The sequence below is a fragment of the Lysinibacillus sp. FSL M8-0355 genome (assembly GCF_038008985.1).
In the GTDB taxonomy this organism is placed as follows: Bacteria; Bacillota; Bacilli; order Bacillales_A; family Planococcaceae; genus Lysinibacillus; species Lysinibacillus fusiformis_D.
On record NZ_JBBPAI010000001.1, the window covers coordinates 3,574,657 to 3,632,327 of the forward strand.

Below are 57,671 nucleotides of genomic sequence, written 5' to 3' on the forward strand. Positions count from 1 at the left end.
GGACGTCTTTTCAACCACCGCTTATACGTTGTAGTTATTTGATTAAGCGGTTTCCCTCTACCAGAACGAATTTCCTTATATAAAATCGGCTTTTCATAGAACGACATTTCAAGCTTCGGTAACTGTAGGTCTTTACGATGTGCAATAAAAAACACTCGCTCACGACGTTGAGGAACACCCATAGTTGCGCTGTTTAGCAAAAATATTTGTAACTTATAACCGATTTCCTCAAAGGCTTTTACAATTAGAGTTACAAAGCCCTTAGCTTGACCAATTATCATACCTTTTACATTTTCAGCAATTATAACTTTCGGTTGTAATTTTGCTGCTACATCGAGAAAATCAAAGAATAAATCATCCAGATGTTGTTTTGCTTGCCCTTCTCTAAAATGGTATGCCGCTCCCCACTTCGCTTCCCTTTTACCAGCTGTAGAAAAAACACTACAAGGCGGTGAACCGTCTAGAATATCAATATCGAATAATTCTTCTGGCAACTCATTGTTAGGAATATGTTTAAATTGCTGTACCCCCATCAAAAACGGGTACTTAGGATTATGATTATTCCTGTATATCCCCATCATTTCTGGATCAATTTCAACGTTGCCAATCACATCAAACCCTGCTAATTTGTATCCCATTGTCGAACCTCCACCACATGAAAAGCAGCTAAACACTTTGAGGTTATTCTTTTCCACCTTTTTCAAATCACTTAGTGACCAATTCCACTCACTCATCGCGCTGCTCCTTCATATCAAATACGAAGCCACATTTAGGACATTTACATTCAAACTTTTCTTCATCAAAGGTTTCTAACGAAAGTTCTTGGTTGAAAAAATCTACTGTTCCATCATCTTGCTCTGTGAATTGCTTTATTAGTGATTCAATCTCTTTTTGGTCAAAACCGCTTCCGAGATTTAATTCACTCCCTTCGAGTTCCGACAAAAGATCAGCAAGCTTTTCCTCATCCCAATTACCACTTACCTTATTCAAAGCAAGATTAGCAAACTTTTCTTTCTCCTCTGAAAAGTCAACAACCGATACTTCAAGTTCGGTATGGCCCTCTGCCAAAAGCACATTAAACCTTTGATGACCACCAACAAGGTTGCCAGTTCGTTCATTCCAGATGAGAGGATCGATATAACCGAAATCTTTTATTGACTTTGCTAACTTTTCGTATTCTGGATCACCTGGTTTAAGCTCTTCTCTCGGGTTGTATGGAGCGGGATTTATTTTCTCTACTGGTAGTTTAACTATTTTCATCTACTAGCCCCCTTTAAATTTAAAAAGCCACGATCATTATGAACGTGACTGGATTAGCTCCAAAAAATACTTTATCTACTATATAGGCATTTGTACGACAAACTTTATACAGCAAATAAAAAAAGTTTCTCTTTACTAATATTATTTTGAATTTTAGATTCTGCTCGTTTTACATAATTTTGCACGGTACCACGATTAACACCTAGTATTTTGGCAACCTTACTGAAAGTCATATGCTCGGCTCGTATCATTATAAAAGCAGTACGTTCATTTTCCGTTAAACCGGCCATAGCTTGATTAGCCGTATCTTTAACATTAAACATTCTTTCAATTTCTTTAACTGCCGAATTGTCATAACTATAGTCAATTACCTCTGCAAGCACATCAGGGGTCATTTTCACACTGTCAACATACGTAATAAGGTCTTGCATTAAGTGATGGTCCATAACATAAACATCTGTACGTGTAGCGGCTCTATATTCTGCTGGATCATAGCCTGTTTCCATCCACTTAATAGCTTCTTGCATATCTTTCACCATACTTAGACATCCACCTGCTACCTTTAAATCTTTAAGAGTTTGTTTATATTCATTAATTAAATCTGGAAAGTACATGACCATCTTCCTTTCTATTCTATGTAAAAATAAAAAGGACACTAATAGAGCTGACATAATTGCCAACAACTATTAGTGTCCATCGGTTTTTCCGTAAGGACGGTTATTTTGTTTTTTTAATACGTATACGCTCAGCCCTCTCTACATCAAGTACTTGTCCATTGTGCCAAACGATGGTATCTTGTCCAAATGATTTTGGTTTTAGTGGTGTAATTATTCCATCTTGTACGATGTATACACCGTTTTCAGATGTGTTGATTTGTTCTATAGATGTCTTTTGTGTCATAGTTTTGCCCCCTATGATATAATCAATTATCTGGCTGAACTTATAAAAGAGCAGTAACCAATTCTAGCTGCAGCGTCTGCAAACATTGCGGCTTTTTTATATTTTAAAAATTTTTGAAACTTTCATTCTCTATTTTTCGTATAAAAAGGAAAAACAAGGAGGATGATATTTGTGAAAGGATTACTGTATACTGTTTTAGCACTTTTAGTATTATTGATTGGATTTAATTGGATAAAAGACGATGGTCTTTCAAGGGTAACTCCTAGTAAATTTGAAGCTGCTTTTTCTGAAGCTATACCACAAATGACTAATGTTATTGAAAATCATAATGGTTCAGACTCTTTTGAAAAAGAACTTATGAGTGCTGGTAAACCGATATATGACCTTACTGTAGGCACTACATCTCATATAATAAATTCTGTTTTATTTTTACTATCAATTGTTTCATTCATTATTTACAGAAATAGAGAAACCCTTGAAGATTGTATTTTAGAATTTTTTAATAATATTTTCTCTTAATTACAGGAAAACTAATTATTATGAAATTCAACTCTACTAATATGCTATAATTTGGTTAAAAAGGAAGTAGAAGAATTATGTTTGATTTAGCGTTTTTCATAGAAAGTGTGGCTAATTTCATTTCAAATACTTGGAATGCACTGGTTTTACCGTATAAGCCAATTTGGATAGTTTTAGTTGTAGCAATTCTGGCGAAGTTTTATTTTAGAAAGTCTCGAATTAACTAACCCTTAAAGTTTGGCAGGTATGTTCCTACCAAACTTTTTTCCTCATATTGTTCAGTTAAAATAATGATTGCTGCTTGTAACCATACTCTGCATTAAAAAGGACAGCGCCAGATCCGAAGTATGGTTCTAAGTATGTTGAATGCTCTGGCATGTGGCTTACTATCCACTCGGCTAAGCTCCATTTTGAACCAGGGTAATGTAAAATTCGTGGCACGCCCATTGTGTAACCCCCTCCCTTACAATATCTTTCAACTAACCACTTTCTTCTTACCTAACAATCCTCCTGCCCTTGGTCTAATTCATCCTGCCATTGTCTTATATGGTCAATTGTTTCTTGCCAGCCATCTCGACATTCTTTAAAATAAAGCATAGATTCAACAACTTTATCTTTATCAGTAAATGAACAACCATCAGCGGTCATAGTATTTAGTTTATTGTCCAAATTATCAAAACCTCGTTGGCATTCATCACGCTTTTTATACGCCTCTTGCATAGCTAATTGTAAGATTATCTGACGTTCATTTATAATTTTGAAATCCAAATTTACCCACTCCCTTACTGTGCAAAATCTTTCATTTGCTCCCATCATCCCAATTCCACAAGCTCAATTGTCCTTTAGCTGGCACTGGCTCAAGTAAAACTCTCACTGTATTCAGCTCCCATGCATAACGACCATCCATAAAATCACCAAAGTATAGTTCGTCACCCTCTAATTTTTTTCCGAAGTCAATGCTTGCATCACTTAACTCATTAGGTATCAAATGACATTCAACTAATTGTGCGGTAGCAATGACAACACCCAATGGTAAATCTTCATTTTCAATTCCATGTCTTTGAAGCACTCTCTTAATTGGTAGATATTCGCAATATTCCTTATCTATTGTTTTACCAGCGTGAATGGCAATAGACCCACGGTATTTCGTCTGCCAACTACGTGTCTCGAACCGCTTCTCACCCAAAGCAATAAGAGTAGCCCAAGGTTGTTTAATTGTGATTGCTTTCATTTGTTCTCACCTCTACCTCATCTTTGTAGACTAATAGCCGTTTGGGTTGGTAACCTTCGAAATGACTCGTCAACATATCCACTTTCCGATTTGGGGCATAGCCACCTTTAGGAAGTTTCTCTGTTAACTCACACCATTGTGGACCAATGACAGCAAGTAGTCCTTCATCTACGACTTGTAGTGTGGCATTTGAAATAATTCGTACATGCTCCCACCTTTTTGGATATTTTCTTGTTAATTCTTCCTCTGTAAAGTCAATTACTTTCATGGGTACTAGATCTAGGTAATCAACAAATGAACTTTTACTTCTGGACCAAACATGGGTATCAAAATCCCCTAATCTACACCCATTAACAAAACATAATGCTCCTTTTGGCAGATTTCTCTCTGACTTATTTCCTTCAAATCGGACAACTGGTGCAGAACTTGCTTGTAAAAACCACGGACGTTCTAGTTCTTGTTTTCGCAATTCATCACGAAAACTTAATTGCTCATTCATTTCTATCACTCCTAAAATAAGGTCAACTGCTCATACTTTTGGTTTTTGATAGGTGCGTTCACCATTGCTGGCATATCATCCACCGTTTCTGCCGTTTTTTGCACTATTTCAGGTATATCGTTCACCACAACCGCTTCCGATGCTCTAAAGGGTTCTACGCGCTCAAAATAAGCAGCATTTTTATAAGCTCCAATAGGAGGACCATCTGGACGGTGTTTGAAAAAAACACTGTAATAACCATTTTCACTTGGTTCAGTGATAACATATTCCTCTGATACTCGATAAAAATGTGAAGGTGGCTTAACCACACGTGCCAGATATTTATTTACAGCTGGTGTTGATAAAGGCTTAGCAGCCACTACCAACTCAAACTGGCTTTTTTGATAAGCTCCGAAATGGGAACCAACATGAGGAAAGCGACTCACTTCATATGCCAAGCCACCATGTGGGAAAAGATAGTAAATCTCTCCCACTTTTAAATTGGTGCTAGCATTCGCATTAATGCATTTGCCTTGTAGCATCCTCACCACCTGCTTTCGATAAATGGCAATAAATAATGCAATGTGTACCCATCCTTTGATACGACTTCGCTTGCATGGTTTTCAAAAGTATCAAGTGGTATCGATTTACGTCCTCCGTTTTTAGCTACAGTCCAAGCTGCTTGAAGAGGTGGAAACGGCAAACGGTAGTATTTATCCAGTTCACTAAAATAAACCAGTAAAAACGCTATGGCCTCTTTCTCATACCAGGAGCGAAGTAGTTCATATTGATGCTCATGTAAATTTTGGAGTGGAAAGCTTTTCCCCTTCGTTTCCTTTGCATCAAATACTACTGCTCGTCCATTACATACACCTGCATAGTCCACCCATTCAGGCTTTTCTTTCCGTCCCTCAACTTGCTGGCCTTTATCTTTTGTCACTTGGATAGGTGTCGGTATTTTACGAATATCCGCTAATCCCGCATTACGATATTTTGTATTGGCCATATCAATGATACGTTCCAAAAATTTTCCTCTGTTCGCATGCGTTACTGATTTGGTACGTTGTTTAGTTGATTGATTATGAAACATCCTGAGTCCCAACTCCTTCTTGATTCTCCATTTCTAGCACGTCATATATGGTGAGCTGATTTTTCAAAAATTCCTCCTCGAGGTCATCCAAATGCCTTTGCCAGCATATAAACCCATATTGTCGTACTATGGATTCACCGCTTTTTAAAGGTCTGTTACACCTTTTACAACGACTCATGATGTACTCTTTAGCTGAATTTCTTCGATGATTTCTACATCATCAGCTCTAAATGTAGGAGAAGGACCAAATTCATATTCTTCCGCTTCCCACTCTTTAATAAATTCATCACGCTCATTAACATAAGTGCCAAAGTAAGGATCTTGTTCTGCTTGGTAAAATAATTCCCTAATTCTTTCGTCATCCTCTTTTTGCCATACGTATAATCCATAGTTGGCTACACCCGTTTTACTGCAATCGCATACAACAACCTCTATACCATCTAGTTTGCTATAGACGTCGATATATCCCTGTATTTCTTCCTCACTAGGTTCAGGACCAACGGAGCCATCATACATTTTTTTAATATCCTCTGGCGTTTTGCCAGCAGTTCGTAATATAGCTTTAAACATTTTGAACATGGTGAAATCCCCCTATTTTTAAAATGGCAAATCATCCTCAGATACCTCGATTAACCCTCTATTATTTGCAAATGGATCTTCATCTACTCGAGTATTGTTTGGTTGGTTCATAGGAGGATGATTTTGCTGATAAGCACTGTTCCCAAAAGTGTTTTGGCTAGGCATTGTACCTCCAAACTGTTGTTGTGGTTGTCCACCACCATAGGATGGTTGATTATTTCCGTATGCTTGTCCGCCATATTGAGGCTGTTGTTGCGGATATTGATTTGGTTGATTTTGATTAGGAGTGTTTTGTGATCCTCCTCCACCGTTTCGTGATGGTTCTAAAAATTGAATACTATCGGCAACAACGTCAGTGGTATACACTTTTTGACCGTTTTGCCCCTCGTAGCTTCCTGTTTGGATACGCCCCTCCAAACCAATCAAAGCCCCTTTACGCTGATAGTTTGCTAGATTTTCAGCTTGCTTGCGCCACGCAACGCAACTGATAAAATCAGCATCACGTTCTCCTTGTTCATTAGCAAATGTACGGTTAACCGCTACTGTGAATCGACATGATGCAATACCGTTAGGTGTGTAACGCAATTCAGGGTCTTTTGTAAGACGGCCAACTAATACGACACGATTAATCATTTGTTTGAATCCTCCCTTTTTGTGGCGATGCCAGCATGTACGTTGTTTTCTAAGTATCTAAGTTGCTGCATTGCATAGTGTGGACAGTAGCTGTCACATAACCGTTTCTGTACGTCTTGTAGTACTGGAAGTGGGAACTGGTACTCATTGATGAGTTGGTTAATGCGACTTGCTACTTCCTCATGCGTCATCTTTGTAACTGCTTGTACCAGTGCTTTGTCTGTGCCGCTAGTAAAAGTCCCCTTAGCTAGTGCAGCCTTGGAAAAATGTTCACGCATTTTCATGTGTTCTTCATGTCTGCTCATAGCGTTACCCCTTCCCTAGCATTTCTAGTATTTTTTGACGCTCCGCTTCAAAATCCATGGTTGATGTTGATTTGGTTTCGGTTACGTCATTGGGAACAGCGTCATGACGATTATTAAACCAACCTGGAACAACCTCTTCACGTCTATTTTTTGGCGGATAATACTTTTGCGGCTGATTACGTTGCTGTTTCGCTTGGATCTGTTGATTCTTCCACTGCAAGTCAGCCGCTTCAACCGCTTCAACCGTGAAAAGCCTCTTGTTAAACCAGTCCTTTAAGATGGTTTCTACATAACCCCAGTTAGTTTTTCCATTCAGCACAGCCTTTTCCATCGCATGGATGACCAAAGGCTCTGACAAATCATTTATCCATTGGTCAATTTTGAATATGATTAGAGACCCCAATGCTCCAAAGTGATTGCGCTCATAAAATGCAAATGCATTCTGGATTGAAGGAGCGGTTTGCTTTTTTGGTGGTGTTGCATATGCAGGTGACCCCTTATCATCATCATTATTAATTAATCTATTAGTACTTAGTAAATCAGTACTTGGTATATCAGTACTTGGTATATCAGTACTTAGTAGTCCTTGATTTTCCACTAATGGTTTTTCCACTCGTGGTTTTTCCATGGATGGTTTTTCATGGTATGGTTCTACCATAGGGTGATTTTCCACTAATGGTTTTTCAGGTGATGGCTGTTCCGCTAGTTGGTCCTTTTGTTCTCCACCGAACTGTGGAACTTCATATACCACCGTGACCCATTCAAATTTACCGTTTTTACCACGACGCCTTTCCTTTTTGACATAGCCGTATTTCTTTAATTCTTTCAAACCTGTATCAAATGATGTATCACCATCCGTTGCCCACTGTGTAAGCTCACTATTATGGAATGTCCAATCATCAGGTTTAGAGAGCATAAAGACATGGATAGCTTTTGCTTTCCAACTTAATTTCGTGTCATAAAGCGATGTATTGTTAATGACTGTATAATCTTTGTTTTTGACTACTCTGACGATGTTTTTACTCTCCATCATCTAATCCTCCTATAAAAATCTATCAGTTCGTTCACAAATGGCGAAGCTACCCTCAATTCGTATAATTTTGTAGCCTTTGTAGCTCTGCCACATGTAGCGGCGTACAAGGCGATATAATTCCTTTTCATCGCCTGCCGCCTGTTCAAAAATCAATTGTGGCAACAACACTCTGTGTGGTACAGAATTCATTGGGCCACTTGCATCTTGATAGCACGTAAATATTGAATTAAGCTATCGGCTTCTTTCATTGTTAATAAATTAGAATTCTTATCAGGAATTTTGCTTCTCTGCATAGCACCGTTATAAACAGTGTTAGGGTCTGAACCATATGCTGTGGCAACTTCACTCAACAATTTTGCTATTTCATTGAACTGTTCCTGAGTCCTTAAACCTGTGTGATTTGGTTGATTTTTTTGCTGCTGTGGCTGACCATTGTTATTTGGTGGTTTTGGAGGAGCTTGATTCATATATTGATAATCGTTTCCGCTCGCTCCATTTGCATCGTCATCCTTCTCTGTAGCCAGTCCTAACATAGCTGACAAGCTATAGCGTTTCATGTAAGTGATTTGTCCCCCAAAATCCTGCATGCTGTTGGCTGCTGGAAATTTGAGTGGATAAGATTTCACATACTCTCCTGATTCATGAAGGAATATGGTTTCTACACAAGCCATTGTTAAATTGCCTTCAACAGTTGTATAGCTGTTCTGAATGATGGATAAATGATTTTGAACAAATATAGGTCTGACAGCATCCAAAATGCCATTGAGATCAGTGTATTCAAACGTATATGAACCACCATTTTTGGTGCGAACATTTACTTTTGCGTTATGTTTTGGTGTTTGAATAGTAGCCCATGCTTTAGCTAAGGCTGCCGAAATATTTACATTACTCTCGGAAAAAAGCATGATCTTCCTCCTAGCTAGTTGATTTTTTAAAGTCTAGGGCATAAAATATAAAGTAACTATTTTTTTAAATGATTTTCTTAGACCACTGGTGCGAACAGTGGTTTTTTATTTTGTACTGGTCTGTGAATAGAGAGTTGAACGTTCATTAAATTTCAATGTTACAACTTCACCATCTTTAGCGATTCCTTCAAGTCCTGTGTTCTTAACTTGTAAAAATCGAAATTCTTTTTGATCTGATAAACGCTTGAAAAAAACAATACGCATTTCAATCACCTACTTCCTGATGGCATCCCATCAAGCAGCCTATAACTGCAAAGCAATCCGTCAAGGGGAGGAACGGGTTATAGACTGCTTGACGAGAGCGAGTATTGTACTCGCAATCATCTAGTTTTGTGATATAATTATTGAGACTAATATAGTTCTGCTGTTTAATCGCTCCAACGATTAAGCAGCTTTTTTATTGCCAGCAAATCATAATGACTGGTACTCCGATGGCAATCATGACAATTCCGCATCTCACACAGAACTCCTTATGTTTTTGATCCCGTCCGTCATCTGGCATATACAAATAATTCACTAACCATTTCACCATGCTGACCACCACTTCCCAACTGACACTAAGCGTTCTTGCAATGTTAATTTCCCCCACTTATTAGCATTAAATATTTTCATTAGCAAGCTTCTTCACCGTCCTTGAAAAAATGCCTTGCTGAGCTAAATCCTGTATTAAGCCACCAAAATTTTTGTTATCTAGTAGCTGTACTTCTAAACGTTTAATGGCATGTTCGGCCTTTTTAATTCGCCACGCGCATTCAGCTGCTAAGTTGTATGTACCGTGTTGTTTATGAAATGCCATGGCTACTTGTAAATCCTCAATGCATGCTTTCTTTGCGTCTATTTCTAGCTCCAATTTCTTTACATGATCCAATTAAAAGTCCCTCCTATAATAAACATTGGTACCGTTTGTAAAAACTGCACTGCTGCATCTGCGCTAAATAAGGTTGCTACTACAACATCTTGCGAGTTTGTAACTGCTGCCGCTCTAGCTAAAAACTTCGCCTCACAAGCAATCAAATTTTGTTCTATTCGACTTATTGTTGATTGTGTTGTATGCATCAAATCTGCAAATGCCTCTTGTGACAATTTCGCTTTCTTACGACACTTTTTTATTAATGTCCCTATATCCAAGTCCATATTTATCCATCCTTTTTTATGCATATTGCGCATATTATGCATCCGTTGCATGGTTTCTTTATTAAGTTAGCTTTAAGCTTGAGATAAGAGGTTGTTTGCCCCAATCTCTTAATAGATTAGTAGTTTTTAAGAGGCGATTGCCCTCGCCTCTGCTGTACTTTTACACCTGCCAGTGTATTTATGTTTTTTACCATTCATCCATAATTTGTTTAATAGCTGCTATAGTAGGTTCATATAAGAACCTACGTTTACCCTTTGTACTCTTTGTCCTTTCGTGCATTAGGACACGCGGATCATGTAGAAAGTTATCTTTGAATGTATTCATGCTCATGTCGTACATTTTGCAAAGTCTATCAAGACTACAAAGAATCATTTGTGGCCGAACAAATTCGTCGATTTTAGCATCAACACGTTGGTCAATATATTCCTGATTCACTTGTACTTCAACAACTGCTGGAATCATCCTAACAACCACCTTCGACTAATTTTAGATGTTGTTGTCCGTTGCATGTCGTTATATCCATTCGTAATGAGGTAGATGGTTGCCAAATAGAAATAAATTTAATACCCTCTGCAAAACGTGATCTCGGTAAATCTCCATAACGTGGAATCTCAAAATGATCTTTGAAATCACGCCAAAATGCTGAAAATACGTGTTTACTTAGTTGGTTATAAGCATTGGTATTTTTGCCACCAAGAGCTTTCATAACCGCTTCCTTACCACGTTTACAAATTTGAGCTTCTTGACCTCCATCTATACGCATAGTGTTAACCAGATTTTGGACAGTTTCTTTAACTTCACTGACTTCTACTTTCAGAGTCTCTACCTCTTCGGAAGTTTCCAGTGATAGCCTCATAGATGCTTTGAGTTGTTCTTTTTCAGATAGAGGCTTTATATGTTGCTCTTGAATAAACAATCGCATTCGCTTAAATTCTTCTATGAATTTGACCTTCATTTTCATGGCTTCTGGAGTTGTATATGACATGGCTACAATCGCAAAACCATCTTCCGTTAAATTGTATTTGGGATACCATTGTTTATTTTGCTGGTGTTGGTAATGGGTCTGTCCAAAGTTGGACACCCCCCATTCCAACTCTCCAGCTTCTTTTAACTTTTCAATTTGTGTCTCAATGTCACGTAGAACATGTTTATGATCTTTACCAAACATTTTGGAAATTGTTAAGCTATCAGTAACTACTTGATTGTTGTTGATAAAAACTAATTGAGTCATAAATGTACCTCCTATATATAGTGTCAAATGCTCTTTTTGTCACCGAAAGACAACTTATTATAAATTTGTTGCTAAATGACACATTTTTGGGCATAAAAAACTTGCCAATCAAAGCCCAATACACTAGCTATTCTCATAGCAATTTCAGGTTTAGGATTTCTTGTTCCCAGTTCTATCATTGTGTAATGGGAACGGTCAATTTCTGCTAATTCTGCAACCTGTAATTGAGTTAGCCCCTTCTTTTTTCGTATTTCACGAAGCCAGACTCTCAAATTAATCACCTCTCTTGTAACTTTTATAACCTAATAATAGTTGCGTTTTGTCACATTGTCAACAAAAAGAATCTATTAGTCACAAAAAATAGTTTTAAATTGAACTGTTGCATTTTGTCACATATCATGATTATAAGGAGGTGTATAAATGTTAAATGTCCGGTTGAAAACTTTAAGAAAAAATGCAAAAAAGACACAACAAGAGATAGCTGATTATCTTGGCATTACACGTTCAGCGTACACTGCCTATGAAATTAATAGACGTAGTCCAGATCACGAAACCTTAAATAAACTTGCCGAATTTTATGATGTTTCTATTGATTATCTAATGGGAAGAGATAATAGCAAATTGACTAAAGATGAACGTGATATTGCAAAACAATTGATACTGTTTCGTGAAGAAATAGAAAATTCCGATGGTTTAGCATTTGATGGTGAGCCTATGAGTGATGAAGCTAAAGAATCCCTTATTGAATCAATGGAGCACATTTTTAGGCAAACACAAAGAATTAATAAAAAGTATATACCTAAAAAATATAGAGACGATGACGAATAACATTTGTGGGGTGCATCTATGACTAATGATGTGATTAAATGTGGATAAAACAAATTGTAGATGAATTAGTAAATAAGTATGGCACCTCATGTCCATTTGAATTAGCAGCGCTTCTAAACATACATATTATCGAATGGGATTTACATGAGGAAATTAGAGGTTACTATAAGTATCATAAGCGTAATAAGTATATTGTTATTAATAGTAATCTTAATGAAGTATGGAAAAAGGCAGTTTGTGCACATGAACTATTTCATGGAATATTGCACCCACGCGTTAATACTGCTTTTATGAAGAAATACACACTATTGTCGGTAGGAAAAATCGAAAGAGAAGCTAACACTGCTGCTGCTCATCTATTAATCCCAGATGAAAGTTTATTTGAATCATATGACCAAATGTCCATATATGATATAGCTGCCTTACACCATGTTCCAGTTGAGTTTGCGGAACTGAAATTTAAGCGGCTATTTTAATACTTAAAAAAAGAACATACATTCTCACTTGAAAGGAGTGATGCAGTCGACTAGCCTACACCTGCCAGTGTAAAGAAAGGTGAAGTCAATATGGCAAGATATAAATTGAATAAAACAAATAAAGATAATGAATTATTTTGGTATTTGGATAGTCAGAAACAAAAACGATGGACATACCGTCATCGTTATTATGATGGCTTTGGTAAACGAAAAGAAAAATCCGCTTCTGGTTTTGAATCAGAGAACGCAGCTTATAGAGAATTACTACGAGTTAAACAAGAGATTTTAGATGGAAATGTAAGTTTTATAGAAAATGAAAATCTAACGGTTGCTCAATGGGCAGAAAAATGGCTCGAATCACAACAAGATCAGTGGAAAATTACAACAGTTTTACAACGTCAAAAAATAATCGAGCAACAGATAAAACCTTTAATAGGTAATTTCAAGCTGTCCAAGCTTGATAAAATTACTTATAAACAAGCTTACATTGACGAACTATTAAAAAAATATTCTGTAAGTACCGTCAAATTATATCATCGTATTTTTAAAATCTGTGTAAACGGAGCAGTAGATCAAGAAATTATTACAAGAAATCGTTTTACCAAAATTACGATTAAAGATAGTAGTGATAAAATACATGAATCCTCAGGTAAAGATGTTCGAGAAAATGTTTATACTCCAGATGAATTAAGTTTCTTTTTGAAATGTTGTAAAGAACAAGAAAATATTACTGTCCAAACAATTTTCATTACACTTGCTGCTACTGGCATGCGTCGTGGAGAATTAGCAGCATTACGTTGGAGAAATATAGATTTTGAAAACAATACTTTATCAATCGGGAGAACTCGCGATAGGCATGGGGAGCGAGCAACAAAAACATCAAACAGTATACGCACACTAGAAATGAATCCATCTCTAGCTCGTGCTTTGGAGAAATATCAAAAATGGTGTAAGCAATACCGCCTAGCACATGGACTTAAAACAAAAGATGATGATTATGTGTTTATTTCTTATCAGACATGTGAAGCCATTTCGGATACATTTATTAGTGCTTCACTATCTCGTATTTTAAAACGAAATAATCTTAAAAATATTACACCTCATGGATTCAGGCATACATTTGCAACGATTTTAATTAATGAAGGTGTTCCAGTTACAACTATAGCCAAACTTCTGGGCAACACAGCTAAAATGGTATTAGAGGTTTATTCTCATAGTTTCAAAGAGCTCGAGGAGCGGGCAACCAAGGCCTTAGCTAAAGTTGTGAATTTTGACTAAATCTTTATTATTGGGGTACATTTTGGGGTACAGTAGTAGAAATAATCAATATAAATGTTGATAATAGTAGACTTTGATTGATGATGCAATATTACTCTCGTTAATGACAACAAAAGCCCTGAAATTCCTTGTATATCAAGGTTTCAGGGCCTTTTTATTGTCTTCACCATATAATTGTAATAATAATTTTTACTTAGAGCTTCATCCTAACACCCCTAAACAATCAATTTAAACTTTTGTTGTTTCCAATTGTAATCATTAGTGCGGAAACGAATCCGATACTAAGTGTTATAGCTAGAAGAAGAAAGGCTACAGCAAAGCTACCAGATTGTATCAAATAAACAGATATGAATGGCGCAACACTTGTTCCAGCAAATAAAATGACTGTATACATAGAGATTGCAATCCCTCCCATATTCCAGCCTAACTGGCTAACAATTGTCACTAATGAAGGCACCGCAAGAGCAATCCCACTAACAAAGAGAATACTAACGATTGTTAAACCAGCTATGGTTGAAAGAAAGCTCATCATGATTAGTGCGATAATCGAAAATGACAAGGCCATTTTCAGTACAGACAGCTCATTAAAACGCTTTGCTAATTTCCCTGCAAATGGTGACATTACCATCCCTACTATCCCAAAGGCACGAATGTAAATGAGGTTCTGACTTTCCATACCAAAGGAATTACTCGTTAAATATGCACCCAAAATAATGTACATACTGACAAATGACATTAATAAAACAAATGCAATGATATAACTAAATATCAAATTTCTATTGGTGAAAATAATACCAATTCTCTTCAAGGGAGCCCATATATTTTTGGTTTCATTGTGAACGATTCCCTTCGGTAAGATCCACACGACTAACAAAGCAGTCATAGCATACACTACTGCAAGCACATAAAAGATGACGTGCCAATGACTATGTTCACTTACATATCCACTAAATACCTGACCAACTATACCCGCTACAAGAAATCCCGTACTAATAAAACCAACTGCCCCAACTTTTCGATCATTTGGAAAAACCTCAAGAGTATAAGCAAGCGCTACTGGTGAAAATGTAGCTGCCGCAAGCCCTTGTAATCCTCTCAATAAAAGAATAACAGAAAAATCATTAACTAATCCTAGAAGTAACGTGATCATGCTTAGTGAAAAAAGCCCAAATACGATGATATTTTTACGTCCATATTTTTCTGATATTGCACCATAGAAAAAACACCCTAGCGCAAATCCAAGTGAAAAAACACTTGATGTAAAACCTGCTTTAGACAATGAAATATGAAAATAATCACTGAATAAACTAATAAGAGGTATTGTTAAATAGAGGCTCGACATCACCACCATACCTGTCCAGGCTAAAATAGTTGTCATTAAAGTATAATTTGCGCGATTTCCTGAAATTACAATGTTCATTAAATAAATCACCCTTTTAGTTTGATTAGCTTATAGTTAGATAATCTAATTAAACAACTAAAAATTAAACTGTATCAATATAGCTACAGTTTAACGTTCCACCTTTAGTTTTCTTTGTATAGATTTTAATAATTTACTCACTAATTTCTCGAATACTTTTCGTTCATCAGGTTCCAAATCGATTAAATTAGAAGCACATGACGACCAATAAGTCGGTAAAACCTCAGCGATAAAAGTACGCCCTTCATCAGTTAAACTTACATAGATCTTCCTCCGATCTTCTTTACTATGATTCCGTACAACAAGATTTCTCTTTTCTAGCCAATCCAGCATTGATGTTGCTGATGCCCTCGTAATTCCCAATCGTTTAGCTAAAGCAGACGGAGTCGCACGTCTCTCTTCATGTAGTGTCAGCAATAGTAATAAGTCCAATTTACTTTCTGTAATTCCAAAAGGAGCTAACTCATTGTCTGTTACATCTAAAACATGATCACTTAACCATAACAACATTAATCCCAATTTTGCATCTTCTTGATTTGTCTCACTTGAAGAGGACGCCTGAATCAGTTCAATATATGGCTCTACCCCTAACACTGGTAAATCATCTTCATTCGTGTACGTTTTCTTAAGTTTTGTCATTGAATCACCTTTTAATTAGATTATCTAACTATTAACCATTCTAACTATAAAATTAATCTAATGCAAGCACTTTTATTTCCACAAATTTCTTCAAAATAAAGCCACTATTTTTTAGCGCAGACGTATTTCATTATAACGAACAATAATTATTCCCCTCTCATATGATGACAATCTTATGTACTTTAAAATAGTAATTACACCGTTTCAAAATAACATAATCACTACCTTAATAATAAAAACAAAATATCAGTTATTTACTATTCAACTACTCATAAAAATAGAACCATTTTCTAAAAAATATATTTTACTTTCATAGTAAAATATTTTTCAAACTACATTAAATTCAATATTCTTATACAAAACTACTTTCTAAACACCCTTTCAACACCTTAACTTTTTTGTGAAATAATAACATGAATAAAATGAACAATTTTAATAAAAATACGAGTTGAACTTTTACAAAAAATAGAATACGATGAATTCCGAAAGGTGGTTCACCATCATTCAAGCAATAATAATTTTTTAAAAGGGGTTGGAAATATGTCAGACGTTCTAAAGCAATTTGTTATGCCGAAAACAAACTTATTTGGACCTGGAGCAATTCAAGAAGTTGGTAAACGCTTAAACGATTTAGAAGTGAAAAAGACATTAATCGTAACAGATGAGGGATTACACAAATTAGGTCTCTCAGAACAAATTGCAAACATCATTACAGCTGCTGGAATCGATGTAGCAATTTTCCCTAAAGCAGAACCAAATCCAACAGATCAGAATATTGAAGATGGTGTAGCAGTATATCATGCTGAAAACTGCGATTCCATTGTTTCTCTTGGAGGAGGCAGCGCACACGATGCAGCAAAAGGTATCGGACTTATTGCTTCGAATGGTGGACGCATTCATGACTATGAAGGCGTTGACAAATCACAAAATCCATTGGTGCCATTAATTGCGATCAATACAACTGCTGGGACAGCAAGTGAAATGACTCGATTCACAATTATTACAGATACAGCACGTAAAGTGAAAATGGCCATTGTTGACAAACATGTAACACCGTTATTATCCATTAATGACCCCGAGCTTATGATTGGCTTACCACCGGCTCTAACTGCGGCTACTGGCGTAGATGCATTAACACATGCGATTGAATCCTTTGTTTCTACTAATGCTACGCCAATTACAGATGCATGTGCTGAAAAGGTACTTCAACTCGTTCCTGAATTTTTACCGCGTGCTTATGCGAACGGTGCTGATTTAGAAGCGCGGGAGCAAATGGTGTATGCTCAATTTTTAGCAGGAATGGCCTTTAATAATGCATCGCTTGGCTACGTGCATGCGATTGCTCATCAATTAGGTGGCTACTATAATTTACCACATGGCGTGTGCAATGCTATTTTATTGCCACATGTTTGCCGCTACAATGTAACAGCACGTACAGAACGCTTTGCTCGTATCGCTGAATTATTAGGAGAGAATGTGGAAGGATTAAGTAAACGTGATGCCGCTGAAAAGGCTATTACAGCTATTGAAAAGCTATCACAAGATTTAAATATTCCTAGCGGCTTCCGTGCATTGGGTGCAAAAGATGAGGATATCGAAATCTTAGCAAAAAATGCAATGTTGGATGTTTGTGCTGAGACTAACCCTCGTAAAGCAACACTAGAGGATATTAAACAAATCATTACTAATGCAATGGGGCCTCTTGCGAAAAAAGAGGAGTCACTCGAAGCGGTTGTCCTTTCTTAATCGAGGAATTCATATAAGCCTACCATGACAATAGATGGAGAAAACGCTTGTTTTCTCCACTTTTTTATAGGTTCAGTATACATACATTGTCTATACTAGAAACTCTCGCTATACTTTTCTTAAAAAGAATAGGAGAAAAACGATATGCGTTTAATTTCAATTTGTCCTAGCAATACAGAATTAGTCGCTTATTTAGGGCTGACAGACCAGCTCGTTGGTGTCGATGATTTTTCTGATTGGCCAGCTACGGTTAAAGATTTACCACAGCTTGGACCAGATTTATCCATTAATATGGATGCATTAGAGGCATTACAGCCTGATCTTGTCCTAGCTTCCTTAAGTGTGCCTGGGATGGAAAGAAATATTGAAGCATTGAAAGAAAGAAAGATTCCCCACATCATTTTTAATGCAAACTCACTAGAGGAGATTGCTCAGGACCTTCTGACACTTGGAAGAGCTTGTCATGTGGAAAAACATGCACAGGCCATCGCCGAACAATACATGGATTCTATCGAAAAGATGCGTTCCATTGCACAGACTATCCAAAAGAAACCTACTCTTTATTGGGAATGGTGGCCCAATCCTATTTTTACACCAGGAAAAATAAACTGGCTTACGGAAATTAGTGCTATTGCAGGTGGGGTTAATTTATTTCAAGATGTAGATCTTGCCAGTGTTCAAACGGATTGGGCAGATGTCGTTGAGCGAAAGCCCGACTACATTATGATGGCTTGGGTAGGTGTAGCATTTGAGCGTATACAGCCTGCTAATTTATTAAAACGTCCACATGCTAAAGAGCTACATGCCGTTCAAATGAAACAGCTTCACGTAATGGAAGAATGGCTGTATTGCCGCCCCTCTCCACGGCTGATCGAAGGTGCCATAAAGCTTGCGAACCTATTGCATCCTAAAGAATATAAACAGATAAAACCTCCAAGTTTCTTATAAATGAAAAAAAGCAATATCCCCCTGAACAAGAGGATGTTGCTTTTTCATTTATAGAAATTAAACGAACTTCACCATATGATATTTTTTCTTCCCACGACGCACAATGCTGAATGCATCCTCTAAACGGTCCTTGGCATCGAATACATATTCTAAGTCCGTCACCTTCTCACCATTTACACTAATCGCACCATTCGATACGTCCTCACGGGCTTGACGTTTTGAGGATGAGATCCCCGCTTCCACAAGAAGGTCTACAATATTTTTGTCCTCTTTAGCCATTTCAATAGAAGGAACATCTTTAAATGCATCCTTCATTTCTTCAGCTGAAAGTGCTTTTAAATCCCCTGAGAATAAAGCTGCTGTAATACGAATGGCTTGCTCTAATGCCTCTTGACCATGAATTAAACGAGTCATTTCTTCTGCAAGTGCTTTTTGAGCCTTACGTAAATGTGGTTCTTCTTCTACAGAGACTGCTAATGCTTCAATTTCTTCACGAGAAAGGAACGTAAAGATTTTTAAGTATTTGATCACATCTGCATCAGCAGCATTGATCCAGAATTGGTAGAACTCATATGGAGATGTTTTCTTACTATCTAACCATACAGCACCACCTGCTGTTTTACCGAATTTTGTGCCGTCTGCTTTCGTTACTAAAGGAATCGTAATCCCGAATGCTTTCGTTTCTTCCTCATGTGTTTTACGAATAACTTCTAAGCCTGTTGTAATATTACCCCATTGGTCAGAGCCACCTACTTGTATACGACAATTGTAGTGATTGTATAAATGATTGTAATCAATACCTTGGATTAACGTGTATGCAAACTCTGTAAAAGAGATTCCTGTGTCTAGACGAGAAGCAATCGTATCCTTTGCTAACATGTAGTTTACGTTAATTAATTTACCGTAATCACGTAAAAATTCAATTGTATTGATATTGCCAATCCAGTCGCGGTTGTTCACAAGCTGTGCACCGTTGCCATCTTCTGCAAAATCAAAAATACGTTCTAATTGGCTACGGATTCCTTGGACATTTTTATCGATTTGCTCTACTGTTTGTAATTGGCGCTCTTCTGAACGACCAGATGGGTCACCTATCATCCCTGTTGCACCACCAACAAGTAAAATTGGACGGTGACCAGCTTTTTGGAATCGACGAAGTGTTAACAATGGAACAATATGTCCTATATGCATGGAGTCTGCTGTTGGATCTACTCCACAGTACAAGGATACTGATTGCTCATCTAATAATTTTGCCATGCCTTCTGCATCTGTTTGTTGGTATAGCAAACCACGCCATTCTAAATCTTGTAATAATTCGTTTGTCATATTAATTCCTCCTAAAAATGGTTGAAATGCGTTACGTGTATGGGCTTATTTAAATAAAAAAGTCCCTACACGCAAATAATTGCATGCAGGGACGTTAAGTTACAAACTAACGCGGTACCACCCGGCTTGAAGATGTCATCCATCTTCCACTTCATTCAACCGCCTTTATCGCAGGCGCGCACGTCTAAGCTCCAAGCACGTAATTCGTCTCTACACTATGACCAGTTTTCACCAACCACTGGCTCTCTAAACAGGGAATATAGATACTACTGTAAACTCTTCATCACTAGAAAACTATAAACATAATTCTATACGAATCTATTTCAAAGTCAATAACTATGTTCGAGCTAAAACATTATGTGCTATAATAGACAAGATTTTAGGAGGTCGATACATTGAAAGATTGGATTGAAAAAATCAATGCAAAGATCGATGAATTACTTGAACAAAAATGGATGAAGAAATTACGTATTTCAGGTAGTGTTACCTGGAACTTATTTTTACTATTTTTAGTCTTTGCATTGGTGGGCACTGTATTTGTCGGATCAGTTGGAGCTGGGTATTTCGCTTCTCTCGTAAAAGAAGAGCCATTACGCTCAAAAGAAGAGTTGCGCAATCAAATTTTCAGTTATGAAGAAACCAGTGAAATTTATTTTGCCAACGATATTTATATTGGGAAGTTACGGACAGATTTGGATCGCCGTGAAACATCACTTAGCAATGTAGCACCAGATGTTGTGAATGCTGTTCTAGCAACAGAAGATGAATATTTCCGCGATCATAACGGCATAGTACCAAAGGCGGTTGTTCGTGGTTTATTACAAGATGTCACTAACTCTGCTACGCAAACAGGTGGATCTACCCTTACTCAACAGCTTATTAAAAACCAAGTACTAACAAACGAAGTATCCTATGAACGTAAAGCTAAGGAAATCTTACTGGCAATGCGTTTAGAACATTTTATGACGAAGGAAGAAATATTAGAGGCTTACTTAAATATTATTCCGTACGGTCGTAACTCTTCAGGTCGAAATATTGCTGGTGTTGAAACAGCCGCTGAAGGGATTTTTGGTGTGAAAGCTAAAGAATTATCTCTTCCACAAGCTGCTTACATAGCTGGTATTCCACAGGCACCATTTGCCTACACACCTTTTACGAATACAGGTGAACTGAAAAGTGAAGAAGCTTTAAAGCCGGGTATTGATCGTATGAAAACGGTACTATATCGTATGAAAGAAGCTGGTTATATTGACGACGCGCAATACAAAGAAGCTTTAGATTATGATATAGCGGCAGATTTCCGCGGACCAGAAATGCGTGCGGAGGATCGTTACCCATGGCTAACATATGAGCTTGAAGCTCGTGCAAAAGAAATTATTGCAGAGAAACTAGCAAAAGAAGATGGGGTTGACCCAGAACGATTAAAAGCAGAAAAAAAACTAAAGGATAAATACACAATTTTAGCAGATCGTGATGTTCGTTCAAAGGGCTATCGTATTTACTCAACCATTAATAAAGATATGTATGATTCCATGCAAAAGGCCGCGAAGGACTTCCAGTATTACGGTCATACGTATACTGGTAAAGGAAAAGATTCTGTCACTGGTGAAGAAATAGATATTGAGATGCCTGTACAAGTGGGCAGTATTTTAATAGAAAATACTACAGGGAAAATTTTAAGCTTTGTCGGTGGTCGAGACTTTAAAACAACACAAGTAAACCACGCTACACAGGCTTTTCGCTCTAACGGTTCTACTATGAAGCCATTACTTGTTTACGCTCCTGCTATAGAATATGGGGTAATCGGTGCAGGTAGCCCACTCGTTGATGTGAAATTCTCGATTGGTTCCTGGAGTCCAAGTAACTATATTACGAGTGATGAACGAGGTCTTATTCCAGCTCGTGAGGCATTAGCAGACTCTCAAAATATTTCAGCGCTCCGTTTATATAATGACATTATTAATAGACGCCCTGCTGATTTATTAGTAAAAATGGGATTCACAAAATTACATCCTGATGATTTTACAAACTTAGCAACGGGTATCGGTGCTTTAAGTGAAGGGACTACTGTTGAAGAAAACACAAATGCCTTTGCAACTTTTGCAAATGGTGGACAATTCATTGATGCTTATATGATTGATCGAATTGAAGACCAAGAAGGAAATATTGTTTATCAACATGAAGTGGAACCTGTCCAAGTGTTCAGTCCCGAAACATCTTATATCGTGACAGATATGTTACGTGATGTTCTAACGAAGGGAACAGGGACAATGGCACGAAATACGTTAAAATTCTCTTCTGATTTCGCTGCAAAAACAGGGACTTCTCAAGAGTATAAAGATGTTTGGTTAGTTGGCTATAATCCAAATGTATCCCTTGGTGTTTGGATGGGGTACGATCAGCCTCGTACACTTTATGCATTTAACAATACGTATTTACAGCCAAGTGTTCGTGTCAATAAGCTATGGGGCACTTTAATGAATGCTGTTTATGATGCAGACCCTCAATTAATTGATCCGCCGACAAGCTTTAAGGCGCCTAAAAATGTTGTGACTGCTTCATTCTGTGGTATTTCAGGTATGGCACCTTCTGCCGCTTGTGCAAACGCAGGTCTTGTACGTTCAGATTTATTTAATGCGAAAGTATTTTTACCGTCACAGCCTGATGATAGCTTAGCATCTTCAAGTGTTGTAACGATTAAAGGAAAAACCTATAATGCTCTGCCAAATACACCAGCAGAATTTGTTAAATCAGGTGGTGCAGGCATTAATCAAGCATTTATCAAACGAATGCTAGGAAGACTTGGTGGTAACCCAGCTAGTCTATTACCAAAGAATTCAACATTGTCGAATTCATCTGTATCAGCAGTTGATTTCCCAGCGGACGATAGCCCACCAGCAGCTGTAACAGCTACAGTAAATGGCTCGACATTATCATGGTCAGAGTCATCAAATGATGTTGTTGGTTATCGTATCTACAACGTTACGAATGGTGGTAACACACTTGTAACGTCTGTGCTAGAGTCAACACAAAGTATCTCTGTTGCTAGTGGACAAGCATATGTTGTGGTCGCTGTAGACATTACAGGTCTAACATCACCACAGTCTAATGTTGTTTCTACTGGTGGTAGCGAAAATGAACCTGACCCAGAGGAAAACGAGCAAGAACCAATTCCACCAACAACGCCACCTACAAATGGCAATGGCTCTGGTAGTAACGGTAATGGTTCTAATAATGGGAATGGCTCTAATAATGGCAACGGCTCTGGTAATAACGGCAACGGCTCTAATAACGGCGAGGGCTCTGGTAACAATGGCAATGGAACTGAAAACCCGGAAGATGGCTCAAATGGAGGAGACAATGGCAACACCCCCCCTCCTGACACATCAACAACAAGACGCTAATCTATGTTGCTTAGCATAAAGCAATCGAATAAAACAATCTAGCTAAACAGACTTACTACATCATTACTTATGAATTGTAGTAAGTCTGTTTTTTTGTCATTATAAAGAAGACTACTATTTTGAAGGGGTGGAAAAATATGAACATATTAGTTTTAGGAGGCACACGTTTTTTTGGTAAAAAGCTGGTGGAACTTTGTATTCAAAATGGACATGATGTAACGATTTTAACACGTGGTCAAAGCGGTAATCCCTTTGGTACAAATGTTAAGCAATTAGTGGCCAATCGTAATGATCGTGACGCTTTAGCACAGGCACTAGCTAATACTACATGGGATATTGTTTATGATAATATTTGCTATTCTCCCAACGAGGCACAAGCAATTTGTGAGCTATTAAAGGGGAAAACTAAAAAACTGGTTTTCACCTCTACTCTTTCAACCTATGAAGTAGATGGAAAGATGAAAAAGGAAGAAGACTTTGACCCATTCCAGTATCAAATTCGCATGGGTCAACAAGAGGAATTTTCTTATGGCGAGGGCAAACGACAAGCAGAGGCTGTCTTATTTAAAGAGGCTTCGTTCCCAGTTGTCGCTGTACGTTTTCCGATTGTGATGGGGGAACATGACTATACACATCGTTTACATTTCCATGTTGAACGTATTTTACAGGATCAACCGATCACTCTACCAAACATAGATGCAAAAATGAGCTATATTACAGATGAGGAAGCAGCTGCATTTTTATATTTTACTGGTGTTACTCCTATAGAAGGTCCATACAACGCTACTGCGTCTGGTACTATATCACTTAAGGATCTAATAGCTATGATTGAAGAGATAAGTGGTAAGCGTGCAAAAATTTCACTTATTGGCGGAAATGAGGAATCACAGTCACCCTACGGAGTTCCTGCAGACTGGTATATGTCGAATGAGAAAGCAGAGAAAGCAGGATTTACATTTAGTCAGCTTGAAAAGTGGCTACCCGAATTAGTGAGCACTTTAGTAAAACAGCTCCAATAACTTTTTAACAACACAAGGCGGCTGGTACAAGAGGATTTTATCCAATGAAAAACCCAAACTATTTAACGAAACGCTCATCTAGTGTTTCGTAATAGTTCGGGTTATCTATTTATATAGCTTTGTTAATTGAAAATGTCTAGCCTTCATCATGGACAATTAATTATAACCCATCCTCTATTCGTTCAATGTAAAATCGTCTTTAAAATAGCCACTGCTTTGTCAATCTCTTCCTTTGTGACCGTTAATGGTGGCAAGAGGCGAATAACAGTTGGTCCTGCCCCCACTAATAAAAGACCACGCTCTTCTGCTGCGGCAATATAAGGTGCTACCTCTGTATTACCACAACCAATCCCTAACAACAGACCCTGTCCCTGAATGGTATAGCTAGAAGGTAAATTTGCTTTTAGCTGAGCCACAAAATAAGCCGATACTTCTCGTACCTGCTGTAAAAATTCCGGCTCAAATACATGGCTCAAAACAGCTTGTGCTACATTCATTGCAAGAGGATTTCCACCAAATGTTGTACCATGTGTTCCAGGGCTAAATGTCGCATGAAGCTCGGCAGTTCCTAGCATGGCGCCAACAGGGAAACCACCGCCTAATCCTTTTGCCAATGTCATAATATGTGGTTTTAATACCGTTTGTTCAAAGGCATAGCGTGTGCCCGTTCGTCCAATACCTGTTTGTACTTCATCAATAATTAGCAGTATCCCTTTGTCATCACAAGCTTTTGTAATAGCTGCTGCAAATTCTGCTGATACGCTATTGACACCGCCCTCTCCCTGAATCATTTCCAGCATAATAGCTGCTACCGAATCATCAATGGTTGCTTCCAGTGCGGCCACGTCATTGAATGGCAAAATCGTAAACTTTTCTACGAGTGGTCCAAAGCCATTATGTACTTTGCCTTGACCTGTTGCAGACATGGCGCCAAAGGTACGACCATGAAAGGATTTTTCAAATGTAATAATATGATGTTTTCCTGTATGCTTCCGCGCTAATTTAATAGCCGCCTCATTAGCCTCTGCTCCACTATTACAGAAAAAGGCATGAGCAAAGTGCGTATGGGCGATTAATTTTTGTGCTACCTTCTCCTGACCCGGTATATCAAAAAGGTTTGATATATGCCATAGCTTTTCACTTTGCTCTTGCAGTGCCTGCACAATGGCTGGATGGGCATGACCAAGGCTCACTACAGCAATTCCACTAGTAAAATCTAAATATTGTTTCCCTGTAGAATCTTCCACAACGGTCCCATGTCCTTTGACAATTTGTGCGCGGCGCTTACCGTAGTTCCCAAATAAAGCACTCATGTTATCATCTCCACTATCATTAGAAATAGTCTTCTTTCAACAACTATACTTATCACATTATCTTATTAGAACTCTAGGGCGAATGAAGTTTACTAGAAGCGATAATCGTTGTCCCTATTAATGTTTCTCCCACAATTTGCACAGAAGGAATACCTGCACGTAAACCGTCAATAGCCCCTTGTACTTTCGGAATCATTCCTCCGTATATATGCCCCTGCTCTGTCCACTGATCGATGAGAGCAGGTGTAGCTATTGATTGATATTCATCCTGAATACGAATACCACTCACATCCGTTACGAGTAATAAGCTATCTGCCCCTATCGCTAGCGCAATTTCACTTGCCACTGTATCACCATTTATATTGAGAGCCTGACCTGCTTCGTTAGCACCTACACAAGCAATAACTGGAACAATCCCCCCACTCATTAACATTTCCAATAATGATGTATTGATGGTTTTGATAGCTCCAACATAGCCATAAATAGCTTGATCTAAAAAGTCTGCGACCATCAATTGACCATCAAAGCCATTTAACCCAAGAGCAGCTATACCTGCATGTGTTAATTCATGAACTAGCGCAGGATTCACTTGACCGATTAAAGTCGATTGGACAACTTTCATAGCCGCCTCATTCGTAACACGTATGCCATTTAATGTATGTGATTGTATACCTCGAGCAGCCAGTTCGCGATTAATGGCTGGACCACCACCATGGGTGATAATCAGTTCTACCCCACTTTCTTGTAACCTTTTAAAATTATCAAAGAAAGCTTCATTTAACCCTTCCAGTGTACTGCCTCCAAGCTTAATCACCATACGTTTACGAGCGGTATGAGGCATTGATTTGGACGTAGTCATATGTTAAGTCACATCCCCAAGCATGCCCCTTACCTTCACCCAGACCAAGAGACACATAGATTTTTACTTCATGCATTTTTAATATTTGAATTAACGCATCTTCGGAGAAAGCAATTGGCTCACCGTTTTCAACCATTGTGGCACCACCAATTTGAATAGTAATTTTATCTGCATCTATAGTTGCACCACTATACCCTACCGCAGCAATAATACGCCCCCAGTTAGCATCACAGCCAAAAACGGCCGTCTTCACAAGTGGTGAACCCACGACAGTTTTAGCAATTTTTCGTGCCTCTTCATCTGAAATTGCCCCAACAACTTCCACTTCTATGAGCTTTGTTGCCCCTTCTCCATCTTTGGCAATCATTTTTGCTAAATCTTCCGCCACTGTTTGCAACGTGTAATAAAAATTTTGCCAGTCTGGATGCTCAGGCGTTAGAGTATCATTTCCCGCTAAACCGTTTGCCAATACAACCACTGTGTCATTAGTGGATGTATCCCCATCCACTGTAATAGCGTTAAATGTCAAATTTGTAATAGCTGAAAAAGCCGCTTGTAACACATCAGATTCAATGTTGGCATCAGTTGTAATAAAACCAAGCATTGTTGCCATATTCGGTTCGATCATGCCTGAACCTTTTGCAACACCAGCGATAATGACTTCCTTGCCATCCACCGTTGTACTATAGCTTGTGTTTTTCATAACCGTATCTGTCGTCAAAATAGCTTGTGCAAAGTCAATGGCACTTTCTAAATTATCCTTTGGCTCTAGCTGTTGAATACCATTAGCAACTGGCTCCAATTTCATTATTTCGCCAATAACACCCGTTGAACAAACACCTATCAAATTCGGTGCAATTCCTAGCTTTTCAGCAGCTAACGCCTGCATCGTTTGGGCATCCTTAACCCCTTGTTTACCAGTGCAGGCATTCGCATTGCCAGAATTCACAACGATTGCTTGCATTTTCTTTGTTGTATAGACAACTTCTTTCGTGACTTTTAATGGTGCTGCTTGGACAGCGTTTGTTGTAAAAACACCAGCTACACTTGCGGGTACTTCGCTTACTAAAAGTGCTAAGTCTTTTTTCTTATGCTTTAAACCGCAATGTAATCCTGCCGCTTTAAAGCCTTTTGGTGAAACGATATTTTTACTTGATAATTTCTTCATTACAGTTGTTAACGTAGTGACTGTCATTCGAAATTCCTCCTTTGATGGATAAAATAAGACAAGCATACAGTTCCCTGCATGCTGTTAAATAAAGAACGGTACAACATCTAGCCCTGTCGTTTGTGGTAAATCAAATTGCACATTCATATTTTGAATGGCTTGCCCTGCTGCCCCTTTGACAAGATTGTCAATTACACTGACAATCGTGGCACGATTCGTACGGGAATCAACTTTTACCAAAATATCACAATAGTTTGATCCTTTCACACGATTTGTCCCTAAACCGTTTGCATCCGTAACTACTCGAACAAATGGATGCTTTTCATAGGTTGTCTGTAAACAAGTGATCAATTGTGCCTCTGTAATGCCAGGCATAACAGGTGCATAGGATGTCGCCAAAATCCCCCGTGTCATTGGCACCAAATGCGTATTAAAAGTAATCGTTGTATCTACATGAGCAAACATGGAAAGTGCCTGTTCGATTTCTGGTATATGCTGATGTGTATTTACTTTATAGATTGAAAAGCTCTCATTCGCCTCACTAAAGTGGGTCGTTTGTGATGGCTTATTGCCAGCTCCCGAAATACCGCTCTTAGCATCAATCACTAAAAAGCTCGGATCAATCAACCGCTCCTTTACAAGTGGCAATAAGGATAACAAAACCGCTGTTGGGTAACAGCCTGGATTAGCAATAAGTGTTGCTTGCTGGATAAGTTCTGTATTCCATTCCGTTAAGCCATACACACTCTGTTGCACACTATGGGATGGTGCCGCTTTTTTGCCATACCATGCTTCATAGCTTGCGAGATTTTTTAAGCGATAATCACCAGATAAATCGATTAATCTTGGTCCTTTTCCAATCAATGGCGGTAAAAGCTCACTAGTCACGCCAGATGGTGTACTCGTAAACAAAACATCAAATTTTTCTAAAGTGTCATACTCTATTTTTTGTAATGGCGTATCTACTATCGTAATAAGATGACCAAATTTTGAAGAAAAAAGTACACCCTCTTCTGATGAGGTAAATAAATCAATCTGATCCATAGCCGGATGGTTATGTAAAAATCGAATAAGCTCTAGTCCACCATATCCAGTTGCTCCAACAATACCTACTTTCAATGCACTCACCTCTGAAATAAGTTAAAAATAGTATACGTCTGCATATTTATTAAGTCAACTGAATTTTTATAAAATTATATATTTTCTCTGTAGACTTTACTTCATCTTTAGAATGCTTATGTAACATTGTAAAGTCAGAAAAAAGAAGGCAAGAATCCTTTCGTTCATCGAATGAATCCTTGCCTTCCTTTTATGCATATGTTGTATAAATATCAATTGTTGTTAGCTTACTTGTTTAATCTTCCATCGTCGATAAATCACCAGTTGGCAAATTTAATTCCCATGCTTTCAATACACGACGCATAATTTTACCACTACGTGTTTTTGGCAATTTATCCTTAAATTCAATTTCACGCGGTGCTGCATGTGCAGATAAACCTTTCTTAACAAAATCACGGATATCTTCAATCAATGCATCAGAAGGTTCAACCCCTTCTCGTAAAGATACAAAGGCTTTAATGATTTCCCCCCGCACTGGATCTGGCTTCCCGATAACACCTGCTTCGATTACATCTGGATGCTCAAGTAGCTTGCTTTCTACTTCAAACGGTCCTACACGTTCACCAGCTGTCATGATGACATCATCCACACGTCCTTGAAACCAGAAGTAACCATCATCATCCATATAAGCCGAATCACCGGATACATACCATTGTCCTTTTAGGAAATAAGATTCATAGCGCTCTGGGTTGCCCCAAATTTGGCGCATCATGGCTGGCCAACCACGTTGAATAGCTAGATTACCCATTGTAAAGGGTGGCACTTCATTGCCAGCATCATCAACAATCGTTGCATGAATACCTGGAAGAGGTTTCCCCATCGAACCCGGCTTAATATCCATCGAAGGATAATTACAAATCATATGAGCTCCTGTCTCGGTCATCCACCATGTGTCATGTATACGATGTCCTAATTCCTCCATTCCCCAACGAATAACTTCTGGATTCAAAGGCTCACCGACAGATAACACATGTCGTAAAGAGGATAAATCATAGCTTTCGAGTAAACCACTACCTGCCCCCATGAGCATACGGAACGCAGTTGGCGCACTATACCAAACTGTTACACCATAATCCTCAATGGCTTGATACCATGCTTGCGGTGAAAATCTTCCGCCAACAATTAGCATTGTCACACCGTTTAACCAAGGCCCAAAAATACCATAGGCTGTTCCAGTAACCCATCCAGGATCGGCTGTACACCAATAGATATCGTCTTCCCGTAAATCAAGCACCCACTGTGTTGATTGATATTGCTGAATCATTGCATTATGGACATGCAACACACCCTTTGGAGCACCTGTTGAACCTGAAGTATAATGAAGAATCATCCCATCTTCTCTCTCAACCCACTCCACTTCAAATCGTGCCGAAGCCTCTTTTAAATGTTTATTAAAGTCTAGAATTTGAGCTGTTTCCTCAATATCCTCCCCAACTAAAAAAACATGTTCTAGCTGAGGCAATTTGGCTAATGGCACACGTTCAAGCAACGCTGGTGTTGTGACTAATACTTTCGCCTCACTATCTGCCAGACGATCATACACAGCTCCTTCCATAAAAGCTTCAAACAATGGTCCAACAATAACACCCATTTTCAGTGCACCTAACAATGAAAAGTAAAGCTCAGGTGAACGTGGCATAAAAATAAATAAACGATCACCCTTTTGCAGGCTAGTAGCTGATTTAAAAACGTTTGCCGCTTTATTTGTTAATCTCTTCATTTCATTAAAAGAGTAAGTCTCTTTTCGTTTACCATCATTAAAATAAAGTGCCACCTTATTTTTACGATGTGTTTCTGTATGACGATCAATTGCCTCATACGCCATATTTACTAAACCTGTTTCGTACCAGCTAAATGCCTTTTCCGTATTCGTCCAATTATGAGACTTTGCTACTTCTTCGTAATTCGTTAAATGGTGTTGACCAGGTAAAGCCATTAGCTTCTCCTTCATTTTCATCCCCATAAAACTACCCCTTTCTTTGCTTTTGCATTTGTCTAAATTTCAACAATCCCCCCTGTTGAAATGTAGAAATAATCGTAAAAGCAAATTTGATATACAGCCTTTGTTATATAACAGTTTACTACTGTAATAATGATAGAATTCTTAATCACACTACTTTCATCTGTTAAATAACAGAAGCATTATATTTTTATTTTACACGAATTTTGATGGATTGTCTTAATATTTTCACTTTTCCAAAAATACAGGTATATTTTGCAAAAATAAGCGTTTTTCCGCAAGAAATCAGCTATAATGGAATTATTAAACTCAGGTGGTGTAATTATGGAACATAAAAAAACTTTTTTTTCTGTCACAAAGGAAACTAAGCATGGTACGGTGTATGTGGAAGGACCTGTACCTCCAGAAAAATTAGCTACATATTCATTCCATGAGGGCTTGGTTGCCTTCAGACCTCCAAAACAGCAGCAGCAGGCCATCATCGAAATTGCAGGGCTCCCAGAAGGTCGTATTATTATTATTCGAAACGAAGATATTATCGTAGGCTATGTTACCTATCTTTATCCTGATCCACTTGAACGATGGGCAGAAGATCGAATCGATGACATGATTGAATTGGGAGCCATTGAAGTCATTCCAGACTATCGTGGAACGGGTTCAGGTAAGGCTCTGCTAGCCGTTTCATTTATGGGAGATGAAATGGAAGACTATCTGGTGATTACTACCGAGTATTATTGGCATTGGGATTTAAAAGGAACGGGTTTAAATGTTTGGGACTACCGCAAAATGATGGAGAAAATGATGAGCTCCGTCGGCTTTGAATATTTCGCTACGGATGATCCCGAAATTACTTCACATCCAGCAAATTGCCTTATGGCACGTGAAGGAAAACGTGTGCCTCCTGAGACAATGGAAAGATTTGATAGGCTTCGTTTTAGAAATCGTTTCATGTATTAAAACCAACACAAAGGGGATGCGTATATGATCGTAGAAGAAATTATGAATGATGAGCCTTACACATTAGCGCCTACTAATACCGTGCATGAAGCACTAAAGCTAATGCGTGAAAAAAAAGTTCGTCATTTACCAGTTATAGATGAGGAACGTCATGTTTTAGGTGTAATTACTGAACGAGATATTAAAGAGGTCTTACCGTCATCATTACAGGATGAACCTCACTCTCCTGTTTTTAGTGCAAAAGTAGAGGAAATTATGGTGAAAGACCCGCTTATCGGTCATCCACTAGATTTCGTTGAAGAGGTAGCTCTTACATTTTATGAAACGAAAATAGGCTGTTTACCGATTGTCTCTGGTGGAAAATTAGTAGGGATTGTGACAACAACAGACTTACTCTATACATATATAGAGCTGACCGGTGCTACGGAGCCTGGCTCAAAAATCGAGATCCGAGTATCAGATACACCAGGGGTTTTATTTGAAATCACCAAAATATTTCATCAACATCATGCCAATGTCCAAAGCGTCTTAGTTTATCCTGATTCTGAAAATACACAAAATAAAATTTTAAGTGTCCGAGTAAAAACACTGAATCCTTTAGCCATGATTGAAGACCTTCGCAAAGAGGGCTTTGATGTTCTCTGGCCCAATTTACCAGGTGTTTCATTATAATGAAAAAGGCCGTATTCGTTTACTCGCCTGAACAACTCGGATATAAATTTTCAGATACACATCCTTTCAATCATAAACGCTTGACGCTAACTATGGATTTACTAAAAAATATCAATGCTCTTGATGATGTGGATATTGTGCCTGCTCGTGTTGCAACGGAAGAAGAGTTATTGCTTGCACATGATCCAAAATATATAGACATCGTGAAAAGAGCTGGACATGGTGAATTATCGGAAGCACAATGTGAAAGCTATGGTATTGGCACTGAAGATACACCTATTTTTGCCAATATGCATGAAGCAAGTGCACAGCTCGTTGGTGGAACGTTAACCGCTGTTGATTATGTAATGGAAGGTAAAGCCGAACATGCCCTCAACCTTGGCGGAGGGCTACATCATGGTTTCCGTGGTCGTGCATCAGGATTTTGTATTTACAATGATAGTACGGTTGCTATTCGTTACTTGCAGGAAAAATACAATGCTCGTGTACTTTACGTAGACACAGATGCTCATCATGGAGACGGTGTCCAATGGAGCTTTTATGAGGATCCAAATGTTTGTACATTGTCTATTCACGAAACTGGCCGCTATCTCTTTCCAGGAACAGGAAACATCACAGAGCGCGGCAATGGTCAAGGCTATGGAACCTCGTTTAATTTTCCAATGGATGCTTTCACAGAGGATGAAAGTTTCCTAGATATTTATGAACAGTCCATGCGAGAGGTCTTTGAATTTTTCAAGCCCGATGTTGTGTTAACACAAAATGGTGCTGATGCCCATTTTTTTGATCCGTTAACACATTTACACGGAACGATGAATATTTATCGTGAAATTCCAAGGCTCGCCCATCAATTAGCACATGAGTATTGTCAGGGGAAATGGATTGCTGTTGGTGGTGGTGGCTATGATATTTGGCGAGTGGTGCCTCGCGCCTGGTCCATGTTATGGTTGGAAATGACTGATCAAGTATGTCCAACAGGATCACTCCCTCAGGCATGGCTTGATCGCTGGCAGCCAGAAGCACCTGTTCCTTTTATACCAACTTGGGAGGACCCAATTCCTTTATATGAGCCCATTCCTCGAAAAGCTGAAATCGAAGAGAAGAATGCTCAAATGTTAGCCAAAGCGCTACATATTATTCGAAATGAAAAAAGAGATTAACTTTTTTTGCCTCACGATCAACGTGAGGCTTTTTCATTGGAGCGATAATGGCCCGCCGCATTTAATCCATCGCTTCTATAGTTCTATTCTTCATTTTGGAGTTCTATCCACCACTTTTATAGTTTTATCCACTACTTTTAGAATTCTATCCTTCATTTTTATAGTCCTATCCACCACTTTTGCAGTTCTATCCATCCATATAAAAAAACACGCAAACTCTTCACAAGTTTACGTGTTACAATCATTATTTACTTTTGACCGATTGTCGATGCTCAATACGGTGGGGTAAAATAACTGCCTCGTCCTCGACAGGCTCCTTGCTCATTAATTTTGTCAGCAAGCGCATGGCAACTGCTCCAATATCATATAGCGGTAATGCTACACTTGTTAGCTGTGGGCGTACCATTCGCGCTAGCTTTGAGTTCTCAAAGCTGATGACTTCAATATCCTCTGGAACATTTTTGCCTGCGTCTTGTGCGCCATGAATTAAGCCGATTGCCAGCTCATCACTGCCTGCAAAATAAGCTGTTGGTGGATGTTCGAGAGCAGATAATATTTCCCAAGCCTCTAAGCCCATGTCATAGCTAGACTCTTCTGCGGCAATTAATGCCTCATCTATTGGTAAACCAGCATCCTGCAATGCTTTCTTATAGGCTGCTAGCTTGAATTTTCCGTTAATTGTATACGAAAGTGGACCAGTTACGAAACCAATACGTGTATGTCCATTTTGAATAAGTAATGAAATTGCTTCATAGGCCGCTTGGAAATAATCGATATTCACAGTGGCAATTGTCTGCGATTCATCAACCGAGCCAGCTAGCACAATCGGTACTGGAGAATGATCCATCGTTTGTTGCATTTTTTCTGTGACCTCATCACTCATCATAACAATTCCATCTACTTGTTTTCCAAGCATCGTATCCAGTAGCTGTAACTCTTTATCTTCATGTTGATCTGAGTTGGCTAAAATAATATTATAACGATACATCGTGGCAATATCCTCTACACCACGAGCCAGCTCCGCATAAACATTGTTTGCAATATCTGGGATAATCACGCCAACTGTTGTTGTTTTCTTACTTGCTAAACCTCGCGCTACTGCGTTTGGACGGTATTCTAATCGCTCAATTACTTCTAATACTTTTTTTCGTGTTGCTGGTTTTACATTTTGATTACCATTGACTACACGAGAGACCGTTGCCATGGAAACATTCGCTTCTCTTGCAACATCATAAATTGTAACAGTCATCGTACGTGCCTCCCTTTTTTCCTATTATAGCCTTATCATACGATAATTTTCATATTATTTTCAAGAAGAACTACGTAAAAACCAAGTACTAATAGTCCTATTCTAGACATTATTTTGTCACGATATAACAAACACCGCCTGCCGAAGTAAGCAAGCGGTGTTCGCTGTTAACAATTAAGCATGAATTTCATGATTTTTCATGAATTTTTGTAGTGTTTCATAGAATGCGTCAAATGTTGGGATGTCCATTTGTTGTTGTGAATCAGACAATGCTACAGATGGATCTGGATGCACTTCTGCCATAACACCATCAGCGCCAATTGCGATAGCTGCTTTAGCACATGGTAATAATAAATCACGACGACCTGTTGAATGCGTTACATCTACGAATACTGGCAAATGCGTTTCTTGTTTTAAAATTGGTACAGCTGAAATATCCAATGTATTACGTGTTGCTTTTTCATAAGTACGAATACCCCGCTCACAAAGGATAATGTTTTCATTGCCTTTAGACATAATATACTCAGCAGCATGAATGAATTCATCAATTGTAGCAGCTAAGCCTCGTTTTAATAGGACAGGTTTATTTGTTGCACCTGCTGCCTTTAATAATTCAAAGTTTTGCATATTACGTGCACCAATTTGGATAACATCTATATAGTCTAATGCTTCCTCTAAATGACCTGGTGTTACGATTTCTGTAATCACACCTAAACCATATTCCTCTGACACACGTTTTAAAATTTTAAGTCCTTCTAGCCCAAGACCTTGGAAGTCATATGGAGAAGTACGTGGTTTATAAGCACCACCGCGAATTAACTTTTCGCCTTTTGCTTTAATAGAAGCGGCAACAGCTGCTACTTGCTCATACGACTCAACTGCACAAGGACCAAATACGAAAGATGGCTTCCCTTGTCCAATTAATTCACCATTGATATTAACAACTGTATCTTCGGATTTCTTTTTACGAGATACAAGCAATTCCTTCTTCTTATCAGCTTCTAATTGTTTTAAAGCTGTTTTAAAGATTTGCTTAAATATATAATCAACCGTCATTTGGTTTAATGGTCCTTGATTGTGTTCTTTAATAAGATCGAGCATGTGTCTTTCACGTAGTGGATCATAGCGATTCACACCTTGCTTTTCTTTAATCTTACCGATTTCATCAACTACAGCTGCACGTTCGTTAATTAGACGAAGAATTTCTAAGTTTAAACCGTCAATTTGACTACGTAAGCTTTCTAAATCTTTTTGGCTCATGCTTACTTGCTCCTCTCCTCATGACAGACACTTTCAGAACTCTGAAATGTATGTTACATTTTTAGATAATAGCATTATTATAATCAATGTTGTTCAGAATGTCACGCATTTTTAATTTAGCGCTTCAACTCGCTAAATTATTTTTCAAGTATGACGCGAAAGGAAGCGATTACATTGAGTTCTAAATTATTCGCACTTGATATTGGTACACGCTCAGTGGTCGGGATTATTCTACAAGAAGAAAATGACCATTTTCATGTGGAAGATATTTTAGTGAAAGAGCATAAAGAACGTGCCATGGTAGATGGTCAAATACATAATGTCATGTATGTGGCAGATTTAATAAATGAAATAAAACGTGAACTCGAAGAAAAACATGGTCCTCTTACAAAGGTAAGTGTGGCTGCCGCAGGTCGATCTTTGAAAACTGAACAAGCTAGTGTGACCATTAATATACGTAATCGGCCTATTTTTACTGAAGAAGATATTAGTCGCTTGGAACTTCAGGCCGTTCAACAAGCACAGCAACAACTTTTACAACAAAAGGAGGATGCAAAGATTAGCCACTATTATTGTGTAGGCTATTCAGTCCTCTATTATCGCTTGGATGGCGAGGAAATCGGCAGTCTGCTCGATCAACAAGGTGATGAAGCACAAATTGAAGTGATTGCCACTTTCCTACCTCGCGTTGTTGTGGAATCACTTATTGCTGCTCTTAAACGGGCAGATTTAGAAATGGAAGCACTGACATTAGAACCTATTGCTGCCATTAATGTGCTCATTCCGCCAACGATGCGTCGCTTAAATGTGGCACTTGTTGATATAGGGGCAGGAACATCTGATATCGCGATCACTGATAAAAGTACAGTTGTGGCCTATGGTATGGTGCCAACAGCTGGCGACGAAATTACAGAAGCATTAAGCGACCACTATTTACTAGACTTCCCTGTAGCAGAAGAGGCAAAACGTCAGCTCCAAACAGCAGAAGAAATATTAATTCAAGATATCCTAGGATTTGATCAGTTTTATCCAAAGAATGAGGTGTTATTAGCAATTGAGCCTGCAGTGAAGCAACTGGCAAAGTCTATTGGTGAAGAAATCTTACGACTCAATAATCGTGTCGCACCGAAAGCCGTTATGTTAGTTGGTGGTGGTAGCTTAACACCCAATCTGACTACAGAACTTGGACAAGTCCTTGACTTACCAGCAAATCGTATCGCTGTTCGAGGTATTGATGCTATTCAAAACCTTACAAAGGAAGAACATATAAAAGCATCACCTGAGTTAGTCACGCCGATTGGAATTGCGATTGCTGCTAAAAAAATGCCGATTCAATATATGAGTTTAACGGTTAATAATCAAGTGGTTCGCCTTTTTGAATTAAAGGAAATGACTGTGGCGGATGCTTTTTTAGCGGCAAATATACGAGCAAAGCAATTATATGGAAAACCTGGACTTGGGCTATCTGTCAGTGTCAATGGACAAGATATTTTTATCCCAGGTGGTCATGGGCAACCAGCAGAAATATTGGTCAATGGCCAACAGGCATCTACCAAAACATTGATTAAATCGGGTGATGCTATTCAGCTAATTGAAGGGCAAGATGGGCAAACTGCAACAGCTACAGTGAGAGATCTTGTTGATGATGCAGCGATAAAAACAATTACAATACAACAAACCAAATATGTGATTGAGCCAAAAATTACTGTCAATCAATCACCTGCATCACTTGATACAATTTTAAATGATCGTGATAGAGTAGTTTTTGATATAGCTGATACAATTGAAGATGTATTTAAAGTCACGAACAACTGGAATTTAGTCAAACAATTTGAATCCTATTCTATTCAAGTGGACAGTCAACCTTTGTATTTACCAGAATTCTCTTCACAGCTAATGATTAATGGAAAAATAGCTAAAATGAGCTATGCGGTTCAAGATGGCGATATCATTAGCTTTCACCAACCATCTTTACCAACCGTACAACGTATAGCAGACCAAATGAACCTTTTGCTAGAGGATAAAATCATTATTCATTTCCAACAGGAAGTTTTAGAACTTAAGAAAACAGCAAATGAGGCGCTCGTCAATCAAAACGTTGTATCACCACTGTCCACTGTGCCGAATGGAGCAACTATCGAATTTAGAGAAAAGGATCGCAGTCGTTGGATTTATCAGGATGTATTCCGTTTCTCTAATTGGCAGTTACCAGGTACATTTAAAGGGAATTTCACGATTTTAAGAAATGGTCAACCAGCAAGCTTTGATACAGAAATATTTGGTGGCGATCAACTAGAAATACTATTAGAAGCTTCACCCATCACTTAAAAAAGGGATACGTTACATCATTATCATGTAACGTATCCCTTTTTATTATGCATTATGCGCGTACTTCTTCATTTGTCTCTTCTGTTTGTTCCTTTATTTCTTGAGCTTTAGGTTCCTCACTAGGAATAAATTCCTCTAGCGGTTCTTCACCCTCAAAGGAAACCGTACCATCATCAAAAACAGCTGGTGCTTTTGCCGTTTTCAATGTTTTTACTTTTTCCACTAATTGTGTAGATTGTTCTTGAAGTTGTTTAGAAAGTTGAACCGTTTTATCTTTTGCAGTTGTCGAGAAGTCTGCACTCTTATCTTTTAACTGAACAGCTTGTACCGCCACATCACTACGTAAATCTTTTCCTGATTTTGGGGCTAACAGTAGACCTGCCGCAGCACCTACGATTCCTCCGACTAATGCGCCAATCACAAAATCTTTCATGTTTACACGCTCCTCTTCATAAATCGAGTCTTGTGAATGATAAAGCTGAGGTAAAGAACTTTCAAGCTGTTGTTCCTTTACTTCGTTAAAATTTGGCTTTTGAGTTGTCATACAACAATTCCTCCCCATCTTATTATCAAATTTGTCTAGACTGGTTGTCCATCTACTTTCACAGATGCATCTACAACTTATGTCTAAGACTTTATTTTTATTCAGTCAGCATGTAATACTCACTGAATAATTATCATTTTTTACGACCCCATTTTCTTTTTGGCTTTTCTTCTACCTGTACCGTTTCAAATGCATAGGCATCCTCAGAAACTGACTCTTGCTCAATGATTTTGCGTTTTTTCCACTTATCCGCAATACCCATCGCCACATTACTCCATTGTACAACCTGTGCAATTTTTTCTTCGTTTTGTTCTACGCTTTTAGAAACAGAAGAAGTGATTTGCTGTACAGAATTATTTAAACCATTAACGGAATCACCAATACCTTTAACAGCTTGAACAACTGAATTTAATTGTTCCGATTTATGTTGAATATCATCTGCTAAGCTATTTGTTTTTGTTAATAAGGACGTTGTTTCACGCGTAATGCCTTCCATTTGTCCTTCAATCCCAGATAATGTCCCAGCTAAACTGTTTAAAATGGACTTGAGCGAAAATAATGTCATACCAACGCTCACACATAAAATTAAAAATCCGATTGCAGCAATAATGGCTGCAATATACAAAATCACTTCCATAAGATAACCTCCTGCTAGTAAATTGTCTTTACTATTACTTTCCCTATCTTCGACAAAAAAAACGGAATTCCTTCTCAAATTTGAGAAAAAACAGCTTAACCCCTACGGACTAAGCTGTTTCATTGTTTGTAAGCACGTCTTCAAAAGCATCTTGGAACTTGTGAACATCACCAGCGCCCATAAATAAAAATACTGCGCCTTTATGTTTTGTTAATATATCAATTCCTTCAGTGGTAATCACTGCACTGCCTTCGATAAGAGACGCTAAATCATGAATAGATAGTGCACCTTGCGTTTCTCTTGCAGAGCCAAATATATCACATAAATAGGCTGTATCTGCAAGGCTCAAACTATCCGCAAAATCTTGTAAAAAAGCTTGGGTACGTGTAAATGTATGTGGTTGGAAAATAGCAACTAGCTCACGTTCAGGGAACTTTTGTCGTGCCGATTGAATTGTTGCACGAATTTCCGTTGGATGGTGTGCATAGTCGTCTATTAAAACAGTATCCCCTATATCGGTTTCAGTAAAACGTCTCTTAACACCTTTATATGTGTGTAGACGCTCCTGAATAATATCAGGTGAAATGCCTTCATATTCGCATAGCGTAATGACAGCCAATGTATTTAAAACAGCATGATCCCCAAATAACGGGATAAAGAAAGTACTATAAAATTCATTGCGAACAAATACATCAAATTTTGTACCTTTAGTTGTTTTTTCTACATTACGCGCTTCGAAGTCATTTTCAGCACCAAATCCATAATAGACAACTGGTACTTTTGCTTGAATACGCTGAAGCTGTTCATCATCACCACATGCGATGATCGCTTTTTTCACTTGTAACGCTAATGATTGAAATGCAGAATATACATCCTCTATGTTGGCAAAGTAGTCTGGATGATCAAAATCGATATTAGTCATCACAGCATAATCTGGATTGTAGGCTAAGAAGTGACGGCGATATTCACATGCTTCCATCACAAAGAAATCAGCATTTTCATGCCCTGCACCTGTACCATCACCAATTAAATAAGATGTTGGCTTATAACCGCCTACAACATGTGCCATCAAGCCTGTTGTAGATGTTTTACCATGCGCACCTGTGATTGCAATGGATGTATAGTTGCCAATATATTCACCTAAAAATTTATGGTAACGAATGATTTCTACACCGATTTCTTGGGCACGTACTAATTCAGGATGATCATCTGGAAACGCATTTCCTGCAATTACTGTCATGCCTTCTTTAATATTATCTGCATTAAATGTAAAAATTGGAATATTACGTTCACGTAACGGCTGCTCCGTGAAGAAATATTTATCGACATCTGAGCCCTGTACTTGTTCACCAGCATCAAATAAGATTTGTGCAAGCGAACTCATGCCAGAACCTTTAATGCCTGTGAAATGAAAAACTGTCATTAATTAAACCCCCCGGGAATTTCAATATCCCATCTATCATCTATTAGGTGTAACGTATTATTTCACGAATCGTTAGGTATTAATACCTTCACAAGTGTTAAAAAATACGTACTATTCAACACATCCTGTCTATTATAGCACTTTTTATGCATAAGGATAGATGTGTAACTTTTCTAAAAAAACTAAAATCGACGTAAATTAGATAATCTAGACGAAAACAATGCAATTCTTATTCAAACATAGTAATTAAATCTTCTTCTGTAATGTAACTTTCACGCGGCTTACTTCCTCTTGCCTCCGAAACAAAGCCATGTGATTCTAACATATCAATTAAACGAGCAGCACGATTATAGCCAATATGATATTTTCGTTGAATCAATGAGGTTGAGGCGCCACCTTGCTCATAGACAAATCGGCAAACATCTTCAAACAGATCATCCTGTTCTGCGGACACCTCTGTTTTCTTCAATAACTCCTCTTGATCGAAAATATAATCAGGCTCTCCCTGCTCACGAACATGCTCAATAATGGCTTCAATTTCATCATCTGTCACAAATGTTCCCTGTAGTCGCACTGGCGCTGACATACCATTACCTAAATATAGCATATCCCCTCGCCCAAGTAATCTTTCTGCTCCCTGCCCATCTAAAATGGTACGAGAATCAATTTGTGAGGAAACAGCAAAGGCAATACGTGTAGGGATATTTGATTTGATTAACCCTGTAATAACATCCACAGAAGGTCTTTGCGTCGCAACAATTAAATGAATACCACAAGCACGTGCCTTTTGAGCAATTCGACAAATGGCCTCCTCTACATCAGCCGGAGACATCATCATTAAATCAGCTAACTCATCAATGACAATTAAAATATAGGGTAGCTTCAAGCTATGCTCATTATTTTTATCTGCTATTGCATTATAACGTGTAATATCACGTGCACCTGCATGAGCAAATAGCTGATAGCGACGCTCCATTTCCTCCACTGCCCATTTCAGTGCAGCCGTTGCTGCCTTCACATCTGTAATAACAGGGCTAACTAAATGCGGTATATGGTTAAATGGTGCAAGCTCTACCATTTTAGGGTCGATCAGCATGAGTTTTAACTCATGTGGTGCAGCTTTATATAATAAACTAACCAAAATAGAATTAATACAAACAGATTTACCCGAACCCGTTGCACCAGCAATTAAGCCATGAGGCATTTTTCGCAAATCTAATGTAACAGGCTTTCCTGTTAAATCAAGACCTAACGCTGCCTCTAATGGAGAATCCGATTCAAGGAAAGAGGCACTATTTGTCACCTCTGACAAGCGAACAGCACGAGATACGCGGTTTGGAATCTCAATACCTATTGAACTTTTTCCAGGGATTGGTGCCTGAATACGAATATCTTTTGCTGCTAAGGCCAGTTTTAAATCATCGGCTAAGTTTCGGATTTTACTAACCTTTGTACCATGGCTCACCGTTATTTCGAATTGCGTAACAGCTGGCCCCTGCATAATCGATTCAATTTGAGCGGAAACCTGGAAATAAGAAAGTGCCTCGACCAATGTATCTCCCTGTTGTTCCATCCAATCCGTATCCTGTGTTTTCTCCTCTGGTGGCTCTAAATACTCATCTGTAGGCTTTTGATAGACATGAACTGGCTTTGCAGGTTTTTCAGCTTCCTGTGCTTCCACTTCAAATACTGGTGGTTCCTCTTGCTTGTCAACAGACTGTACAGGACCATACGCTACAATTTCTGAAATTTCATCAGTGTTGGTAGTTAGTTCTGGTTCTGGTTCTGGTTCTGGTTCTAGCTCTAAATCTGGTTCTAGTTCTGATTCTAGCTCTGACTCTAAACCTCGTTCTAGTTCTGATTCTAGCTCTGGCTCAGTAGTAGCTGAAATTTCATCATTAGCGGCTTTTTCAATTTCTGTTCTTTCTTGCGTTAATACACCAGACATTGTTGTCACAGGTGTCATTGTAATGACTGCTACATTGTCTTCAGAGCTATGTGGAGTAGTAGCATTTCGCGTATCGTCCTTGGCATATTGATGGGATGCTAACTCATCTTGCAATGGCATATGCTCTGTCATTGACTCAACAAGATCCTCTTCTGTTAGCGAATCAGCTGGTTGGGGACGATCTATTATTACAACGCTGTCTAGAGAACATGATTCTTCCTCTTCATAGGCAACCGCCACATCCACTGGTTCGTTTTCCATTGCTTTCTGAGTACTTTCTACATGAAGAGGCTGTGCCTTTTTCATTTGCTGTTGGATTCTCCATTTTTCTTTATCCGTTTTTAACATGAGGACATTAAAAGGAATACGACTTGTTTCTTCCTTCTGCACCGTATCAACAGATTGGTCGTCAACAAGTAATGGGTCATCCTTCGATGGCTGTACAACTGTTACCTCTCCGATATGAATCGTGGAATTTTCGATTTGTACTTGCTCTACTATCATTTCTTTCACGTGAATTTCAGATTGATCGGCAGAAAGTTGTTGAACTGTTTGGTCTTGCAGAACAGCTTCCTTCACTTGATCTTCAAAGGCCATGGCAAATGATGTTGTTTGAGGTATAGCCATATTAGATAACATACTCTCCTGCTCACCATTAGCCTCTACCGATACATCATCATCAAAATGAATAGGCTCATTTGCTAAAGGTAGCTCATCAGGTTCAATGATTTCATGCTGCTCTACTTCAACCATTTGACCTATGCTAGCCGGCTCTTTTTCTTCTAGTATATTTTCATTAGCCTCATTTGTTGTCGTTTCTTTTATAGAGTTCGTAACCGTCACCATTTCGGTATCATGTACCGAGGTTTCTTGCTCCTCGTATTCTTCTTTTCTTTTATCTAATAATTCTTTGATGGGACTTGGTTTTGCAAATCCATAGACGGGTGAAGGTACATCTGTTGGCACAAAGCGTTTACGATTCTCAGGTAAAATGCTTTCAACTTTTTGTTCCTTCCACTGCTTTTTCTCTTTCGAAACAGATGCTGGTGCAGACGCAGACTTAACATTGACTGTCTCATGTTGTGCATCCCGAAACACTAAGCTTGCTCGTGAACGATATTGCTGTTCTACAGGCTGACTTTTCATCGTTGTTTTTCGACCAGTGCGTTTTGAACGATTTGCTAATAAATCACGAATCCCTGAAACCTCCACATCATAAACACTGGAGTCAACAATATGGTGGTTTAAATGCTTCGGTAAAGATAAATCACCAATCTGTCCATAATCATCATTACCCATTTGATCAAACATTTCTTTTTGTGGTGTGTAGGATGTCCCGCTTTCATCATCGTCAATCAATGGAAAACGGAAAGTCTTCTGCTTAGCCATCGGTACTTCATTTTGCGTATGTAGTTGCTCGGTCTGCTCTTCTTCGTAGCCATCATAATATTCTTCATACTCGTAATATTCATCTTCTTTATTTATAAATTTACTAATTTGTTTTTTAAACCAGTTCACTTCGTTTCACTCATTTCTCTTACACTTCATTTATAGCATTGGCTTGATTCATATAATTAATAGCTCAATGTCTATATCAAAAAGCATACCATAAAAACGCTCTTGAAACTTGCATTTAGAGGCTCATTCTAAACAAAAAAATCGTTACGCTACTAGCATATTAGTAACATAACGATTTAGGGCATTTCACCTTGATACAAGGAATAATATCATGATAAAACATTTACATTTTAATAAATTCCTTTTCAAATAAAGGCATTTCTATTTAGTTGGTGTTTCAAAAGCACTACCAATAGTGGCATCTTCCGGTAATACTAAAATTCCTTTTTCAGAAGGAGCATTAGGAATGGCTAATTCACGAGCTGAGCAAAGCATGCCGTAAGACTCAACACCACGTAAATTTCCTGCTTTAATGAGCATACCTGAAGGCATTACTGCACCAATTTTTGCAACCACTACCTTCTGACCTGCTTCTACATTAGGAGCACCACAAACAATTTGCAATGTCTCATCGCCTACATTTACGGAACAGATACTTAATTTATCAGCGTTTGGATGCTTGTCCTTTGTTTCCACATAACCCACCACAAATTTTGGAGAAAAGTCAACATCAAGGTTGATTGTAGCTCCATTTTTCTCGATGGCTGCAGTTAGTTGTGCTACTAGTTCTGGTGTCACTTCCACTAAGCCTCTTGCATCTGTTTGGATGTAGCTGCTTGCATTAAATAAATTAAACGCCTTTATTTCTCCTGTTTGTGCTTCTTTTAAAATAGCGATATCTCCAGCTCGTTCTACTACTGTTTTCACAATAGGCTCAGTTGCTAATTGAACTAGCAAGACATCTCCTACATGCTCTTTGTTGTAAAATACGTTCATTGTTTTTCTTGCTCCTTTTTCACTCTGTTTTTGGCTAAAATAAAGATTGGTTCTAGTTCCCCATCTTCATAAATAAAAGATAATGATGTGATCGGTACTATACCGACAGTAAAGAAATGCATCGTCATCTGTGCTAATACATCATACCCTGTTTCATTGCGAATATCACCTATAATTAACACATCTTGATGTGGCACAGACAATGTCATATCGCCTTCCACCAGTGCTCGCATGTCTGTCAAAAAACTCTCATTTAAAATACGGCTAGCATCGTAGCCATCATTCACATTGACAAAATAAAATAGATTACCTGCTACCTCATCCTTTTTATATGCGGTTGGTAATTGCTTTACTGAAAAGCGTGCCATTTCTCGAATTTGCTCTACCGTTAATTGTAATGCTTCTAGCATGGATTCATCAATAAAACGATAGGTTTTACCCAAATCGAGCGCATAAAAAATACGTGTCTCCGCTGTATGCTCAGTTGTAATAAACGCATGTCCTTCTTTAGATGCTTGGGGATAAGAAGTCGCACGTATAATAGGATAAATTTGTGTAGTCGTTTGAAAGCCTTGTTCTTTTTCTTGCTCCATCGCATTAAAAGTCTGCTCAATCGTATAGACAACTTCCTCAATCGCTGCCTCTTGCTTATCATTGTATTTTGCTAAGATACCAGGTAATGAGAGCTCCATTCCTTTGTCAATCGTCTTATGATTCAATCGTAATTTATCATGCTTTTTATCAAAATGAAATTCGTATTTCTCTTCATTCAATCGTTTTTTTAATAGCTCTATCAGTTGTTCTGATTTCAATTGCTTCATTTTTCTCACATCCTGACTTCAAAATGAAACGGCTCACATGTTTGTGAACCGTCTGTTCAATCCAATCTATTTACTTCATTTTAACCGAATGTACAATTTTCGTCATCTCACGCAAATTAGTTTCAATATGTTTGGTCTGAGAAATCGTTGTCATTTTCACGCCGCCGCTACTAACAATGAGCTCCATCTCATTTTTATCTTCCGTCTTTAGAACCGCAGTGAAGCCAAAACGACCATTCTTGTCATAAGTTAACTCTTCGATAATTTTGTCCGCTTCATTTTCTTTTAAAAGATTATAATAAAGTTTACTGTCTTGTGCTTCTTCATCATTAATAAAAAGAATATAGCTTTCTTTTCCTTTTGAAATCACAATATTATAAGCATCTGAACTGTCTTCAACTTTAAAGTTTGAAGGTAAGTATAATTTGATATCTCCAATTTTCTCCGTATGTTCTTCTGGCTCTTCAGCAAAAACCGTCTCCGTTAATTGGAGCCCATTCGCAATTTGGTCATCAATCGATTGATTACAGCCAGAAAGGACCAGAAGTAAAAGCATCAGGCCGATAGTTTTTAGCCAGGTAAACGACATGTTCCTCTTCCTTTCTCTGCTAACTTTTTTCTATTTTAAAAAAATTATTCATCAGATGCAACCTAACTGCATGCTGAATACTAATTCTATTTAACTATTTTTGTGAAAATGTGAACAAATATTGACCAACCAATAGTGATACAATATGCTCAAACATCATCTGTCGACTCACTAAACCTTGCGTAAAAATACCTACAGCACCTGCACCTTGACGAATATCTCGACGTTTTGTGTATTGCTCCATAATAGGGCCAAGTTCTCCACCACCTCTTATTTCCTGGGCAATTTCTTTTGGTAATATAATTTGTGCACCAGCAGCTGTGAAAATTGTTCCATCAGAAACTGTTAATGCACCCCAATTACAAACATACATTTCATCATCTATTTCAGTTACGCCACCCTCTAAGCCAAATGCGAATTGTGCACCTGTTGTGTTCATGGCGTTTTTTGCACGATTAATCGCCCCTAGTCTCGTTTCTTCATTACTTATTGGTTGATCTGACACTTCAGAAGCAGCTTTCACATGCGTAAAGATGGCATCTTCAAAATATTGTCGAGCAATTACTTCAACTGCCTCTGTCTTCGCTTTATTCATTGTCCCAATGGCTATATTCATCTAATCCCCACTTTCTTTCCATAGAAAAAGATGCCTCTAAAAGGCATCTTGTTAACTTCTTATACATTAGCGCGAATTGTCTCTAATGTCGAACGATCTGCTTTTTTCACTAATTCAACAATTAATGCCTTGGCAGCTGCATAATCATCAATATGAATAATGGACGCTGACGTGTGAATATAGCGTGAGCAAACACCAATAACAGCGCTTGGAACACCATCATTTGCTGTATGTACTCGCCCTGCGTCAGTTCCTCCCTGAGATACAAAGTACTGGTAAGGAATATGATTTGATTCGGCAGTATCTAAAATAAATTCTCGCATACCACGATGTGTGACCATTGTGCGGTCTAAAATACGAAGTAATGTACCTTTGCCAAGCTGTCCAAATTGATTTTTTTCTCCTGACGTATCGTTGGCAGGAGAAGCATCTAATGCGAAGAATAAATCTGGTTTAATCATATTTGCTGATACTTGAGCACCACGTAAACCTACTTCCTCCATAACATTTGCGCCTGAATATAAATGCGATCCTAGTTTTTCATTTTGTACTTCTTTCATTAACTCAATCGCTAGACCACAGCCATAACGGTTATCCCAAGCCTTAGCCATAATTTTTTTCGGATTGGCCATTGGTGTAAATGGACAAATAGGAATGATAGATTGTCCTGGACGAACACCCATACCCATTGCATCTTCTTTGTTGTCAGCGCCAACATCGATAAGCATATTTTTTATATCCATCGGCTTAGCACGTTCTGCATCTGTTAATAAATGCGGTGGAATAGATGAAACAACGCCAGGTATTGCGCCATTTTTTGTATAAACTTCTACACGCTGTGCAAGCATAACCTGGTTCCACCAGCCACCTAATGTTTGGAAACGGATCATGCCATTATCTGTAATAGAAGTAACCATAAATGCTACTTCATCCATATGTCCAGCAACCAACACTTTCGGCGCGTCAGCAACCCCACTGCGCTTAACACCAAAGATGCCCCCTAAATTATCTTGAACGATTTCATCCGAGTACTTTTCTAACTCAGAACGCATGAACGCACGTACAGCATGTTCATTCCCCGGAGCGCCTGGTAGTTCTGTTAATGTTTTAAATAATTGTAATGTTTCCTCATTCATGATGACTCTCTCCCCACGAAGTAGAATATTCTTCCTTGCCTATTGTAACACATTTATTTTCGAATTCGAAATATTGATACATTTCCTAAAACTGTTAAAGTGTGAACGTGCATTCACTCCATAGGCTATGCTAAAATATAGGTATAGAAAAAGGAGGAAAGATGTATGAAATTACGTGATTTTTTAATTGGTGTTGCAACTGGCTTAGCTGCCGCAGTCATTATTAAAGAAGCTAGTGAAAAAGTTTCTCCGTTCGTACCTGCAGGACAAGTACTTGAAAACATAAAAAGAGAGTTTAAAAAGGATGCACCGATTGACGGTTCTTGGATTTTTATGAAAACAGAAGATTTCACAAACGGTATTATGACTATCCCAGTATATCGCGGAGGAATCTCTCGTATGAATGAAGGGGAAATGCAGACTTTCGAGTTTGCTGCCGACGCACGCTCTGGTGTTGTCGTGGAACTAACAGAAGTTTAATCATGTATAGACAATAAGAAGCCATCTCCAATGAATGAGATGGCTTCTTATTGTTATTCGGATAAACCTTTATTATTAAAGTACTTTTTATACTTACGATAATAATTCAAGTTATTGAGCGTTAACTTCACCCAACGCTTCGTATTCATATCCTCATTAAAGTAAAGAGAGTTTGTATATTTGCCCTCACTAATTAATTTTTTTGCTTCTAGTTTAAGCTTTTCATTTGATGCATATTTGAATAATACGCCCTTAGGGATAATCATCCATAAATGTTTGTCCTGCACATATGTGACATCTTGCTCGATATTTAACATATGGTCATCAGCGACATACTTCATTAAATTATGACCACTGGCTGTTACATAGTAGCTAGAGCGACCATTACGTAAATTAATTTCAAATAGCTTATACTGCTTTTCTCGAATATCATATTTCATATCGAAATTTGCAAAGCCTGTATAACCGATATCCTCTAAGAAGAATCGTACTTGATCCATTAATTCTTTATCATAGGTTGTAACGATGGCTGCATAACTTCCGATTCCTTCAGGAGAATGTTCTTCTAGAATAGGATTACCTAGACACATCAGCTTTACTTTTCCATCTTTCCCTACGTAAGCATTTAACACACGCATATAAGAATCATCACCAGGAATAAATTCTTGGATAATCATAGTATCCTGATATGTTGAGCTATAAATCGCTTTTAATATGGCCGTTTTTTCCGCATCATCATGCGCAACAAATACTTTTTTCTTACCTGGGAATTTACATGCCCAATATTCTACAGAGTTTGAAGCTTTTAAAATAATAGGGTAATCAAATGGTGGTGTAAAGTTTTCATAGTTATCGGCTGTCACCGTTGTTGTACCTGGATATTTAAAATTATATTGATCACACATTTTATAGAAGTTTTCTTTCAATAAAATTTCATCCATCAACGATTCATCGATGTACGGTACAGTAAAATGCTCTTGTAACGCTGGCTTATTTTTAATAATCAGCTTAGCATAATCGTCTCCACATGCTAAAAGTAATAGTTTTTTATCAGCATATTTTTTTGCAACTTCTGCAAGTGCAGGTGCAAAAACATCTTGTTCATTTAAACGGTCTATTTCTTGAAATTGTAGGATATGGCTATCTTGAGTCGCTGTTAAATGAGAACGTCCTAAGACAAGTGGTTTAATACCATATGCTTCATAAAACGCGCGTGCCATACCATATGCATTCATATCTGATCCTAGTAAAACTGGTAAAAATGGTTGTTCAGTTGCCATGTTTATTTCAACTCTCTTTTGTATTTTAGTATCGTGTTAAGTGTATCATATTTTCTATCCTGTTCACGAACAAAAAAGCGAGGTAATTGACATTTTATATGTCAATTACCTCGGCCTTTGCTGGCGCTATTAAAATGTAATAACAGCTTGTCTACTACGCTCAAGCTTATTGACAATTTCTTTGCCCGTTTCATCCCATTTAATCATACGGTAATATGCATCGTGATAGAAAATAAAGCTATAGCTATTAGTAAGCGCCTCTTTCATAAGTCGCTCTTTGGCAAATACACTTGTCATTGGGTAATCATCATACGCTAATACCCATAATGGATTCTGGTGAGCATGTGTTGGCATAATATCCGCCATATGCAATAATACTTCACCATTTTGCGTTAGCTTAATAACGGCATGTCCCTCACTATGTCCACCTGTATGAATCATTTCGATCCCTGGTACCACTTCCAACGTATCTTCATAGGTTTCAACTAAGTGCTGCACTGGCTCCCAATTCTCTTTCCAATACGTATTTTTAGAGCGGATATTAGGATTACGCATTTCATCCCATTCAATTTTCGTAACAAAAATTTTGGCATTCGGAAAAGTTGGTACAAGTACATCCTCTTCCCATTGTGTTAAGCCACCAGCATGATCAAAATGTAAATGAGTCATTAACACTGCATCAATATCCGCTGTTGTTAATCCCAGTTCCTGTAAGCTTTCCGTTAATGAGGATTCCTCGGTTACACCAAAGTTTCGTAATTGTTTTTCGTTTAATTTATTAAAACCAACTCCTGTATCAATCAGGTAGTTTTTGCCCTCATATTGAATGAGGATGGGTTCTGTTGGTAATTCAATTTGATTTTTTTCATTGACTGGATATTTACGTGACCAAAGCGGCTTCGGTACAACACCAAACATTGCCCCGCCATCTAGGCACGTAACACCCCCGTTAAGCCATGTTAATGACATTTTGTGAAACTGTAACTGATCCATCCATATTCCCCCTACAATTTAGTGATAAATTGTGATTCTAAGCGATAAATCGGCTGCCCTTTCGCAGAAAATTTCTCCTCATATTCCGTCATCACATTATCCTCTGGCATATTTGCATGTAGGTCGAGAGATACATACTTTAGTAACATACCATATTCAGACATACTGATTAAAGAATACTCGAACAGACCACGGTTATCCGTTTTAAAATGGACTTCCCCATTATCCACTAAAATCGACTCATATAATTTCAAAAAACCCTCGTGCGTTAAACGTCTTTTTGCATGACGTGTTTTTGGCCAAGGATCTGAGAAATTCAGGTATACACGTGATACATCATTTTTATCAAAGAATTTATATAAATCTGCGCCATTTACTTTTAGTAAGCGTAAATTCGCTGGAGATTTTGCCTCTAGCACTTTTTCTAGTGCACAAACAATCACACTATCATAAAGCTCAATGCCAATATAATTAATCGTTGGGTTTTGCAAAGCCATACCTGTAACAAATTGCCCTTTTCCAGAACCTACTTCAATATGGATAGGATTGTCATTTCCGAAAACAGACTGCCACTTTCCTTTAAAGTCTTCAGGATTTGGAATAATCACCTCTAGGTGATCTGTAATCATTTCCTCTGCCCAAGGCTTATTTCTTAATCTCAATGTTGTTCCTCATTTCTTTCTTGTGAAGTTATTAATGTTTTATAGTATAACGTATTCCCCTACAATTCGCATGAAATTATTGCACAATGATATTTTTAGGCATCTTTAGCAATAACCTGCCATGCATTTTGCTGTACTGTACAGTGTATAGGGATCCCTTGATTCACAACGCCCACGTAATTGCCATCCGTATGACAATCAACCTGATGAGCGCGTACACTCATATCAAAGTGTTGGCCCTGTAAAAAAGTAATTTCCTTAAATTTTGTATGCTTTTCAAAAAAAACAGTGATAAAAACAAGTAATAATTTGATACGTGATATTCCATGGACAATCGTTATATCCACAAGGCCATCATCTGCTTTTGCAGCTGGTGATATTTTCATGCCTCCCCCGAAATAAGGCTGATTACTCATCGCTACAAACCATGCCTGCTGGAATTGCCATTCTTGTTCACCTGAACGAATCGTTACATCAAAACGCTCAAAGCGAAATAATCCTCTCATAACAGCTACAGCATAGGAAAGCTTTCCTAGCCCAATTTTATTGAGATAAAATTTAAGACGAGATGTATTAATTGATTTTGTCACATAGGCATCGAAGCCTATACCCGCATTATTAACGAAAATTTCATTCCATTTATCACCGAGCTGAATAATTCCAGCATCCATCTGTGTATTGGCCATAGTGGTCCTTACATAGGCCTCTATTTGCCTCGCATGTTGAAAGCTTGGGAAAAAGCGGGCAAAATCATTGCCAGAGCCTGCTCGAACGACACCTATAATGACGTATTTATTATGTACAACACCACTAACTACCTCATGGATGGTGCCATCACCACCAACAACGACAAGTAACATGTGTTCTTGCTGTTGCTGAGCCCATTGTTTGGCTATTTCCTTTCCATGTCCTTCATATTCCGTAAAAGCTACTTGATAGGTGATCGTTAGTTGCTGTTGCAGCTGAAGCCAAACCCTCTTGCCTTTCCCGTTTCCTGCTGCCTCATTGACAATAAATAATACCTGCATATATCAGTCCTCTGTTGGTTGTGGCGCTTGCTGCCAAATGTCTCGATTAAAGGAGGTTGTTTGGACAGTATTTAAAATTGTTTGAGCAGCCCGTATTTGCATATGCTTCATAGGAGAGGAAACTTTTCTCAACTGCTCTATCCATTCGTGGTAATTTCGACGATCAACAAAGCGAATCCCAAATGGTGCACCAGGATAATCAAAATAACCATTCCGAGTTAGCACAACTTTACGGATAGGCATATCTATATTCTCTTGTTTAAATAATTGCGATAGCACCGATTCCATCCGCCCTAAATTAATTGTTGGATTCAGTACTTTAACGTCCTTAGTTCCCACTTTCTTCATCCAGAAGCGATCACTCCCACCTACATAGACAGCTTGATTTTCAGCTTCTAACACCGTAATACAAATACATTCTGTTGGTGACATGAGTACTACATCAAGCTCAATAGGGGCTTTTCTTATTTGTAGAATAGGATAATAAAACAACAAATAGTTATCTGGTAACGTTTGCAATAATGTACGTAGTAAAGAGTCACGCATGAAACGAGGATCTACATATGATTTTTCACGTAATGTTGAACTAGCCCATTTCATTTGAAAATGGAAAAATTGATCGATAAACATTCGTTTCAGCTCATGGATGGATTGTGGTGCAAACACAATTTTAGGTTCAAATGTGAGCGTCGTTTCTTCTTCTGGAATGGTATCTTCATCACTGACAAGCTCGTTGGATATTTCTAGTTTTTCAACATCCTCAGTTGCTTCCTTTTGGCGGCCAGCAAAGATTTTTTTGAAGAAGGAAAACCGTTCCTTTTCTTCGAAGGCATTTGTTTCTGCCTCATTGTCGTCATGTTGCCATTCGCTTATATCCTCTCCCAATTCCCACTGACGCTTAATGCGCTCCCACTGACTTTTCTTTAAGCGCACAAATTGAGTTGGATATCTCGCTAAATCAATTTGATAGCGTGAAATATAATCTTGTAATTTCACCAATTGTGCCATGTAAAGGTCACTCCATTCTTACTCACCATATCTATATTTCTTTTTATCTTGATTCAGCAATTGTTTTTTGTACTAAAAGCGTGTGTTCAAACGCTCGCTGAAATAGGGAGAACACTGTCAAAAAGCATCATGCCCTGAAGCAATGACGACGTGATCTACTCCATGTTGTCCCGAATTCCCCGACGAATGTTACAACCTTTAAGAGAAGATAGTTAACTGCTATCACAGCACAGGATGGCTTGAGGTTAACTTCTTACTTGCAGGCTTGAAAAAATTTAGACACTATTACACCGAGGCATCATGGATTACGATTGCTTTAGTAGAAAAAGAGGCAATTGTATACATTACATCGACATTTGTTCTACGAATTTCAATCTGTAAAATTATTCTTTCCTATCCTTTTTATTTTACATGACGACACTCAACATTACATCCATAAAAAAGAGAACTATCCTTATTGGTAGTTCTCTAAAATGTTTTTTATTTTGTATTTGAAGAAAGTGGTAATTTCGCTTCAAAAGCTTGTTGCAATTGACGTGTCCAGTCCCCTGGTACACCAGCACCAATTTGGTTTCCATCAACATCCACTACAGGCGTCACTTCAGAAGATACAGACGAAACAATGATTTCATCCATCGTTAATAAATCCGCTTTTGTCATCGGCTCTTCCACGACAGGTAAATTAATTTCCTCTGCACATTTTAAAATGACTTGACGGGTAATGCCATTTAAAATGAAGTTATTCGCTGGATGTGTATAAAGCTTGCCGTCTTTAATACCATAAACATTCGCTGATGAGCATTCTGTCACGATATCCCCACGATGTAATATCGCTTCATAGCAACCTTTTTCAGCAGCCTCTTGCTTTGCTAATACGGCACCAAGTAGGTTTAAAGATTTGATATCACAGCGTAACCAACGAATATCCTCAACAAAAGTAGCCTTTACCCCTTTTTCAAAGTTTTCATATGCACGTTCACCCTCTTTAACATTACCAGTTAATACAGCTGGAACACTCGCATCTGGGAAAACATGATTACGGGCATTAGCACCACGTGTAATTTGGAAGTATACATGCCCTGTATCTAGATTATTTTTTTCAATTAGCTCATGTAATAATTTGTGTAAAACGTCCTTTGTATAAGGAATAACAAGACGAATTTTTTCGGCGCTTGCATAGAAACGATCAATATGCTCTTGTGCTGTAAACATATTTCCGTTATAAACTTTGATTACCTCATAAATGCCGTCACCGAATTGATAACCTCGGTCTTCTGGAGATATCACAATCGATCCTTCTTCAACAATTTGATCATTCCATAATGAATATGCCATGTTTTGTTCATCCTTTTCGTCTTTGAGTTATTTTTTTCCTGCAAGTTCAACAATTGCTTCAGCATAAATTGCTGCAGCTTTAACGAGATTTTCAACGACAACAAACTCATCTGCACGATGCGCTACATCTGGCTCTCCCGGAAACAGCATGCCAAATGCCACACCTTTTTTCATCACACGTGCATACGTCCCACCACCTGTCGATAATAGAGGTGTTTCTCTATCACCCGTTTGACGTCTATAAATAGCTGCTAATGTTTGGATAAATGGATCATCTTCACTGACATAATGCGGTTTGGAGTCGTCTTGAATATCTAGTGAGAACCCTTTTTCCACCGTTAAGCGTTGAGCCGCCGTTATTTTTTCATCGAATGGGTAGGACACAGAATAGCGCATACTAATTACTAAACTGCCACCTTTATGAACATCATAGCTGACGATACCTGGATTTAATGTAGTTTTTCCTGACATTGCATCCTCAAACTGTAGCGCAAGCTGATGGCCGTAATGATCCTGATAAAAAACATGTGCGATAAAGTCAACAAATTGTTTACTTGCCTCTGTCGTCAACTCTTGTTGTAAAAATGCTGCAAGATAAACAGCTGCATTAACACCTTTTTCTGGTTCCATTGCATGGGCTGCTTTACCTTTGATAGTTATTATATAGCGAGAGTCCTCCATTAATAAAGAGCCATCTAGCTGATTTTTGCTTAAAAATGTTTGAAAATTCTGTTCGAATGACTCGGAGACATGCTGAATTGTTGCTTTCGCAAAATCAGGTACCATATTTGGGCGCTTTCCTGCATTAAATAGTAGTAGTTGTTCTTTCGTTGCATCACCTATTTTATTTTGAGAGAACACAAGCTCGGCAATGCCTTTTTCCGCATTGATGAGCGGGAAATCCGCATCTGGTGCAAAACCAATTGTCGGCATTTCCTCTTGTTTAAAATAGTGGTCGACACAGCGGAATCCTGTTTCTTCATCCGTACCAATAATCATTCGTACTCTTTTTTCTAATGGAATACCCGCTTCTTTCACAAGCTTCATAGCCATCCATGCCGCAATCGTAGGACCTTTATCGTCAATCGCACCACGTGCATATAACTTACCGTCTGCTACTGTACCGCTGAATGGTGGGTATGTCCAGTCAGCTTCGTCTCCAACCGGTACAACATCAACATGACATAAAATACCAAGTGATTCTTCACCTGAACCCATTTCAATATGCCCAGCATAATTATCAACATTTTTCGTTTGTAAGCCTTCGTTCTGACCTTTTGCTAGTAACCATTCAAGCGCTTGAAGTGGACCATCTCCAAATGGTACTTCAGTAGTTATTGTATCCTCATCAAGAACACTATTAATTTGCACAAGCTCCTGTAACTCTTGTATCAATTCATCTTGCCTTTCTTTTGCAGCCTGTAACCAATCCATACCATATACCTCCTTCAAAGTATCAACATTATTCTACACCTTACAACATATATGACAATCAGCTTTCTGACAACTATTTTCAGTAACTTCTACTGACACTACCACATATAGCATGTTTTTCACGTATTCCCACAAAATACAGTATAAAATTTATATTTCAAATGTAAATTTCTCTTGCATTCACTAGAAAATTAAGTAGTTTTTCTATATAATGAAGTTATCAGAATAATTGTTCTGACTATAAAATTAGAAAAGGGGATGTCTAAGGCAGCTACTTATTAGCCTAAGTGCACTCCGCACATATTGTCGTCCGCTAGTCTTTGCCAAGAGAATTAAGATGAAGGAGTGGTTCATTTAATGAAACCAACTACTGATCGAATGCTTAATCGTATTAAAGACGTGTACATGTTTATTTTAGACAAAGGAACCGTGTCTACACAGGATTTAGTCGAAGAGTTTAGTATCACTCCTCGCACCGTTCAAAGAGATTTGAACGTGTTAGCCTTTAACGATTTGGTAATGAGTCCAAGTCGAGGCAAATGGACAACGACGAAGAAAAAAGTAAAAATGACGTCTTAGTTTTACGTTTTGTACGTAAAGCATTGTGTATGGAAAAAGAATGACCTTTCGTCGGGGTCATTCTTTTTTGTCGTTATAAGCGTATTAGATTTTTTTATGGCTTATTGGAAGGGCCAGTCATTTCACTATTGTGCATTCAAAACATACCCTTTATGCTCCATACTTACAGAAAAATTTCCCTATGTGCTCCTTCAAGATTATTTTGACTATTTACAGTTGCTTAACAATCCGTTAAACTCGAAACATTCTAAATGTTGAGAGGAGGATTTTATTTGA

63 protein-coding genes, 1 pseudogene and 1 other annotated feature (2 of these 65 only partly in view) are annotated in these 57,671 nt (G+C 38.2%); of the genes and pseudogenes, 15 read left to right on the forward strand and 49 right to left on the reverse strand.

Going from position 1 to position 57,671, the window contains the following annotated elements:
* From MKY46_RS17330 to MKY46_RS17345, 4 genes are all read right to left on the reverse strand, one after another.
* On the reverse strand, positions 1-734 hold the 5' portion of the coding sequence (locus MKY46_RS17330; RefSeq protein WP_340834943.1) for a DNA cytosine methyltransferase. Its footprint begins 292 nt before the window's first position; the window shows 734 of its 1,026 coding nt (coding positions 1-734); it begins with the start codon at positions 732-734; the stop codon falls past the left edge of the window.
* The gene (locus tag MKY46_RS17335) at positions 727-1,260 is read right to left on the reverse strand and encodes a ParB N-terminal domain-containing protein (protein WP_340834946.1); all 534 of its coding nucleotides are present in this window, start codon (positions 1,258-1,260) and stop codon (positions 727-729) included. The genes MKY46_RS17330 and MKY46_RS17335 overlap by 8 nt, the downstream gene beginning before the upstream one ends.
* Before the next feature lie 104 nt (positions 1,261-1,364).
* The gene (locus MKY46_RS17340; RefSeq protein ID WP_340834950.1) at positions 1,365-1,874 is read right to left on the reverse strand and encodes a sigma factor-like helix-turn-helix DNA-binding protein; all 510 of its coding nucleotides are present in this window, start codon (positions 1,872-1,874) and stop codon (positions 1,365-1,367) included.
* Positions 1,875-1,977: 103 nt separating this feature from the next.
* Positions 1,978-2,160, reverse strand: coding sequence for a DUF3954 domain-containing protein (locus tag MKY46_RS17345; protein WP_271910009.1), 183 nt, complete (start codon positions 2,158-2,160; stop codon positions 1,978-1,980).
* 171 nt (positions 2,161-2,331) lie between these two features.
* On the opposite strand from MKY46_RS17345, the gene MKY46_RS17350 reads away from it, so the two are divergent.
* Entirely contained in the window at positions 2,332-2,679 is a 348-nt protein-coding gene (locus tag MKY46_RS17350; RefSeq protein ID WP_271910010.1) for a hypothetical protein, read from the forward strand.
* A gap of 312 nt (positions 2,680-2,991) precedes the next feature.
* On the opposite strand, the pseudogene MKY46_RS17355 reads toward MKY46_RS17350, so the two are convergent.
* The 19 genes and pseudogenes from MKY46_RS17355 to MKY46_RS17445 all read right to left on the reverse strand — a co-directional run.
* Positions 2,992-3,126: pseudogene (locus MKY46_RS17355) on the reverse strand (DNA adenine methylase); the annotation flags it as partial.
* A 51-nt stretch (positions 3,127-3,177) separates the two neighbouring features.
* Positions 3,178-3,492, reverse strand: a complete 315-nt coding sequence (locus MKY46_RS17360) for a hypothetical protein (protein ID WP_340835726.1) — start codon at positions 3,490-3,492, stop codon at positions 3,178-3,180.
* A complete protein-coding gene (locus tag MKY46_RS17365) occupies positions 3,479-3,910 on the reverse strand; it encodes an ASCH domain-containing protein (protein ID WP_340834952.1) in 432 nt (143 codons plus the stop codon). The genes MKY46_RS17360 and MKY46_RS17365 overlap by 14 nt, the downstream gene beginning before the upstream one ends.
* A complete protein-coding gene (locus tag MKY46_RS17370; RefSeq protein ID WP_340834953.1) occupies positions 3,891-4,409 on the reverse strand; it encodes a hypothetical protein in 519 nt (172 codons plus the stop codon). Before MKY46_RS17370 ends, MKY46_RS17365 begins: the two co-directional genes overlap by 20 nt.
* Positions 4,410-4,420: 11 nt before the next feature.
* Complete coding sequence (locus tag MKY46_RS17375; protein ID WP_340834955.1) at positions 4,421-4,930, reverse strand: hypothetical protein; 510 nt, start codon at positions 4,928-4,930, stop codon at positions 4,421-4,423.
* Positions 4,931-4,932: 2 nt separating this feature from the next.
* Positions 4,933-5,478, reverse strand: a complete 546-nt coding sequence (locus MKY46_RS17380; RefSeq protein WP_271910018.1) for a Holliday junction resolvase RecU — start codon at positions 5,476-5,478, stop codon at positions 4,933-4,935.
* Between the two features lie 174 nt (positions 5,479-5,652).
* Positions 5,653-6,057, reverse strand: coding sequence for a hypothetical protein (locus MKY46_RS17385; RefSeq protein WP_340834957.1), 405 nt, complete (start codon positions 6,055-6,057; stop codon positions 5,653-5,655).
* 18 nt (positions 6,058-6,075) lie between these two features.
* On the reverse strand, positions 6,076-6,690 hold the full coding sequence (gene ssb, locus MKY46_RS17390) for a single-stranded DNA-binding protein (RefSeq protein WP_271910020.1): 615 nt from the start codon (positions 6,688-6,690) through the stop codon (positions 6,076-6,078).
* Positions 6,687-6,995 carry a DUF6877 family protein gene (locus tag MKY46_RS17395; protein WP_340834961.1) on the reverse strand — a complete coding sequence of 103 codons (309 nt, stop codon included), beginning with the start codon at positions 6,993-6,995 and terminating at the stop codon, positions 6,687-6,689. The genes ssb and MKY46_RS17395 overlap by 4 nt, the downstream gene beginning before the upstream one ends.
* Before the next feature lie 4 nt (positions 6,996-6,999).
* The gene (locus tag MKY46_RS17400) at positions 7,000-8,025 is read right to left on the reverse strand and encodes a DnaD domain-containing protein (RefSeq protein ID WP_340834965.1); all 1,026 of its coding nucleotides are present in this window, start codon (positions 8,023-8,025) and stop codon (positions 7,000-7,002) included.
* A 12-nt stretch (positions 8,026-8,037) separates the two neighbouring features.
* Entirely contained in the window at positions 8,038-8,217 is a 180-nt protein-coding gene (locus MKY46_RS17405) for a hypothetical protein (protein ID WP_340834968.1), read from the reverse strand.
* On the reverse strand, positions 8,214-8,933 hold the full coding sequence (locus MKY46_RS17410) for an ERF family protein (RefSeq protein WP_271910026.1): 720 nt from the start codon (positions 8,931-8,933) through the stop codon (positions 8,214-8,216). The genes MKY46_RS17405 and MKY46_RS17410 overlap by 4 nt, the downstream gene beginning before the upstream one ends.
* A gap of 105 nt (positions 8,934-9,038) precedes the next feature.
* On the reverse strand, positions 9,039-9,197 hold the full coding sequence (locus MKY46_RS17415; protein WP_271910027.1) for a hypothetical protein: 159 nt from the start codon (positions 9,195-9,197) through the stop codon (positions 9,039-9,041).
* Positions 9,198-9,390: 193 nt separating this feature from the next.
* A complete protein-coding gene (locus MKY46_RS17420) occupies positions 9,391-9,525 on the reverse strand; it encodes a hypothetical protein (protein ID WP_271910028.1) in 135 nt (44 codons plus the stop codon).
* 66 nt (positions 9,526-9,591) lie between these two features.
* On the reverse strand, positions 9,592-9,861 hold the full coding sequence (locus MKY46_RS17425; RefSeq protein WP_340834987.1) for a hypothetical protein: 270 nt from the start codon (positions 9,859-9,861) through the stop codon (positions 9,592-9,594).
* Positions 9,849-10,127 (reverse strand): helix-turn-helix domain-containing protein, encoded by a 279-nt coding sequence (locus MKY46_RS17430; RefSeq protein ID WP_340834988.1) that lies wholly within the window; start codon positions 10,125-10,127, stop codon positions 9,849-9,851. Before MKY46_RS17430 ends, MKY46_RS17425 begins: the two co-directional genes overlap by 13 nt.
* 187 nt (positions 10,128-10,314) lie before the next feature.
* On the reverse strand, positions 10,315-10,590 hold the full coding sequence (locus tag MKY46_RS17435; RefSeq protein ID WP_340834990.1) for a hypothetical protein: 276 nt from the start codon (positions 10,588-10,590) through the stop codon (positions 10,315-10,317).
* A gap of 1 nt (position 10,591) precedes the next feature.
* Positions 10,592-11,359, reverse strand: coding sequence for an ORF6C domain-containing protein (locus MKY46_RS17440; protein WP_340834991.1), 768 nt, complete (start codon positions 11,357-11,359; stop codon positions 10,592-10,594).
* A 71-nt stretch (positions 11,360-11,430) separates the two neighbouring features.
* Positions 11,431-11,631: a helix-turn-helix transcriptional regulator gene (locus MKY46_RS17445; RefSeq protein WP_445299954.1), complete on the reverse strand. Its 201-nt coding sequence runs from the start codon at positions 11,629-11,631 to the stop codon at positions 11,431-11,433.
* Positions 11,632-11,779: 148 nt separating this feature from the next.
* On the opposite strand from MKY46_RS17445, the gene MKY46_RS17450 reads away from it, so the two are divergent.
* The 3 genes from MKY46_RS17450 to MKY46_RS17460 all read left to right on the forward strand — a co-directional run bounded on the left by MKY46_RS17450 (position 11,780) and on the right by MKY46_RS17460 (position 13,941).
* Entirely contained in the window at positions 11,780-12,187 is a 408-nt protein-coding gene (locus MKY46_RS17450; RefSeq protein WP_340834995.1) for a helix-turn-helix domain-containing protein, read from the forward strand.
* Positions 12,188-12,225: 38 nt separating this feature from the next.
* Positions 12,226-12,663, forward strand: a complete 438-nt coding sequence (locus MKY46_RS17455) for an ImmA/IrrE family metallo-endopeptidase (RefSeq protein WP_340834998.1) — start codon at positions 12,226-12,228, stop codon at positions 12,661-12,663.
* A gap of 90 nt (positions 12,664-12,753) precedes the next feature.
* A complete protein-coding gene (locus MKY46_RS17460; protein ID WP_340835001.1) occupies positions 12,754-13,941 on the forward strand; it encodes a tyrosine-type recombinase/integrase in 1,188 nt (395 codons plus the stop codon).
* Between the two features lie 223 nt (positions 13,942-14,164).
* Here MKY46_RS17460 and MKY46_RS17465 read toward each other — a convergent pair whose 3' ends face one another.
* Both MKY46_RS17465 and MKY46_RS17470 read right to left on the reverse strand, forming a co-directional pair.
* Positions 14,165-15,361 carry an MFS transporter gene (locus MKY46_RS17465; protein WP_036118864.1) on the reverse strand — a complete coding sequence of 399 codons (1,197 nt, stop codon included), beginning with the start codon at positions 15,359-15,361 and terminating at the stop codon, positions 14,165-14,167.
* A 90-nt stretch (positions 15,362-15,451) separates the two neighbouring features.
* Complete coding sequence (locus tag MKY46_RS17470; protein WP_058843400.1) at positions 15,452-16,000, reverse strand: MarR family winged helix-turn-helix transcriptional regulator; 549 nt, start codon at positions 15,998-16,000, stop codon at positions 15,452-15,454.
* A 540-nt stretch (positions 16,001-16,540) separates the two neighbouring features.
* On the opposite strand from MKY46_RS17470, the gene MKY46_RS17475 reads away from it, so the two are divergent.
* Entirely contained in the window at positions 16,541-17,746 is a 1,206-nt protein-coding gene (locus MKY46_RS17475; RefSeq protein WP_036118859.1) for an iron-containing alcohol dehydrogenase, read from the forward strand.
* 144 nt (positions 17,747-17,890) lie between these two features.
* Complete coding sequence (locus tag MKY46_RS17480) at positions 17,891-18,694, forward strand: cobalamin-binding protein (RefSeq protein ID WP_036118857.1); 804 nt, start codon at positions 17,891-17,893, stop codon at positions 18,692-18,694.
* Positions 18,695-18,751: 57 nt separating this feature from the next.
* On the opposite strand, the gene tyrS is transcribed toward MKY46_RS17480, so the two are convergent.
* Positions 18,752-20,020, reverse strand: coding sequence for a tyrosine--tRNA ligase (gene tyrS / locus MKY46_RS17485; protein WP_036118855.1), 1,269 nt, complete (start codon positions 20,018-20,020; stop codon positions 18,752-18,754).
* Positions 20,021-20,104: 84 nt separating this feature from the next.
* Positions 20,105-20,313 (reverse strand) — a binding site (T-box leader).
* A 102-nt stretch (positions 20,314-20,415) separates the two neighbouring features.
* On the opposite strand from tyrS, the gene MKY46_RS17490 reads away from it, so the two are divergent.
* Both MKY46_RS17490 and MKY46_RS17495 read left to right on the forward strand, forming a co-directional pair.
* Positions 20,416-23,424 carry a transglycosylase domain-containing protein gene (locus tag MKY46_RS17490; protein WP_036118854.1) on the forward strand — a complete coding sequence of 1,003 codons (3,009 nt, stop codon included), beginning with the start codon at positions 20,416-20,418 and terminating at the stop codon, positions 23,422-23,424.
* Between the two features lie 137 nt (positions 23,425-23,561).
* Complete coding sequence (locus MKY46_RS17495; protein ID WP_036118853.1) at positions 23,562-24,443, forward strand: NAD-dependent epimerase/dehydratase family protein; 882 nt, start codon at positions 23,562-23,564, stop codon at positions 24,441-24,443.
* A 182-nt stretch (positions 24,444-24,625) separates the two neighbouring features.
* On the opposite strand, the gene MKY46_RS17500 is transcribed toward MKY46_RS17495, so the two are convergent.
* The 5 genes from MKY46_RS17500 to acsA all read right to left on the reverse strand — a co-directional run bounded on the left by MKY46_RS17500 (position 24,626) and on the right by acsA (position 30,865).
* A complete protein-coding gene (locus tag MKY46_RS17500; RefSeq protein WP_036118851.1) occupies positions 24,626-25,756 on the reverse strand; it encodes an acetylornithine transaminase in 1,131 nt (376 codons plus the stop codon).
* Between the two features lie 73 nt (positions 25,757-25,829).
* A complete protein-coding gene (argB, locus tag MKY46_RS17505) occupies positions 25,830-26,615 on the reverse strand; it encodes an acetylglutamate kinase (RefSeq protein WP_249645898.1) in 786 nt (261 codons plus the stop codon).
* Positions 26,578-27,810, reverse strand: a complete 1,233-nt coding sequence (gene argJ, locus MKY46_RS17510; RefSeq protein ID WP_036118840.1) for a bifunctional glutamate N-acetyltransferase/amino-acid acetyltransferase ArgJ — start codon at positions 27,808-27,810, stop codon at positions 26,578-26,580. Before argJ ends, argB begins: the two co-directional genes overlap by 38 nt.
* A gap of 57 nt (positions 27,811-27,867) precedes the next feature.
* Positions 27,868-28,902: an N-acetyl-gamma-glutamyl-phosphate reductase gene (gene argC / locus MKY46_RS17515; RefSeq protein WP_036118839.1), complete on the reverse strand. Its 1,035-nt coding sequence runs from the start codon at positions 28,900-28,902 to the stop codon at positions 27,868-27,870.
* 235 nt (positions 28,903-29,137) lie between these two features.
* Positions 29,138-30,865 carry an acetate--CoA ligase gene (acsA, locus tag MKY46_RS17520; RefSeq protein WP_419185181.1) on the reverse strand — a complete coding sequence of 576 codons (1,728 nt, stop codon included), beginning with the start codon at positions 30,863-30,865 and terminating at the stop codon, positions 29,138-29,140.
* A 321-nt stretch (positions 30,866-31,186) separates the two neighbouring features.
* Between acsA and MKY46_RS17525 the strand changes: the two genes are divergently transcribed.
* Genes MKY46_RS17525 through MKY46_RS17535 form a run of 3 tightly spaced genes read left to right on the forward strand, consistent with a single transcriptional unit; the run spans position 31,187 to position 33,651 of the window.
* Positions 31,187-31,819 carry a GNAT family N-acetyltransferase gene (locus MKY46_RS17525; RefSeq protein ID WP_036118837.1) on the forward strand — a complete coding sequence of 211 codons (633 nt, stop codon included), beginning with the start codon at positions 31,187-31,189 and terminating at the stop codon, positions 31,817-31,819.
* Between the two features lie 24 nt (positions 31,820-31,843).
* Positions 31,844-32,491: an acetoin utilization AcuB family protein gene (locus tag MKY46_RS17530; RefSeq protein WP_036118835.1), complete on the forward strand. Its 648-nt coding sequence runs from the start codon at positions 31,844-31,846 to the stop codon at positions 32,489-32,491.
* A complete protein-coding gene (locus MKY46_RS17535) occupies positions 32,491-33,651 on the forward strand; it encodes an acetoin utilization protein AcuC (protein WP_036118833.1) in 1,161 nt (386 codons plus the stop codon). Before MKY46_RS17530 ends, MKY46_RS17535 begins: the two co-directional genes overlap by 1 nt.
* 244 nt (positions 33,652-33,895) lie before the next feature.
* On the opposite strand, the gene ccpA is transcribed toward MKY46_RS17535, so the two are convergent.
* A complete protein-coding gene (gene ccpA, locus MKY46_RS17540) occupies positions 33,896-34,900 on the reverse strand; it encodes a catabolite control protein A (RefSeq protein ID WP_036118832.1) in 1,005 nt (334 codons plus the stop codon).
* 174 nt (positions 34,901-35,074) lie between these two features.
* Positions 35,075-36,160, reverse strand: coding sequence for a bifunctional 3-deoxy-7-phosphoheptulonate synthase/chorismate mutase (locus MKY46_RS17545; protein WP_036118830.1), 1,086 nt, complete (start codon positions 36,158-36,160; stop codon positions 35,075-35,077).
* 174 nt (positions 36,161-36,334) lie between these two features.
* On the opposite strand from MKY46_RS17545, the gene pilM reads away from it, so the two are divergent.
* A complete protein-coding gene (gene pilM, locus MKY46_RS17550; RefSeq protein ID WP_036118828.1) occupies positions 36,335-38,488 on the forward strand; it encodes a pilus assembly protein PilM in 2,154 nt (717 codons plus the stop codon).
* Between the two features lie 52 nt (positions 38,489-38,540).
* Here the strand turns inward: pilM and MKY46_RS17555 are convergent, their stop codons facing one another.
* From MKY46_RS17555 to MKY46_RS17595, 9 genes are all read right to left on the reverse strand, one after another.
* Entirely contained in the window at positions 38,541-39,032 is a 492-nt protein-coding gene (locus MKY46_RS17555; RefSeq protein WP_036118827.1) for a YtxH domain-containing protein, read from the reverse strand.
* Positions 39,033-39,165: 133 nt separating this feature from the next.
* Positions 39,166-39,669, reverse strand: coding sequence for a DUF948 domain-containing protein (locus tag MKY46_RS17560; RefSeq protein WP_036118825.1), 504 nt, complete (start codon positions 39,667-39,669; stop codon positions 39,166-39,168).
* A gap of 109 nt (positions 39,670-39,778) precedes the next feature.
* A complete protein-coding gene (murC, locus tag MKY46_RS17565; protein WP_036118824.1) occupies positions 39,779-41,092 on the reverse strand; it encodes a UDP-N-acetylmuramate--L-alanine ligase in 1,314 nt (437 codons plus the stop codon).
* Between the two features lie 229 nt (positions 41,093-41,321).
* Positions 41,322-44,558 (reverse strand): DNA translocase FtsK, encoded by a 3,237-nt coding sequence (locus tag MKY46_RS17570; RefSeq protein ID WP_036118822.1) that lies wholly within the window; start codon positions 44,556-44,558, stop codon positions 41,322-41,324.
* A gap of 261 nt (positions 44,559-44,819) precedes the next feature.
* On the reverse strand, positions 44,820-45,434 hold the full coding sequence (ytpR, locus tag MKY46_RS17575) for a YtpR family tRNA-binding protein (protein ID WP_330492991.1): 615 nt from the start codon (positions 45,432-45,434) through the stop codon (positions 44,820-44,822).
* Complete coding sequence (locus MKY46_RS17580; protein WP_036118818.1) at positions 45,431-46,255, reverse strand: DUF1444 domain-containing protein; 825 nt, start codon at positions 46,253-46,255, stop codon at positions 45,431-45,433. Before MKY46_RS17580 ends, ytpR begins: the two co-directional genes overlap by 4 nt.
* A gap of 70 nt (positions 46,256-46,325) precedes the next feature.
* Entirely contained in the window at positions 46,326-46,844 is a 519-nt protein-coding gene (locus MKY46_RS17585) for a hypothetical protein (RefSeq protein WP_036118816.1), read from the reverse strand.
* A gap of 94 nt (positions 46,845-46,938) precedes the next feature.
* Positions 46,939-47,460: a DUF84 family protein gene (locus MKY46_RS17590; RefSeq protein ID WP_036118814.1), complete on the reverse strand. Its 522-nt coding sequence runs from the start codon at positions 47,458-47,460 to the stop codon at positions 46,939-46,941.
* A 59-nt stretch (positions 47,461-47,519) separates the two neighbouring features.
* A complete protein-coding gene (locus tag MKY46_RS17595) occupies positions 47,520-48,596 on the reverse strand; it encodes a M42 family metallopeptidase (protein WP_340811901.1) in 1,077 nt (358 codons plus the stop codon).
* A gap of 165 nt (positions 48,597-48,761) precedes the next feature.
* On the opposite strand from MKY46_RS17595, the gene MKY46_RS17600 reads away from it, so the two are divergent.
* Positions 48,762-49,076, forward strand: coding sequence for a peptidase M4 (locus MKY46_RS17600; protein WP_036118810.1), 315 nt, complete (start codon positions 48,762-48,764; stop codon positions 49,074-49,076).
* Positions 49,077-49,129: 53 nt separating this feature from the next.
* On the opposite strand, the gene MKY46_RS17605 is transcribed toward MKY46_RS17600, so the two are convergent.
* From MKY46_RS17605 to pepV, 7 genes are all read right to left on the reverse strand, one after another.
* A complete protein-coding gene (locus MKY46_RS17605) occupies positions 49,130-50,356 on the reverse strand; it encodes a carboxylate--amine ligase (RefSeq protein ID WP_340835009.1) in 1,227 nt (408 codons plus the stop codon).
* Positions 50,357-50,485: 129 nt separating this feature from the next.
* The gene (locus MKY46_RS17610) at positions 50,486-51,349 is read right to left on the reverse strand and encodes a YtnP family quorum-quenching lactonase (protein WP_058845063.1); all 864 of its coding nucleotides are present in this window, start codon (positions 51,347-51,349) and stop codon (positions 50,486-50,488) included.
* A gap of 11 nt (positions 51,350-51,360) precedes the next feature.
* On the reverse strand, positions 51,361-52,011 hold the full coding sequence (gene trmB / locus MKY46_RS17615) for a tRNA (guanosine(46)-N7)-methyltransferase TrmB (protein ID WP_340835011.1): 651 nt from the start codon (positions 52,009-52,011) through the stop codon (positions 51,361-51,363).
* A 95-nt stretch (positions 52,012-52,106) separates the two neighbouring features.
* Positions 52,107-53,039 carry a diacylglycerol/lipid kinase family protein gene (locus MKY46_RS17620; protein WP_058845061.1) on the reverse strand — a complete coding sequence of 311 codons (933 nt, stop codon included), beginning with the start codon at positions 53,037-53,039 and terminating at the stop codon, positions 52,107-52,109.
* A 3-nt stretch (positions 53,040-53,042) separates the two neighbouring features.
* Positions 53,043-54,047: a nuclease-related domain-containing protein gene (locus MKY46_RS17625; RefSeq protein ID WP_058845060.1), complete on the reverse strand. Its 1,005-nt coding sequence runs from the start codon at positions 54,045-54,047 to the stop codon at positions 53,043-53,045.
* A 480-nt stretch (positions 54,048-54,527) separates the two neighbouring features.
* Positions 54,528-55,382 (reverse strand): D-amino-acid transaminase, encoded by an 855-nt coding sequence (gene dat, locus MKY46_RS17630; protein WP_340811902.1) that lies wholly within the window; start codon positions 55,380-55,382, stop codon positions 54,528-54,530.
* Positions 55,383-55,409: 27 nt separating this feature from the next.
* Entirely contained in the window at positions 55,410-56,816 is a 1,407-nt protein-coding gene (pepV, locus tag MKY46_RS17635; RefSeq protein ID WP_036118797.1) for a dipeptidase PepV, read from the reverse strand.
* Between the two features lie 357 nt (positions 56,817-57,173).
* On the opposite strand from pepV, the gene MKY46_RS17640 reads away from it, so the two are divergent.
* Complete coding sequence (locus MKY46_RS17640) at positions 57,174-57,395, forward strand: DeoR family transcriptional regulator (RefSeq protein WP_036118795.1); 222 nt, start codon at positions 57,174-57,176, stop codon at positions 57,393-57,395.
* A gap of 272 nt (positions 57,396-57,667) precedes the next feature.
* A protein-coding gene (locus MKY46_RS17645; RefSeq protein WP_080717032.1) for an MDR family MFS transporter crosses the window boundary here: on the forward strand, positions 57,668-57,671 show its 5' end (the start). Its footprint extends 1,166 nt past the window's final position; only the first 4 of its 1,170 coding nucleotides appear in the window; the start codon lies at positions 57,668-57,670; its stop codon lies off the right edge, out of view.

Coding starts and splice junctions, on each gene's coding strand:
- MKY46_RS17585 (WP_036118816.1), bottom strand. CDS start 46,844: ATGTCGTTTACCTGGCTAAAAACTATCGGCCTGATGCTTTTACTTCTG.
- argB (WP_249645898.1), bottom strand. CDS start 26,615: ATGACTACGTCCAAATCAATGCCTCATACCGCTCGTAAACGTATGGTG.
- MKY46_RS17460 (WP_340835001.1), top strand. CDS start 12,754: ATGGCAAGATATAAATTGAATAAAACAAATAAAGATAATGAATTATTT.
- ccpA (WP_036118832.1), bottom strand. CDS start 34,900: ATGACTGTTACAATTTATGATGTTGCAAGAGAAGCGAATGTTTCCATG.
- MKY46_RS17475 (WP_036118859.1), top strand. CDS start 16,541: ATGTCAGACGTTCTAAAGCAATTTGTTATGCCGAAAACAAACTTATTT.
- MKY46_RS17610 (WP_058845063.1), bottom strand. CDS start 51,349: ATGGATCAGTTACAGTTTCACAAAATGTCATTAACATGGCTTAACGGG.
- MKY46_RS17560 (WP_036118825.1), bottom strand. CDS start 39,669: ATGGAAGTGATTTTGTATATTGCAGCCATTATTGCTGCAATCGGATTT.
- MKY46_RS17555 (WP_036118827.1), bottom strand. CDS start 39,032: ATGACAACTCAAAAGCCAAATTTTAACGAAGTAAAGGAACAACAGCTT.
- MKY46_RS17375 (WP_340834955.1), bottom strand. CDS start 4,930: ATGCTACAAGGCAAATGCATTAATGCGAATGCTAGCACCAATTTAAAA.
- MKY46_RS17590 (WP_036118814.1), bottom strand. CDS start 47,460: ATGAATATAGCCATTGGGACAATGAATAAAGCGAAGACAGAGGCAGTT.
- MKY46_RS17340 (WP_340834950.1), bottom strand. CDS start 1,874: ATGTACTTTCCAGATTTAATTAATGAATATAAACAAACTCTTAAAGAT.
- MKY46_RS17435 (WP_340834990.1), bottom strand. CDS start 10,590: ATGATTCCAGCAGTTGTTGAAGTACAAGTGAATCAGGAATATATTGAC.
- MKY46_RS17580 (WP_036118818.1), bottom strand. CDS start 46,255: ATGAAGCAATTGAAATCAGAACAACTGATAGAGCTATTAAAAAAACGA.
- pepV (WP_036118797.1), bottom strand. CDS start 56,816: ATGGATTGGTTACAGGCTGCAAAAGAAAGGCAAGATGAATTGATACAA.
- MKY46_RS17535 (WP_036118833.1), top strand. CDS start 32,491: ATGAAAAAGGCCGTATTCGTTTACTCGCCTGAACAACTCGGATATAAA.
- MKY46_RS17345 (WP_271910009.1), bottom strand. CDS start 2,160: ATGACACAAAAGACATCTATAGAACAAATCAACACATCTGAAAACGGT.
- MKY46_RS17605 (WP_340835009.1), bottom strand. CDS start 50,356: ATGGCAACTGAACAACCATTTTTACCAGTTTTACTAGGATCAGATATG.
- ytpR (WP_330492991.1), bottom strand. CDS start 45,434: ATGAACGTATTTTACAACAAAGAGCATGTAGGAGATGTCTTGCTAGTT.
- MKY46_RS17480 (WP_036118857.1), top strand. CDS start 17,891: ATGCGTTTAATTTCAATTTGTCCTAGCAATACAGAATTAGTCGCTTAT.
- MKY46_RS17405 (WP_340834968.1), bottom strand. CDS start 8,217: ATGAATTCTGTACCACACAGAGTGTTGTTGCCACAATTGATTTTTGAA.
- MKY46_RS17600 (WP_036118810.1), top strand. CDS start 48,762: ATGAAATTACGTGATTTTTTAATTGGTGTTGCAACTGGCTTAGCTGCC.
- MKY46_RS17470 (WP_058843400.1), bottom strand. CDS start 16,000: ATGACAAAACTTAAGAAAACGTACACGAATGAAGATGATTTACCAGTG.
- MKY46_RS17430 (WP_340834988.1), bottom strand. CDS start 10,127: ATGGACTTGGATATAGGGACATTAATAAAAAAGTGTCGTAAGAAAGCG.
- MKY46_RS17465 (WP_036118864.1), bottom strand. CDS start 15,361: ATGAACATTGTAATTTCAGGAAATCGCGCAAATTATACTTTAATGACA.
- MKY46_RS17450 (WP_340834995.1), top strand. CDS start 11,780: ATGTTAAATGTCCGGTTGAAAACTTTAAGAAAAAATGCAAAAAAGACA.
- MKY46_RS17620 (WP_058845061.1), bottom strand. CDS start 53,039: ATGCAGGTATTATTTATTGTCAATGAGGCAGCAGGAAACGGGAAAGGC.
- MKY46_RS17495 (WP_036118853.1), top strand. CDS start 23,562: ATGAACATATTAGTTTTAGGAGGCACACGTTTTTTTGGTAAAAAGCTG.
- MKY46_RS17595 (WP_340811901.1), bottom strand. CDS start 48,596: ATGAATGAGGAAACATTACAATTATTTAAAACATTAACAGAACTACCA.
- acsA (WP_419185181.1), bottom strand. CDS start 30,865: ATGGGGATGAAAATGAAGGAGAAGCTAATGGCTTTACCTGGTCAACAC.
- MKY46_RS17525 (WP_036118837.1), top strand. CDS start 31,187: ATGGAACATAAAAAAACTTTTTTTTCTGTCACAAAGGAAACTAAGCAT.
- MKY46_RS17335 (WP_340834946.1), bottom strand. CDS start 1,260: ATGAAAATAGTTAAACTACCAGTAGAGAAAATAAATCCCGCTCCATAC.
- MKY46_RS17400 (WP_340834965.1), bottom strand. CDS start 8,025: ATGGAGAGTAAAAACATCGTCAGAGTAGTCAAAAACAAAGATTATACA.
- tyrS (WP_036118855.1), bottom strand. CDS start 20,020: ATGACAAACGAATTATTACAAGATTTAGAATGGCGTGGTTTGCTATAC.
- MKY46_RS17640 (WP_036118795.1), top strand. CDS start 57,174: ATGAAACCAACTACTGATCGAATGCTTAATCGTATTAAAGACGTGTAC.
- MKY46_RS17385 (WP_340834957.1), bottom strand. CDS start 6,057: ATGTTCAAAATGTTTAAAGCTATATTACGAACTGCTGGCAAAACGCCA.
- argJ (WP_036118840.1), bottom strand. CDS start 27,810: ATGACAGTCACTACGTTAACAACTGTAATGAAGAAATTATCAAGTAAA.
- MKY46_RS17395 (WP_340834961.1), bottom strand. CDS start 6,995: ATGAGCAGACATGAAGAACACATGAAAATGCGTGAACATTTTTCCAAG.
- MKY46_RS17455 (WP_340834998.1), top strand. CDS start 12,226: ATGTGGATAAAACAAATTGTAGATGAATTAGTAAATAAGTATGGCACC.
- ssb (WP_271910020.1), bottom strand. CDS start 6,690: ATGATTAATCGTGTCGTATTAGTTGGCCGTCTTACAAAAGACCCTGAA.
- MKY46_RS17420 (WP_271910028.1), bottom strand. CDS start 9,525: ATGGTGAAATGGTTAGTGAATTATTTGTATATGCCAGATGACGGACGG.
- MKY46_RS17545 (WP_036118830.1), bottom strand. CDS start 36,160: ATGAGCCAAAAAGATTTAGAAAGCTTACGTAGTCAAATTGACGGTTTA.
- MKY46_RS17625 (WP_058845060.1), bottom strand. CDS start 54,047: ATGGCACAATTGGTGAAATTACAAGATTATATTTCACGCTATCAAATT.
- MKY46_RS17410 (WP_271910026.1), bottom strand. CDS start 8,933: ATGCTTTTTTCCGAGAGTAATGTAAATATTTCGGCAGCCTTAGCTAAA.
- MKY46_RS17365 (WP_340834952.1), bottom strand. CDS start 3,910: ATGAAAGCAATCACAATTAAACAACCTTGGGCTACTCTTATTGCTTTG.
- MKY46_RS17415 (WP_271910027.1), bottom strand. CDS start 9,197: ATGCGTATTGTTTTTTTCAAGCGTTTATCAGATCAAAAAGAATTTCGA.
- MKY46_RS17360 (WP_340835726.1), bottom strand. CDS start 3,492: ATGGGAGCAAATGAAAGATTTTGCACAGTAAGGGAGTGGGTAAATTTG.
- MKY46_RS17440 (WP_340834991.1), bottom strand. CDS start 11,359: ATGACTCAATTAGTTTTTATCAACAACAATCAAGTAGTTACTGATAGC.
- MKY46_RS17380 (WP_271910018.1), bottom strand. CDS start 5,478: ATGTTTCATAATCAATCAACTAAACAACGTACCAAATCAGTAACGCAT.
- MKY46_RS17530 (WP_036118835.1), top strand. CDS start 31,844: ATGATCGTAGAAGAAATTATGAATGATGAGCCTTACACATTAGCGCCT.
- murC (WP_036118824.1), bottom strand. CDS start 41,092: ATGACAGTTTTTCATTTCACAGGCATTAAAGGTTCTGGCATGAGTTCG.
- MKY46_RS17370 (WP_340834953.1), bottom strand. CDS start 4,409: ATGAATGAGCAATTAAGTTTTCGTGATGAATTGCGAAAACAAGAACTA.
- dat (WP_340811902.1), bottom strand. CDS start 55,382: ATGGCATATTCATTATGGAATGATCAAATTGTTGAAGAAGGATCGATT.
- MKY46_RS17500 (WP_036118851.1), bottom strand. CDS start 25,756: ATGAGTGCTTTATTTGGGAACTACGGTAAGCGCCGCGCACAAATTGTC.